This is a genomic window from Pseudarthrobacter sp. NamE2 (assembly GCF_005796205.1).
Taxonomy (GTDB): domain Bacteria; phylum Actinomycetota; class Actinomycetes; order Actinomycetales; family Micrococcaceae; genus Arthrobacter.
The window spans coordinates 57,099-111,896 of the sequence record NZ_VAHN01000002.1 but is presented as its reverse complement, the minus strand read 5'-3'; the positions used below and the strand labels follow the sequence as shown (position 1 = coordinate 111,896).

64 protein-coding genes and 1 tRNA gene (2 of these 65 running past the window's edge) are annotated in these 54,798 nt (G+C 64.0%); 12 read left to right on the top strand and 53 right to left on the bottom strand.

What is annotated here, in order from left to right:
- The 7 genes from rplQ to FDW83_RS03445 all read right to left on the bottom strand — a co-directional run.
- On the bottom strand, positions 1 to 435 hold the 5' portion of the coding sequence (rplQ, locus tag FDW83_RS03475) for a 50S ribosomal protein L17 (RefSeq protein WP_138136207.1). Its footprint begins 153 nt before the window's first position; 435 of the gene's 588 nt are visible here — the first part of the coding sequence; its start codon is at positions 433 to 435; the stop codon falls past the left edge of the window.
- A 68-nt stretch (positions 436 to 503) separates the two neighbouring features.
- Positions 504 to 1,514, bottom strand: a complete 1,011-nt coding sequence (locus FDW83_RS03470) for a DNA-directed RNA polymerase subunit alpha (RefSeq protein ID WP_009358719.1) — start codon at positions 1,512 to 1,514, stop codon at positions 504 to 506.
- A 129-nt stretch (positions 1,515 to 1,643) separates the two neighbouring features.
- Positions 1,644 to 2,045: a 30S ribosomal protein S11 gene (rpsK, locus tag FDW83_RS03465; RefSeq protein ID WP_009358720.1), complete on the bottom strand. Its 402-nt coding sequence runs from the start codon at positions 2,043 to 2,045 to the stop codon at positions 1,644 to 1,646.
- A gap of 52 nt (positions 2,046 to 2,097) precedes the next feature.
- The gene (rpsM, locus tag FDW83_RS03460; RefSeq protein WP_138133173.1) at positions 2,098 to 2,472 is read right to left on the bottom strand and encodes a 30S ribosomal protein S13; all 375 of its coding nucleotides are present in this window, start codon (positions 2,470 to 2,472) and stop codon (positions 2,098 to 2,100) included.
- A 186-nt stretch (positions 2,473 to 2,658) separates the two neighbouring features.
- Positions 2,659 to 2,772 carry a 50S ribosomal protein L36 gene (rpmJ, locus tag FDW83_RS03455; protein WP_009358722.1) on the bottom strand — a complete coding sequence of 38 codons (114 nt, stop codon included), beginning with the start codon at positions 2,770 to 2,772 and terminating at the stop codon, positions 2,659 to 2,661.
- Between the two features lie 69 nt (positions 2,773 to 2,841).
- Positions 2,842 to 3,063, bottom strand: coding sequence for a translation initiation factor IF-1 (gene infA / locus FDW83_RS03450; RefSeq protein WP_009358723.1), 222 nt, complete (start codon positions 3,061 to 3,063; stop codon positions 2,842 to 2,844).
- A gap of 168 nt (positions 3,064 to 3,231) precedes the next feature.
- A complete protein-coding gene (locus tag FDW83_RS03445) occupies positions 3,232 to 4,167 on the bottom strand; it encodes a P1 family peptidase (protein WP_138136206.1) in 936 nt (311 codons plus the stop codon).
- 76 nt (positions 4,168 to 4,243) lie between these two features.
- Here FDW83_RS03445 and FDW83_RS03440 point away from each other — a divergent pair, with 76 nt between their 5' ends.
- Together FDW83_RS03440 and FDW83_RS03435 are read left to right on the top strand one after the other, a co-directional pair.
- Positions 4,244 to 4,735, top strand: coding sequence for a DUF2975 domain-containing protein (locus tag FDW83_RS03440; RefSeq protein WP_138136205.1), 492 nt, complete (start codon positions 4,244 to 4,246; stop codon positions 4,733 to 4,735).
- The gene (locus FDW83_RS03435; RefSeq protein WP_138136204.1) at positions 4,735 to 4,977 is read left to right on the top strand and encodes a helix-turn-helix transcriptional regulator; all 243 of its coding nucleotides are present in this window, start codon (positions 4,735 to 4,737) and stop codon (positions 4,975 to 4,977) included. Before FDW83_RS03440 ends, FDW83_RS03435 begins: the two co-directional genes overlap by 1 nt.
- A gap of 56 nt (positions 4,978 to 5,033) precedes the next feature.
- Here the strand turns inward: FDW83_RS03435 and map are convergent, their stop codons facing one another.
- From map to rpsJ, 23 genes are all read right to left on the bottom strand, one after another.
- Positions 5,034 to 5,861: a type I methionyl aminopeptidase gene (map, locus tag FDW83_RS03430; protein ID WP_138136203.1), complete on the bottom strand. Its 828-nt coding sequence runs from the start codon at positions 5,859 to 5,861 to the stop codon at positions 5,034 to 5,036.
- Positions 5,862 to 5,932: 71 nt separating this feature from the next.
- Positions 5,933 to 6,502, bottom strand: coding sequence for an adenylate kinase (locus tag FDW83_RS03425; protein ID WP_171027449.1), 570 nt, complete (start codon positions 6,500 to 6,502; stop codon positions 5,933 to 5,935).
- Positions 6,503 to 6,507: 5 nt separating this feature from the next.
- A complete protein-coding gene (secY, locus tag FDW83_RS03420) occupies positions 6,508 to 7,818 on the bottom strand; it encodes a preprotein translocase subunit SecY (RefSeq protein ID WP_138136201.1) in 1,311 nt (436 codons plus the stop codon).
- Between the two features lie 216 nt (positions 7,819 to 8,034).
- A complete protein-coding gene (gene rplO, locus FDW83_RS03415; protein ID WP_138136200.1) occupies positions 8,035 to 8,520 on the bottom strand; it encodes a 50S ribosomal protein L15 in 486 nt (161 codons plus the stop codon).
- On the bottom strand, positions 8,521 to 8,727 hold the full coding sequence (rpmD, locus tag FDW83_RS03410; protein WP_138136199.1) for a 50S ribosomal protein L30: 207 nt from the start codon (positions 8,725 to 8,727) through the stop codon (positions 8,521 to 8,523).
- Positions 8,728 to 8,730: 3 nt separating this feature from the next.
- Positions 8,731 to 9,447 carry a 30S ribosomal protein S5 gene (gene rpsE, locus FDW83_RS03405; protein ID WP_138136198.1) on the bottom strand — a complete coding sequence of 239 codons (717 nt, stop codon included), beginning with the start codon at positions 9,445 to 9,447 and terminating at the stop codon, positions 8,731 to 8,733.
- Entirely contained in the window at positions 9,444 to 9,827 is a 384-nt protein-coding gene (gene rplR / locus FDW83_RS03400; RefSeq protein WP_018760446.1) for a 50S ribosomal protein L18, read from the bottom strand. The genes rpsE and rplR overlap by 4 nt, the downstream gene beginning before the upstream one ends.
- 2 nt (positions 9,828 to 9,829) lie before the next feature.
- Positions 9,830 to 10,366, bottom strand: coding sequence for a 50S ribosomal protein L6 (gene rplF, locus FDW83_RS03395; protein WP_138136197.1), 537 nt, complete (start codon positions 10,364 to 10,366; stop codon positions 9,830 to 9,832).
- An 18-nt stretch (positions 10,367 to 10,384) separates the two neighbouring features.
- Positions 10,385 to 10,783, bottom strand: coding sequence for a 30S ribosomal protein S8 (rpsH, locus tag FDW83_RS03390; protein ID WP_043454616.1), 399 nt, complete (start codon positions 10,781 to 10,783; stop codon positions 10,385 to 10,387).
- A gap of 78 nt (positions 10,784 to 10,861) precedes the next feature.
- Positions 10,862 to 11,443, bottom strand: coding sequence for a 50S ribosomal protein L5 (gene rplE / locus FDW83_RS03385; protein ID WP_138136196.1), 582 nt, complete (start codon positions 11,441 to 11,443; stop codon positions 10,862 to 10,864).
- A complete protein-coding gene (rplX, locus tag FDW83_RS03380; protein ID WP_138136195.1) occupies positions 11,443 to 11,802 on the bottom strand; it encodes a 50S ribosomal protein L24 in 360 nt (119 codons plus the stop codon). The genes rplE and rplX overlap by 1 nt, the downstream gene beginning before the upstream one ends.
- A gap of 3 nt (positions 11,803 to 11,805) precedes the next feature.
- Entirely contained in the window at positions 11,806 to 12,174 is a 369-nt protein-coding gene (gene rplN, locus FDW83_RS03375) for a 50S ribosomal protein L14 (protein WP_043119386.1), read from the bottom strand.
- Between the two features lie 480 nt (positions 12,175 to 12,654).
- A complete protein-coding gene (gene rpsQ, locus FDW83_RS03370; protein ID WP_138136194.1) occupies positions 12,655 to 12,960 on the bottom strand; it encodes a 30S ribosomal protein S17 in 306 nt (101 codons plus the stop codon).
- Complete coding sequence (rpmC, locus tag FDW83_RS19690) at positions 12,957 to 13,286, bottom strand: 50S ribosomal protein L29 (protein ID WP_138136193.1); 330 nt, start codon at positions 13,284 to 13,286, stop codon at positions 12,957 to 12,959. The genes rpsQ and rpmC overlap by 4 nt, the downstream gene beginning before the upstream one ends.
- Positions 13,287 to 13,288: 2 nt before the next feature.
- The gene (rplP, locus tag FDW83_RS03360) at positions 13,289 to 13,705 is read right to left on the bottom strand and encodes a 50S ribosomal protein L16 (protein ID WP_077490645.1); all 417 of its coding nucleotides are present in this window, start codon (positions 13,703 to 13,705) and stop codon (positions 13,289 to 13,291) included.
- A complete protein-coding gene (rpsC, locus tag FDW83_RS03355) occupies positions 13,706 to 14,536 on the bottom strand; it encodes a 30S ribosomal protein S3 (RefSeq protein WP_138136192.1) in 831 nt (276 codons plus the stop codon).
- Positions 14,537 to 14,902, bottom strand: coding sequence for a 50S ribosomal protein L22 (rplV, locus tag FDW83_RS03350; protein ID WP_009358304.1), 366 nt, complete (start codon positions 14,900 to 14,902; stop codon positions 14,537 to 14,539). It abuts the gene before it with no gap.
- 39 nt (positions 14,903 to 14,941) lie between these two features.
- Positions 14,942 to 15,223 (bottom strand): 30S ribosomal protein S19, encoded by a 282-nt coding sequence (rpsS, locus tag FDW83_RS03345; protein ID WP_003803803.1) that lies wholly within the window; start codon positions 15,221 to 15,223, stop codon positions 14,942 to 14,944.
- Positions 15,224 to 15,235: 12 nt separating this feature from the next.
- Complete coding sequence (gene rplB / locus FDW83_RS03340) at positions 15,236 to 16,075, bottom strand: 50S ribosomal protein L2 (RefSeq protein ID WP_138136191.1); 840 nt, start codon at positions 16,073 to 16,075, stop codon at positions 15,236 to 15,238.
- 29 nt (positions 16,076 to 16,104) lie between these two features.
- A complete protein-coding gene (gene rplW / locus FDW83_RS03335) occupies positions 16,105 to 16,410 on the bottom strand; it encodes a 50S ribosomal protein L23 (RefSeq protein ID WP_003803807.1) in 306 nt (101 codons plus the stop codon).
- Complete coding sequence (rplD, locus tag FDW83_RS03330; RefSeq protein WP_138136190.1) at positions 16,407 to 17,024, bottom strand: 50S ribosomal protein L4; 618 nt, start codon at positions 17,022 to 17,024, stop codon at positions 16,407 to 16,409. Before rplD ends, rplW begins: the two co-directional genes overlap by 4 nt.
- 4 nt (positions 17,025 to 17,028) lie before the next feature.
- Entirely contained in the window at positions 17,029 to 17,679 is a 651-nt protein-coding gene (rplC, locus tag FDW83_RS03325) for a 50S ribosomal protein L3 (protein ID WP_138136189.1), read from the bottom strand.
- 17 nt (positions 17,680 to 17,696) lie between these two features.
- On the bottom strand, positions 17,697 to 18,005 hold the full coding sequence (rpsJ, locus tag FDW83_RS03320) for a 30S ribosomal protein S10 (protein ID WP_003803825.1): 309 nt from the start codon (positions 18,003 to 18,005) through the stop codon (positions 17,697 to 17,699).
- Between the two features lie 398 nt (positions 18,006 to 18,403).
- Between rpsJ and FDW83_RS03315 the strand changes: the two genes are divergently transcribed.
- Positions 18,404 to 19,843, top strand: coding sequence for a GH1 family beta-glucosidase (locus FDW83_RS03315; protein WP_138136188.1), 1,440 nt, complete (start codon positions 18,404 to 18,406; stop codon positions 19,841 to 19,843).
- A gap of 41 nt (positions 19,844 to 19,884) precedes the next feature.
- Here the strand turns inward: FDW83_RS03315 and FDW83_RS19660 are convergent, their stop codons facing one another.
- From FDW83_RS19660 to rpoB, 7 genes are all read right to left on the bottom strand, one after another.
- On the bottom strand, positions 19,885 to 20,010 hold the full coding sequence (locus FDW83_RS19660; protein WP_255469931.1) for a hypothetical protein: 126 nt from the start codon (positions 20,008 to 20,010) through the stop codon (positions 19,885 to 19,887).
- Between the two features lie 101 nt (positions 20,011 to 20,111).
- Entirely contained in the window at positions 20,112 to 21,302 is a 1,191-nt protein-coding gene (gene tuf / locus FDW83_RS03310; protein WP_009358310.1) for an elongation factor Tu, read from the bottom strand.
- Positions 21,303 to 21,563: 261 nt separating this feature from the next.
- Positions 21,564 to 23,678 (bottom strand): elongation factor G, encoded by a 2,115-nt coding sequence (fusA, locus tag FDW83_RS03305; RefSeq protein WP_138136187.1) that lies wholly within the window; start codon positions 23,676 to 23,678, stop codon positions 21,564 to 21,566.
- A gap of 69 nt (positions 23,679 to 23,747) precedes the next feature.
- The gene (rpsG, locus tag FDW83_RS03300) at positions 23,748 to 24,218 is read right to left on the bottom strand and encodes a 30S ribosomal protein S7 (RefSeq protein WP_003803829.1); all 471 of its coding nucleotides are present in this window, start codon (positions 24,216 to 24,218) and stop codon (positions 23,748 to 23,750) included.
- A 1-nt stretch (position 24,219) separates the two neighbouring features.
- Complete coding sequence (rpsL, locus tag FDW83_RS03295) at positions 24,220 to 24,594, bottom strand: 30S ribosomal protein S12 (RefSeq protein ID WP_003803830.1); 375 nt, start codon at positions 24,592 to 24,594, stop codon at positions 24,220 to 24,222.
- Positions 24,595 to 24,999: 405 nt separating this feature from the next.
- Entirely contained in the window at positions 25,000 to 28,899 is a 3,900-nt protein-coding gene (locus tag FDW83_RS03290; protein ID WP_138136186.1) for a DNA-directed RNA polymerase subunit beta', read from the bottom strand.
- Between the two features lie 140 nt (positions 28,900 to 29,039).
- The gene (rpoB, locus tag FDW83_RS03285; protein ID WP_138136185.1) at positions 29,040 to 32,549 is read right to left on the bottom strand and encodes a DNA-directed RNA polymerase subunit beta; all 3,510 of its coding nucleotides are present in this window, start codon (positions 32,547 to 32,549) and stop codon (positions 29,040 to 29,042) included.
- Positions 32,550 to 33,015: 466 nt separating this feature from the next.
- Here rpoB and FDW83_RS03280 point away from each other — a divergent pair, with 466 nt between their 5' ends.
- Positions 33,016 to 34,215 carry an acetyl-CoA C-acetyltransferase gene (locus FDW83_RS03280; RefSeq protein WP_138136184.1) on the top strand — a complete coding sequence of 400 codons (1,200 nt, stop codon included), beginning with the start codon at positions 33,016 to 33,018 and terminating at the stop codon, positions 34,213 to 34,215.
- On the top strand, positions 34,215 to 34,712 hold the full coding sequence (locus tag FDW83_RS03275; RefSeq protein ID WP_138136183.1) for an aminoacyl-tRNA deacylase: 498 nt from the start codon (positions 34,215 to 34,217) through the stop codon (positions 34,710 to 34,712). Before FDW83_RS03280 ends, FDW83_RS03275 begins: the two co-directional genes overlap by 1 nt.
- A 114-nt stretch (positions 34,713 to 34,826) precedes the next feature.
- Here the strand turns inward: FDW83_RS03275 and rplL are convergent, their stop codons facing one another.
- From rplL to FDW83_RS03230, 9 genes are all read right to left on the bottom strand, one after another.
- Entirely contained in the window at positions 34,827 to 35,204 is a 378-nt protein-coding gene (gene rplL / locus FDW83_RS03270; protein ID WP_138136182.1) for a 50S ribosomal protein L7/L12, read from the bottom strand.
- Positions 35,205 to 35,281: 77 nt separating this feature from the next.
- Positions 35,282 to 35,863 carry a 50S ribosomal protein L10 gene (gene rplJ, locus FDW83_RS03265; RefSeq protein WP_138136181.1) on the bottom strand — a complete coding sequence of 194 codons (582 nt, stop codon included), beginning with the start codon at positions 35,861 to 35,863 and terminating at the stop codon, positions 35,282 to 35,284.
- Between the two features lie 293 nt (positions 35,864 to 36,156).
- The gene (locus FDW83_RS03260; RefSeq protein WP_138136458.1) at positions 36,157 to 37,284 is read right to left on the bottom strand and encodes a GNAT family N-acetyltransferase; all 1,128 of its coding nucleotides are present in this window, start codon (positions 37,282 to 37,284) and stop codon (positions 36,157 to 36,159) included.
- A complete protein-coding gene (locus tag FDW83_RS03255) occupies positions 37,281 to 38,453 on the bottom strand; it encodes a GNAT family N-acetyltransferase (protein WP_138136180.1) in 1,173 nt (390 codons plus the stop codon). The genes FDW83_RS03260 and FDW83_RS03255 overlap by 4 nt, the downstream gene beginning before the upstream one ends.
- 110 nt (positions 38,454 to 38,563) lie before the next feature.
- On the bottom strand, positions 38,564 to 39,271 hold the full coding sequence (rplA, locus tag FDW83_RS03250) for a 50S ribosomal protein L1 (RefSeq protein WP_138136179.1): 708 nt from the start codon (positions 39,269 to 39,271) through the stop codon (positions 38,564 to 38,566).
- 178 nt (positions 39,272 to 39,449) lie between these two features.
- Positions 39,450 to 39,881 carry a 50S ribosomal protein L11 gene (gene rplK, locus FDW83_RS03245; RefSeq protein WP_003803853.1) on the bottom strand — a complete coding sequence of 144 codons (432 nt, stop codon included), beginning with the start codon at positions 39,879 to 39,881 and terminating at the stop codon, positions 39,450 to 39,452.
- Between the two features lie 128 nt (positions 39,882 to 40,009).
- Positions 40,010 to 40,813: a transcription termination/antitermination protein NusG gene (gene nusG / locus FDW83_RS03240; RefSeq protein WP_138136178.1), complete on the bottom strand. Its 804-nt coding sequence runs from the start codon at positions 40,811 to 40,813 to the stop codon at positions 40,010 to 40,012.
- A 113-nt stretch (positions 40,814 to 40,926) separates the two neighbouring features.
- Entirely contained in the window at positions 40,927 to 41,211 is a 285-nt protein-coding gene (secE, locus tag FDW83_RS03235) for a preprotein translocase subunit SecE (RefSeq protein WP_138136177.1), read from the bottom strand.
- 82 nt (positions 41,212 to 41,293) lie between these two features.
- Positions 41,294 to 41,366 (bottom strand) — tRNA-Trp (locus FDW83_RS03230).
- Between the two features lie 275 nt (positions 41,367 to 41,641).
- On the opposite strand from FDW83_RS03230, the gene FDW83_RS03225 reads away from it, so the two are divergent.
- A complete protein-coding gene (locus FDW83_RS03225; RefSeq protein ID WP_138136176.1) occupies positions 41,642 to 42,859 on the top strand; it encodes a pyridoxal phosphate-dependent aminotransferase in 1,218 nt (405 codons plus the stop codon).
- Positions 42,860 to 42,996: 137 nt separating this feature from the next.
- Here the strand turns inward: FDW83_RS03225 and FDW83_RS03220 are convergent, their stop codons facing one another.
- Together FDW83_RS03220 and FDW83_RS03215 are read right to left on the bottom strand one after the other, a co-directional pair.
- Positions 42,997 to 43,680, bottom strand: coding sequence for a response regulator transcription factor (locus FDW83_RS03220; protein WP_171027432.1), 684 nt, complete (start codon positions 43,678 to 43,680; stop codon positions 42,997 to 42,999).
- On the bottom strand, positions 43,677 to 45,110 hold the full coding sequence (locus tag FDW83_RS03215; RefSeq protein ID WP_138136175.1) for an ATP-binding protein: 1,434 nt from the start codon (positions 45,108 to 45,110) through the stop codon (positions 43,677 to 43,679). Before FDW83_RS03215 ends, FDW83_RS03220 begins: the two co-directional genes overlap by 4 nt.
- Before the next feature lie 125 nt (positions 45,111 to 45,235).
- Here FDW83_RS03215 and FDW83_RS03210 point away from each other — a divergent pair, with 125 nt between their 5' ends.
- From FDW83_RS03210 to FDW83_RS03190, 5 genes are all read left to right on the top strand, one after another.
- The gene (locus FDW83_RS03210) at positions 45,236 to 46,795 is read left to right on the top strand and encodes a PspC domain-containing protein (protein ID WP_138136174.1); all 1,560 of its coding nucleotides are present in this window, start codon (positions 45,236 to 45,238) and stop codon (positions 46,793 to 46,795) included.
- A 1-nt stretch (position 46,796) separates the two neighbouring features.
- Positions 46,797 to 47,096, top strand: a complete 300-nt coding sequence (locus tag FDW83_RS03205; RefSeq protein WP_138136173.1) for a hypothetical protein — start codon at positions 46,797 to 46,799, stop codon at positions 47,094 to 47,096.
- Between the two features lie 3 nt (positions 47,097 to 47,099).
- On the top strand, positions 47,100 to 47,357 hold the full coding sequence (locus FDW83_RS03200; protein WP_138136172.1) for a PspC domain-containing protein: 258 nt from the start codon (positions 47,100 to 47,102) through the stop codon (positions 47,355 to 47,357).
- Positions 47,358 to 47,538: 181 nt separating this feature from the next.
- On the top strand, positions 47,539 to 48,564 hold the full coding sequence (locus FDW83_RS03195; RefSeq protein WP_138136171.1) for an ATP-dependent 6-phosphofructokinase: 1,026 nt from the start codon (positions 47,539 to 47,541) through the stop codon (positions 48,562 to 48,564).
- Positions 48,565 to 48,591: 27 nt separating this feature from the next.
- Positions 48,592 to 49,308 (top strand): GNAT family N-acetyltransferase, encoded by a 717-nt coding sequence (locus tag FDW83_RS03190; RefSeq protein ID WP_138136170.1) that lies wholly within the window; start codon positions 48,592 to 48,594, stop codon positions 49,306 to 49,308.
- On the opposite strand, the gene FDW83_RS03185 is transcribed toward FDW83_RS03190, so the two are convergent.
- The 5 genes from FDW83_RS03185 to FDW83_RS03165 form a co-directional block, all read right to left on the bottom strand.
- Positions 49,270 to 50,790 (bottom strand): DHA2 family efflux MFS transporter permease subunit, encoded by a 1,521-nt coding sequence (locus tag FDW83_RS03185; RefSeq protein WP_138136169.1) that lies wholly within the window; start codon positions 50,788 to 50,790, stop codon positions 49,270 to 49,272. The two genes, FDW83_RS03190 and FDW83_RS03185, sit on opposite strands and share 39 nt — an antisense overlap.
- Positions 50,791 to 50,834: 44 nt before the next feature.
- On the bottom strand, positions 50,835 to 51,242 hold the full coding sequence (locus FDW83_RS03180) for an ankyrin repeat domain-containing protein (protein WP_138136168.1): 408 nt from the start codon (positions 51,240 to 51,242) through the stop codon (positions 50,835 to 50,837).
- Complete coding sequence (locus FDW83_RS03175) at positions 51,239 to 52,324, bottom strand: folate-binding protein YgfZ (protein ID WP_171027431.1); 1,086 nt, start codon at positions 52,322 to 52,324, stop codon at positions 51,239 to 51,241. The genes FDW83_RS03180 and FDW83_RS03175 overlap by 4 nt, the downstream gene beginning before the upstream one ends.
- Before the next feature lie 48 nt (positions 52,325 to 52,372).
- Positions 52,373 to 52,981 (bottom strand): FABP family protein, encoded by a 609-nt coding sequence (locus tag FDW83_RS03170; RefSeq protein WP_138136167.1) that lies wholly within the window; start codon positions 52,979 to 52,981, stop codon positions 52,373 to 52,375.
- A 172-nt stretch (positions 52,982 to 53,153) separates the two neighbouring features.
- Positions 53,154 to 53,921, bottom strand: a complete 768-nt coding sequence (locus tag FDW83_RS03165; RefSeq protein WP_138136166.1) for a permease — start codon at positions 53,919 to 53,921, stop codon at positions 53,154 to 53,156.
- 334 nt (positions 53,922 to 54,255) lie between these two features.
- Between FDW83_RS03165 and FDW83_RS03160 the strand changes: the two genes are divergently transcribed.
- Positions 54,256 to 54,798: the 5' portion of a response regulator transcription factor gene (locus FDW83_RS03160; RefSeq protein ID WP_138136165.1), read on the top strand. Its footprint extends 156 nt past the window's final position; the window shows 543 of its 699 coding nt (coding positions 1–543); the start codon lies at positions 54,256 to 54,258; its stop codon lies off the right edge, out of view.

The window sequence follows — 54,798 nt, the reverse complement described above, 5'->3', positions numbered from 1 at the left end:
GGGAGCTTCCTCGGCGGCCGGAGCAGCCTTGGCAGCAGCCTGGGTGGCTTCCGCGACTACGGCCTGCTTGGCGGAAACCGGCTCGAGGACCAGTTCGATGACAGCCATGGGAGCGTTGTCGCCCTTGCGATTGCCGATCTTGGTAATGCGGGTGTAGCCGCCGTTGCGGTTCTCCACTGCCTGGGCAATGTCGGTGAACAGCTCGTGGACAACGCCCTTGTTGCTGATCAGGCCCAGGACGCGGCGGCGGGAAGCCAGGTCGCCGCGCTTGGCGAAGGTCACCAGGCGCTCTGCGTAAGGCTTCAGGCGCTTGGCCTTGGTCACCGTGGTGGTGATCCGCTTGTGCTCGAACAGGGATGATGCCAGGTTCGCGAGCATGAGGCGCTCGTGAGCCGGGCCGCCTCCGAGGCGCGGACCCTTAGTGGGGGTAGGCATAATTGTTTCTCCTCATGTGGAAGCCGTGGGCTGCACACCATGGTGCAGTCCGCCGGCCAAGGTCTGGTTTAGAGTTCGTCGTCGCCGAAGGCGGCGTCGTCCTCTTCGATTGCTGCGGCGCGTGCTGCGAGGTCAAAACCGGGAGGCGAATCCTTGAGGGACAGGCCCAGTTCAACCAGCTTTGCCTTGACCTCGTCAATGGACTTTGCACCGAAGTTACGGATGTCCATCAGGTCAGCCTCGGAGCGGGCAACGAGTTCACCCACGGTGTGGATGCCCTCCCGCTTGAGGCAGTTGTAGGAACGGACGGTGAGGTCCAGATCCTCGATCGGCAGTGCCATATCGGCTGCCAGGGCAGCGTCGGTGGGCGACGGGCCGATCTCGATACCTTCAGCTGCGGTGTTCAGCTCACGGGCCAGACCGAACAGTTCCACCAGGGTGGTGCCTGCGGAAGCAACGGCATCGCGCGGGGCGATGGCCTGCTTGGTCTCGACGTCGACAATCAGCTTGTCGAAGTCGGTGCGCTGCTCAACACGGGTTGCTTCCACGCGGAAAGTAACCTTCAGCACCGGCGAGTAGATGGAGTCGACCGGAATGCGGCCGATCTCTGCGTCGCCGGACTTGTTCTGAGCTGCCGAAACGTAGCCGCGGCCGCGCTCGATGGTCAGTTCGAGCTCGAACTTGCCCTTCGAGTTCAGTGTGGCGATGTGCAGATCCGGGTTGTGGAATTCGACGCCGGCCGGCGGAGCGATGTCCGCGGCGGTGACGACTCCGGGACCCTGCTTACGCAGGTAAGCCACAACAGGCTCGTCGTGCTCGGAGGAAACCGACAGGTTCTTGATGTTCAGGATGATCTCGGTGACATCTTCCTTGACACCCGGAACCGTGGTGAACTCATGCAGCACGCCATCGATCCGGATGCTGGTAACGGCAGCACCGGGGATGGAGGAGAGCAGGGTACGGCGGAGGGAGTTTCCGAGGGTGTAGCCGAAGCCCGGTTCCAGCGGTTCAATGACGAAACGCGAACGGTTTTCGGAGACTACCTCTTCGGAGAGGGTGGGGCGCTGTGCAATGAGCACTTAGGTTTCCTTTCGGCGAGCATCCGCTATATGACGCAACACAGGTGGTGGAAATTCGGTCTGAAGACTTAACGCGCGGGGCTTGCCCGGACCATTGCTGGTCCGGGCAAGCTCTGCAGCCGAAAAGAATTAGACGCGGCGGCGCTTCGGGGGGCGGCAGCCGTTGTGGGCTGCGGGGGTGACGTCCTGGATGGAGCCAACCTCGAGGCCTGCGGCCTGCAGCGAACGGATAGCGGTCTCGCGTCCGGAGCCCGGTCCCTTGACGAATACGTCTACCTTGCGCATGCCGTGCTCCTGCGCACGCTTGGCAGCAGCTTCGGCTGCCATCTGGGCAGCGAACGGGGTGGACTTACGCGAGCCCTTGAAGCCAACCTCACCAGAGGAAGCCCAGGAAATAACAGCACCGGTCGGATCCGTGATGGAAACGATGGTGTTGTTAAAGGTGCTCTTGATGTGCGCCTGGCCAAGCGCGATATTCTTCTTGTCCTTCTTACGCGGCTTGCGGACCGCGCCACGAGTCTTCGGGGGCATTTTTTCTCCTACAGAAAGTTATTGGGGAAAGCTGCGTTAATCCCGGCGGGAATTAACGGGCCTTCTTCTTGCCGGCGACGGTACGCTTCGGGCCCTTGCGGGTACGTGCGTTGGTCTTCGTACGCTGGCCGCGTACGGGCAGGCCCTTGCGGTGGCGCAGGCCTTCGTAGCTGCCGATCTCAACCTTGCGGCGGATATCTGCTGCCACTTCGCGGCGAAGGTCACCCTCAACCTTGTAGTTGCCTTCAATGTAGTCACGCAGCTGGACCAGCTGGGCGTCGGTCAGGTCCTTGACCCGAACGTCAGCGCTGATGCCGGTGGCAGCCAGGGTTTCGTGTGCACGGGTCTTGCCCACGCCGTAGATGTAGGTAAGCGCAATTTCCAGCCGCTTTTCGCGGGGAATGTCTACGCCAGCGAGACGAGCCATAGTGGCAGTACTCCTTGAATAAACCGGAGGTCGTAGGCAGTACACCCGCACTTTGCGTACGGCCCCAGCCTCCGACCGGGGGTTAGCTGTCCGGACTCGTTGAAGCCCAATGTTCCAGATCAGCTTGTGCTGCCTTTATTTACTTGCGTGGGTTAGCAACCCGGGATTTCCTTCGGAGGAAGGAAATTAGCCCTGGCGCTGCTTGTGGCGCGGGTTCTCGCAGATCACCATGACCCGGCCGTTACGGCGGATCACTTTGCACTTTTCGCAGATCTGCTTGACGCTCGGCTTGACCTTCATGGCATTCCTTTGCGTGTGGCAGTTGGTCAACTGGAACAGCGTCAGCTTCCGCTGAAGCCGCCCAGCAATTTACTTGTAGCGGTAGACGATACGACCACGGGTAAGGTCGTACGGGCTCAGCTCCACCACTACGCGGTCCTCGGGGAGGATTCGGATGTAGTGCTGACGCATCTTTCCAGAGATGTGTGCCAGGACGATGTGCTTGTTGGTGAGCTCAACGCGAAACATCGCGTTAGGCAGCGCCTCAGTCACAACGCCTTCGATCTCAATGACCCCGTCCTTCTTGGCCATACCCTCCGCTAACTGTTGTTGCCGCAGCCCTGCCGGATTGCACCGTGCATGGCCACGAACGTTTGTGTTGGATCGGTTGCCCGCCCCAGAGCCCATGAGGGCACGGCAGTCCAGACAACCAACAAACAACACTACGCCATCAGGCGGTGAAAGTTAAATCCAGCCATGCTAGCGTATCTGCCCGCCGTACGCACCAAAGTCACCTGCCGGAGTGCTGACGGCTTCGGCGCTGGCCACTCCGTCCAGGATGGCAAGGCGTACGACGTCGGCTGCCGCACTTTGCAGCGTAATGAGGCTGACCTGCCGGGCAGTTTCGTCCGAACGGTCGAGTGCCACGGTGCCGGTGGCGAGGCAAAAGACGGTGTCCCCGTCGGCCAGGGTGTGGCTGGGACTCAATGCACGGGCGATGCCGGCATGCGAAGCGGAGGCAGTCCGCTTGCACTCGGCCACATCAAGGACGGCATTCGTGGCGACAACAACAAGGGTGGTGTTCAGCGGCGGGCCAGTTACCGATTCCTTTAGCAACGAGTGCTCGACCAGCGGCAGGCCCAGGGCGTTCACCACGGCAAGAGCCCCTACAATGACGCCGCCGTCGAGCGTGACCGAAGCCGTCCCCACCCCGCCCTTGTAGGTCCTGCCAAGCAGCGCTCCGGTGCCGGCGCCCACATTGCCGCGTCCGACGTCGTGCCCTTCCTTTTCGGCGGCAGCGGCGGACGTTGCCGCGTAGCCCATGTCGGGCGTCGCGCGGGCCGCGAAGTTCCCGCCACGGCCGAGGTCGAAAATGGCCGCGGCCGGCACGATGGGCACCACTCCTCCGGGCACCTCGAAACCCCTGCCGTTCTCCTCGCACCAGCGCTGGGTGCCGGCTGCTGCAGCGAGGCCGTAGGCGCTGCCGCCTGCCAGCACCACGGCGTCCACCTGGCTTACCAAACTGGTGGGATCGAGCGCATCAGTTTCGTGGGTGGCAGGGCCGCCGCCCTGGACGTCCACGGAACCCACCGTGCCCGGCGGCGGCAGGACAACCGTCACTCCGGTAAGCCAGCCGTCGCCAACCTTCTGGTCATGCCCCACCCGGACACCCGGCACGTCAGTAAGAGATCCCATACCGTCCATTTTGCCTGTTGCTTTACCTATCGACTATCGATAGCATCCGATTGTTGCTCGACAGAGGAGAAGGAAAATGGGAAAGCTCACCGTGCTGGCGCTGCGCACCGTGATTGGGCTGGTCCTCGCCGGTTCACTGTTCGTGCAGGTGTGGATGGTGCCGCTGGTGTCAATCGATTTGCAGGAAGCAGGAGCCCCTGACGGTCCGCGGATCACGCTGCTTGCGATCGTGGTCCTGGGCATCGTCTGCGTCCAGGCCGCCGCTGTGTGCGTCTGGAAGCTGCTGACCATGGTCCGCCGCGGAACGGTGTTTTCCTACCGCGCCTTCCGGTACGTCGACATCATCTTCGGCGCCATCGCCGCGGCGTCACTGCTAGTGTTCGGGATTGCCGTGCTGCTTGCGCCTGGCGAGGTGGCTCCGGGAATCGTTGTGCTGATCTGCGGCGCGTCCCTGATGATCGCCGGCGTGGCTTTGATCGTGCTGGTGCTCCGGACCCTGCTGGCCCAGGCCGTGGCCCGCGACGCCGAAGCCAAGCACCTGCGATCCGAGCTCGACGAGGTGATCTGATGGCCATCATCGTGGATATCGACGTGGTGCTGGCCAAGCGCAAGATGCCGGTTGGAGTCCTGGCGGAACGGGTGGGCATCACCCCCGCCAACCTTGCCGTGCTCAAGAACGGCCGCGCGAAGGCGGTCCGGTTCACAACTTTGGAGGCGCTGTGCGAGGTTCTGGAGTGCCAGCCCGGCGACCTGCTGCGGTGGGAACCTGACGGGTCGCCCGCTGGGAAAGGCGCCCGCTCCCCCAACTGACAGGCAGTTAACGTCGCCAATCGGGTTTTCACGACGTTAACTGCGAGTTGGTTGGGCTAGGGAATCGGAACGGGGGTGACGCCGAGGGGCGCAAGGTGCTCCGCGCCGCCGTCGGGCGCTGACAACACCCAGATACCCTTTTCATGCACCGCCACCGAGTGCTCCCACTGGCAGGACCGTTTGCCGTCCGTGGTGACAACGGTCCAGTCGTCTTCCAGGACGGCGGTCTCGATGCCGCCCCGTACCAGCATCGGCTCGATCGCCAGGCACAGGCCGGGCTTGACCTTGGGGCCCCGGTGGCTGGTCCGGTAGTTCAGGACATCGGGTGCCATGTGCATCTCGGAGCCGATTCCGTGCCCCACATAGTCCTCGAGGATGCCCAGCGGTTTGCCAGGGACGGACGAGACGTAGTCATCGATGGCGGCACCGATGTCGCCCACATGGGTTCCGGTGGCCAGTGCCGCGATGCCCCGCCACATCGCAGCGAAGGTTACGTCGGAGAGCCGCTGGTCTTCCGGGTCGGCAGTGCCCACAATGACCGTCCGGGCAGAGTCCGAGTGCCAGCCGTCCACAATGGCGCCGCCGTCGATCGAGATGATGTCGCCGTCGCGCAGGACCTTGCTGCCGGGAATCCCGTGCACCACTTCCTCATTGACCGATGTGCAGATCGTCGCCGGGAAGCCGTGGTAGCCGAGGAAGTTGGACTTGGCACCGGCTTCATTGAGCACCGCCGCGAAGACGTCGTCGAGGTGCTTGGTGGTGACACCGGGCACGGCCGCGGCAACGGCGGCGTCCAGGGCACGGCTCAGGACCAGGCCTGCCTCGTGCATGGTGCGCATCTGGTCGTTGTTCTTGTATTCGATGCGGGGCTGGCCAAAGGCCATGGTGTGTCCTTTCAAAATGGCTGAGGCCCCTCCCCTGTGCCGGGGAGGAGCCTCGGTAATACGTGCCTTGGTCAGGCTGCCTGTGCCGCCTTGATGGCCTGCATCACGCGGTCGGTCACCTCGTCGATCGCGCCGATGCCGTCCACCTGGGTGAGGATGCCGCGCTCGGCGTACTTGGCCACCACGGCCTCGGTCTGCTCGTGGTACAGGTCAAGGCGGTGGCGGATGACGGCTTCGTTGTCGTCGCTCCGGCCCGTTTCCTTGGCCCGGCCCAAAAGGCGGTGCACCAGTTCCTCGTCGTCGGCAGTCAACTGCAGGACGACGTCGAGCTTTTCCTCGCCCTTGGCGAGGATCTCGTCAAGGTAGTCCACCTGCGCGGTGGTGCGGGGGTAGCCGTCCAGCAGGAAGCCGGATTCGACGTCGGCCTCGCTGAGCCGGTCGCGCACCATCTTGTTGGTGACGCTGTCCGGTACGAAGTCTCCGTTGTCCATGTACTTCTTGGCCTCGATGCCAAGCGGCGTTTCGCCCTTTACATTCGCACGGAAGATATCGCCGGTGGAGATGGCCACAACGCCGAGGCGTTCTGAAATCCGCTCCGCCTGCGTTCCTTTTCCGGAACCGGGAGGTCCAATAATCAGCATTCTCGTCATCGCAAAAGCCCTTCATAGTGACGTTGTTGTAGCTGCGCATCAATTTGCTTGACGGTCTCCAGGCCAACGCCCACCATGATCAGGATCGAGGTGCCACCGAACGGGAAGTTCTGGTTCGCGTTGATCAGTACCAGTGCCACCAGCGGAATCAGCGCCACGAAGCCCAGGTAGAGGGCACCGGGGAGGGTGATCCGGGAGAGCACGTACTGCAGGTAGTCAGCGGTCGGTTTGCCGGCGCGGATACCTGGAATGAAGCCGCCGTACTTCTTCATGTTGTCCGACACTTCTTCTGGGTTGAAGGTGATCGCAACATAGAAGTAGGTGAAGAACACGATCATGGCGAAGTACAGAACCATGTAGATCGGTTGGTCGCCGCGGACCAGGTTGTTGTTGATCCATTCGACCCACGGCTGGAGCTGCTCGCCCGCGGCCGGCTGGTTGAACTGGGAGATCAGGCCGGGCAGGTAGAGCATGGAGGAAGCGAAGATCACCGGGATAACACCGGCCATGTTCACCTTGATGGGGATGTAGGTGCTGGTGCCGCCCACTGTGCGGCGTCCGATCATCCGCTTGGCGTACTGCACGGGGACGCGGCGCTGCGACTGCTCCACAAAGACCACCAGGGCCACGGTCAGCAGGCCGACGGCGAGCACGGTGAAGAAGGTTGCCGGACCCTGCGAGGTCCAGATGGCGCCCAGCGAGGTGGGGAACGTTGCCGCGATCGAGGTGAAGATGAGCAGGGACATGCCGTTGCCCACGCCCTTCTCGGTGACCAGCTCGCCCATCCACATGATCAGGCCGGTCCCGGCCGTCAGGGTGATGATGATCAGGATGGTGGTGATGATGCTGTCGTCGGGGATGATCGGCAGCGCGCAGCCGGGCAGCAGCTGGCCGGAGCGGGCCAGGGACACCAGCGTGGTGGCGTTGAGGAGGCCCAGCGCGATGGTGAGGTACCGCGTGTACTGGGTCAGCTTGGACTGGCCCGATGCGCCCTCTTCGTACAGCTGCTGGAAGCGGGGAATGACCACCCGGAGCAGCTGGACGATGATGCTCGCCGTGATGTACGGCATGATGCCCAGGGCGAAGATGGACACTTGGAGCAACGCGCCGCCACTGAACAGGTTGACGAGCTGGTACAACCCGCCTGCCGTCTGACCGTTCTGCAAGCATTGCTGGACATTCTGGTAGTCCACACCAGGCGAGGGAATGAAAGCACCCAAGCGGAAGATGGTGATGATTCCCAGCGTGAACAACAACTTGCGTCGCAGATCAGGCGTGCGAAAGGCCCGGCCAAATGCGCTAAGCAAGCGTCCTCCTGTGGTGTTTATAAGGGTGGAGTGGTGGGACTCAACAAATCCCAACAACCGAGTCTAACGGTTGGATGCGTCATGCGAACAATCCGGGACTGCGCCCGTGCGCCCGATGGCGGGAAAAATACGGCGTGTGGATGTGAAAAACTCCCGGTGACCAGGGCCTGGGCCCCGGTCACCGGGAGTTCACCAACGGGCAGTTGCCCACCGGCTCTAGAGAGCGGTGGTGCTTCCGCCTGCTGCTGCGATCTTTTCAGCGGCGCTGGCCGAGAATGCGTGGGCGGTGACGTCAACCTTGACGGTGATGTCGCCGGTGCCCAGCACCTTGACGGGCTGGTTCTTGCGAACGGCACCCTTTTCGACCAGGTTCTCGACGGTGACAGTACCACCTTCCGGGAACAGCTCGTTCAGCTTGTCCAGGTTCACAACCTGGAACTCGACGCGGAACGGGTTCTTGAAGCCGCGCAGCTTGGGCAGGCGCATGTGCAGCGGCAGCTGGCCGCCGGCGAAGCCTGCCTTCACCTGGTAGCGGGCTGCCGTACCCTTGGTACCGCGGCCGGCGGTCTTACCCTTGGATGCCTCACCACGACCAACACGGGTCTTGGCGGTCTTGGCACCCGGAGCAGGACGCAGGTGGTGAACCTTCAGGGCGTTCTGCTTCTCAGCAGCCTGAGTGTTATCAGCAGTGTTCTCTGCCATTTACTTCGCCTCCTCTACCTTTACCAGGTGCGGAACCGTGTTGAGCATGCCAACGGTCACGGCGTCGGCGGTGCGGACAACGGTGTGTCCGATCCGCTTCAGGCCCAGCGACCGCAGGGTGTCGCGCTGGTTCTGCTTGCCGCCAATGGCGGACTTGATCTGAGTGATCTCCAACTGGGAGTCGGAGGGGACCAGGTTCTTAGCCATAACCTAGACACCTGCCTTCGAGTTCATCAGCGTGCGCACCAGGGCGGCCGGAGCAACCTCGTCCAGCGGCAGGTTGCGGCGGGCTGCCACAGCTGCGGGCTCTTCGAGGCGCTTCAGGGCATCAACGGTCGCGTGGACGATGTTGATGGCGTTGGAGGAACCGAGCGACTTGGAGAGGATGTCGTGGATGCCCACGCACTCCAGTACTGCACGGACCGGACCACCGGCGATAACACCGGTACCGGCCGAGGCCGGACGCAGCATTACGACGCCGGCAGCGGCTTCACCCTGAACGCGGTGCGGGATGGTGCTGCCCACGCGGGGAACGCGGAAGAAGGACTTCTTGGCCTCTTCAACGCCCTTGGCGATAGCAGCGGGAACTTCCTTGGCCTTGCCGTAGCCGACGCCGACCATGCCGTTACCGTCACCAACGACGACCAGTGCGGTGAAGCTGAAGCGACGACCACCCTTGACGACCTTGGAAACGCGGTTGATGGTGACAACGCGCTCTACGAACTGGTTCTTCTCGGCTTCGCGTCCGCCGTCGCGGCCGCCACGGCCGCCGCGGTCGCCGCGGCCCTGGCCGCGTTCGCCACGCTCGCCGCGGCGGGCACCGCCGCGGCGGTCCTCGGCTGCGGGGGCAGTGGTCTCAGCAGCTGCGGCTTCGGTCGCCTTCTGATCTGCAGACACAGTGTCCTTTTCCTTGTTTGCTTCGGTCACAGCGACAGCCCACCTTCGCGTGCACCGTCAGCGACGGCGGCAATCCGGCCGTGGTACTTGTTACCACCGCGGTCGAAGACAACAGCTTCGACGCCGGCAGCCTTGGCACGCTCGGCAACGAGTTCGCCGACGCGCTTGGCCTTGGCGGTCTTGTCACCGTCGAATGCGCGCAGGTCGGCTTCCAGGGTGGAGGCGCTTGCTACGGTCTGGCCAATGCTGTCATCGACAACCTGGACAAACACGTGGCGTGCGGAGCGGTTGACCACCAGACGGGGGCGGGCAGCCGTACCGGCAATGCGCTTGCGGATACGAAGCTGGCGGCGGCTGCGGGCAGCAGCCTTGCTCTTGTTCGTGCGCTTCTTGTTAATGGCGATGGCCATGGTTACTTACCAGCCTTTCCGACCTTGCGGCGGATAACTTCGCCGGCGTAACGGATGCCCTTGCCCTTATAGGGGTCAGGCTTCCGCAGCTTGCGGATGTTGGCAGCAACCTCGCCGACCTGCTGCTTGTTGATGCCTGAGACAGAGAGCTTGGTCGGACCCTCTACTGCAAAGGTGATGCCGGCCGGAGCCGAGACGTTGACCGGGTGGCTGAAGCCCAGAGCGAACTCGAGGTCAGATCCCTTGGCCTGAACGCGGTAACCGGTACCAACGATTTCAAGCTTCTTCTCGTAGCCTGCGGTGACGCCCTGGATCATGTTGGCGATCAGGGTGCGGGTCAGGCCGTGGAGCGAACGGGAGGCGCGCTCGTCGTTCGGGCGGGTGACGGTCAGGGTGCTGTCTTCCAGGGCAACCTCGATGGGGCTGGCCACGGTGTGGCTCAGCTCGCCCTTGGATCCCTTGACGGTGACGACAGAGCCGTCAACCTTGACCTCAACGCCGGCAGGAACGGTGATGGGGAGACGTCCAATACGTGACATTATTCTCTTCCTTTCCCGTTACCAGACGTACGCGAGGACTTCGCCGCCCACGCCCTTCTTGCCGGCCTGCTTGTCAGTCAGGAGGCCGGAAGAGGTGGACAGGATTGCGATACCCAAGCCACCGAGCACGTGCGGCAGGTTGGTGGACTTCGCGTAAACGCGGAGACCCGGCTTGGAGATGCGGCGAACGCCAGCAATGGAACGCTCGCGGTTCGGACCGAACTTCAGCTCGAGGGTCAGCTTCTTGCCGACCTCAGCGTCCTCTTCCTTCCAGCCGGCGATGAAACCTTCGGCCTTGAGGATGTCGGCAACGCGTGCCTTGAGCTTGCTGTACGGCATGGACACGGTGTCGTGGTATGCCGAGTTTGCGTTACGCAGGCGCGTAAGCATGTCTGCGACAGGATCTGTCATTGTCATGGTGGGCTCTTGCCCTTCCTCGTAACGGTTTCCGCCGCGGTCTGCTCAGCAGCGCGGCCGGACCTTTTACGTAGTTGATTAAGCTTCGGTCTTGAACGGGAAACCAAGCGCCTTGAGCAGCGCACGGCCTTCGTCGTCGGTCTTGGCAGTGGTCACAACCGTGATGTCCATACCGCGGACGCGGTCGATCTTGTCCTGGTCGATCTCGTGGAACATAACCTGTTCGGTCAGACCGAAGGTGTAGTTGCCGTTGCCATCGAACTGTTTGCCGTTGAGGCCGCGGAAGTCACGGATACGGGGCAGGGCCAGGGTGACCAGGCGGTCCACGAATTCCCACATGCGGTCGCCACGCAGGGTAGCGTGCGCACCGATGGGCATGCCTTCGCGCAGCTTGAACTGTGCGATCGACTTGCGGGCCTTGGTGACCTGCGGCTTCTGGCCGGTGATCTGGGTGAGGTCGCGGACGGCGCCGTCGATCAGCTTGGAGTCCTTGGCGGCATCTCCAACACCCATGTTCACAACAACCTTCACCAGGCGGGGTACCTGGTTCACGTTCTGGTACTTGAATTCATCCAGGAGCGCTGCCTTGATGGATTCTGCGTACTTGGTCTTCAGACGAGGAACGATCTTCGTTGCCGGAGTCTCGAGAGTCTCAGTCATTAGATGTCCTTCCCGGTGCTCTTGGACACGCGGATGCGGACGGTCTTCTTGACGCCGTCCTTCTCTACGGTGTCGAGGCGGAAGCCCACGCGGGTCGGCTTCTTGGTCGACGGGTCAACCAGGGCAACGTTGGAGATGTGGATCGGGGCTTCAACAACCTCGATGCCACCAGTCTTGGTGCCGCGCTGCGACTGACCGACCTTGGTGTGCTTGGTGACGCGGTTGATGCCTTCAACCAACACCCGGTTGGTTGACGGGAACACGCGCAGGACCTTGCCCTGCTTGCCGCGGTCGCCGCCGCGCTCAGCCTTGGCGCCAGTGATGACCTGGACCAGGTCACCCTTCTTGATCTTAGCCATGGACTAGAGCACCTCCGGAGCCAGAGAAACGATCTTCATGAACTTCTTGTCACGCAGTTCACGACCAACCGGTCCGAAGATACGGGTACCGCGGGGGTCGCCGTCGTTCTTCAGGATCACAGCTGCGTTCTCGTCAAACTTGATGTAGGAACCGTCCGCACGGCGGCGTTCCTTCTTGGTACGAACGACGACAGCCTTGACGACGTCGCCCTTCTTCACGTTGCCGCCAGGGATTGCGTCCTTGACGGTGGCGACTATGACGTCACCGATGCCTGCGTAGCGACGGCCGGATCCACCGAGAACGCGAATGGTAAGGATTTCCTTAGCACCCGTGTTGTCGGCGACCTTCAGTCGCGACTCCTGCTGAATCACTATCTACTCCTTGCGTCGCGCCGGTTCTCAGACCGAAAATCTTCCTACGGAATGAGCCTTGCGGAACGGTTGATCGGGGTGTCTCTTGACCTGCCTGGATTTTGCCAGGCCAGGCCTAAACGCCCGTGCCAGAAGCAGTTGCCCCCATCCGGTCCGGGACTGGTCCCGGGCGCAAGAAAGCACTGTGCTGTGGCACGCTTGTTTACGAGTTTGATGAACAGCGCCCGAAAGGCGCCATACAAACTCAATATCCTAGCATGATTTTCACTGATCCCCATATCACCAGTTCCGCTTCCCCCGCAAGACGGACGACGGCGTCACGCACGGCAGCCTTTTGTCCCGCCTGGGGTGCCGCTCCCCCCGCAAAGCCGCCGCACCGCCGTCGTATGTCCACCAAAAGCCTGCTCCCCGTGACGCGTTAAAACGAGGAAGCCCCCGCTCCCGAAGGAGCAGGGGCTTCAACAGCTTCCGCAGCGGATGCTACTTGGCCTTCTCGAGGATTTCCACGAGCCGCCAGTTCTTGGTGGCGGACAGCGGACGGGTCTCGGCGATGACAACGAGGTCGCCGATGCCGGCGGTGTTCTCTTCGTCGTGTGCCTTGACCTTGGAGGTACGGCGGATGACCTTGCCGTACAGGGCGTGCTTTACGCGGTCCTCAACCTCAACAACGATGGTCTTTTCCATCTTGTCGGAGACAACGTAACCGCGACGCGTCTTGCGGTAACCGCGCTGACCGGCCTTGGCGGCGGTAGCAGTTTCCGTCACGTTTCCGTCCTTTTCACTCACTTGGCGTCCTCCTCGGTCTCAGCCGTTTCAGCCTCATCGGCCTTCTTGGCTGCAGCCTTCTTGGACTTCTTTTCTTCCTTGGCTTCCACAACCGGTGCGGCAACCTCGGCACGGATGCCCAGCTCGCGCTCACGGAGAACGGTGTAGATGCGGGCAATGTCCTTCTTGACCGCGCGCAGACGACCGTGGTTCTCCAGCTGTCCGGTGGCGGACTGGAAACGCAGGTTGAACAGCTCTTCCTTGGCCTTGCGGAGTTCTTCAACGAGACGTTCGTTGTCGAAACCGTCCAGCTTTGCGGGAGCCAGATCCTTGGACCCTACTGCCATTTCTATTCACCACCCTCGCGACGCACGATGCGTGCCTTCAACGGCAGCTTGTGGATCGCCAGGCGCAGGGCCTCGCGAGCTACCTCTTCATTGACACCGGAGAGTTCGAACAGAACCCGGCCCGGCTTGACGTTTGCAACCCACCACTCCGGCGAACCCTTACCGGAACCCATGCGGGTTTCGGCAGGCTTCTTGGTCAGCGGACGGTCCGGGTAGATGTTGATCCAGACCTTACCGCCACGCTTGATGTGGCGGGTCATGGCGATACGGGCGGACTCGATCTGGCGGTTCGTGACGTATGCCGGGCTCAGGGCCTGGATACCGAACTCACCGAAGGTGACCTTGGTGCCGCCCGTAGCAGCGCCGGAACGACCCGGGTGGTGCTGCTTACGGTGCTTGACTCGACGTGGGATAAGCATTTAAGCCTGTCCTCCTTCTGCTGCGGGTGCAGCAGCTTCAGCTGCCGGTGCTTCGGCAGCAGGAGCTGCGTCGGCGGCCGGACGCTCGTTGCGACGGCGGCGGTCACCACGGTCAGCGCCACCCGGGCGGCCCGGGCGGTCACCACGGCCACCGCGGGACGGGGCCGAAGCGGCCTGTGCGGCCAGTTCCTTGGCGGTGACATCACCCTTGTAGATCCAAACCTTCACACCGATGCGGCCGAAGGTGGTCTTGGCTTCGTAGAAGCCGTAGTCGATGTTCGCGCGGAGGGTGTGCAGGGGCACACGGCCTTCGCGGTAGAACTCCGAACGGGACATTTCAGCGCCACCCAGTCGACCGGAGCAGGCGATACGGATGCCCTTGGCACCTGCACGCTGCGCGGACTGCATCGCCTTCTTCATGGCGCGGCGGAATGCCACGCGGGAAGTCAGCTGCTCCGCAACGCCCTGGGCAACAAGCTGGGCTTCCATCTCGGGGTTCTTGACCTCGAGGATGTTCAGCTGGACCTGCTTGCCGGTGAGCTTTTCGAGCTCGCCGCGGATGCGGTCTGCTTCAGCTCCACGGCGGCCGATGACGATGCCGGGACGGGCCGTGTGGATGTCCACGCGGACGCGGTCACGGGTGCGCTCGATCTCGACCTTGGCGATGCCAGCACGCTCCATGCCGGTGGACATGAGCTGGCGGATGCGGATGTCCTCGCGGACGAAGTCCTTGTACCGCTGGCCGGACTTGGTGCTGTCGGCGAACCAGTGCGATACGTGATCGGTGGTGACGCCGAGTCGGAACCCGTGCGGGTTTACTTTCTGTCCCACTTAGCGAGCCTCCTCTTTCTCCGGGGTAGCGACTACCACGGTGATGTGGCTGGTGCGCTTCTTGATCTGAAATGCACGACCCTGGGCACGCGGCTGGAACCGCTTCATGGTCGGGCCTTCATCAACAAACGCTTCGCTGATGATGAGGTCGCCTTCGTCAAACGCCACGCCGTCGCGGTCCGCGAGGACCCGGGCGTTGGAGATTGCCGACTGTACTACCTTGAATACCGGCTCCGAAGCTGCCTGCGGGGCGAACTTCAGAATTGCCAGAGCCTCATTCGCTTGCAATCCACGAACAAGGTTGACGACGCGCCGGGCCTTCATAGGCGTTACGCGGATGTGGCGCGCAATTGCCTTGGCTTCCATTGCTTTCCTTCTCTCGTCTATGACGTAAGTACAGGCGCCTTAGCGGCGCTTGCCCTTACGGTCGTCCTTGACATGGCCGCGGAATGTCCGCGTGGGAGCGAATTCGCCGAGCTTGTGCCCGACCATCGACTCGGTGACAAACACCGGGATGTGCTTGCGTCCGTCGTGTACGGCGATCGTGTGCCCGAGCATGTCGGGGATGATCATCGAACGGCGGGACCAGGTCTTGATGACGTTCTTGGTGCCCTTTTCGTTTTCCCTGGCTACCTTCACAAAGAGGTGCTGGTCAACGAAAGGACCTTTTTTCAGGCTGCGTGGCATGTGTCCAGGCTCCTATCGCTTGTTCTTGCCAGTACGACGGCGACGCACAATAAGCTTGTCGCTCTCTTTGTTGGGGCGGCGCGTGCGGCCTTCCCGCTTACCGTTCGGGTTGACGGGGTTACGACCACCGGAGGTCTTACCCTCACCACCACCGTGCGGGTGGTCAACGGGGTTCATGGCGACACCACGGACGGTCGGGCGGACGCCCTTCCAGCGCATACGGCCGGCCTTGCCCCAGTTGATGTTGGACTGCTCGGCGTTGCCCACCTCGCCGACGGTTGCGCGGCAGCGCACGTCGACGTTGCGGATTTCACCGGAAGGCAGGCGCAACTGGGCGAAGCGGCCTTCCTTGGCAACGAGCTGGACCGAAGCACCAGCGGAGCGGGCCATCTTGGCGCCGCCGCCCGGACGCAGTTCAACCGCGTGCACAACGGTACCCACCGGGATGTTGCGCAGGGGCAGGTTGTTGCCGGGCTTGATGTCGGCGTTGGGGCCGGCTTCAACGAAGTCGCCCTGGGCCAGCTTGTTGGGAGCGATGATGTAACGCTTGGTGCCATCAACGTAGTGCAGGAGTGCGATGCGGGCCGTGCGGTTCGGATCGTACTCGATCTCGGCAACGCGGGCGTCAACGCCGTCCTTGTCGTGGCGACGGAAGTCGATCAGACGGTACTGGCGCTTGTGTCCGCCGCCCTTGTGGCGGGTTGTGATCTTACCGGTGTTGTTGCGGCCACCCGACTTGGGCAGCGGACGCAGCAGCGACTTTTCCGGCGTCGATCGCGTGATCTCGATGAAGTCCGCTACGCTCGAGCCACGACGGCCCGGTGTAGTCGGCTTGTACTTACGGATTCCCATAATTTATGTCCTCGTTAAAGTGGTCTCCGCTACGCGAGCGGACCGCCGAAGATGTCGATGGTGCCTTCTTTGAGGGTGACAATCGCACGCTTGGTGCTCTTGCGGGTGCCCCATCCGAATTTGGTGCGCTTGCGCTTACCGGCACGGTTGATGGTGTTGATCGATTCGACCTTGACGGAGAAGATCTTCTCCACGGCCAGCTTGATCTCGGTCTTGTTCGACCGGGGGTCCACCAGGAAGGTGTACTTGCCCTCGTCGATCAGGCCATAGCTCTTTTCCGACACGACGGGTGCAAGCACGACGTCGCGGGGATCCTTGATGGTGGCTGCGCTCACTTGGCATCCTCCTCGTTCTTAGCCTTGGCGGCAACGAATGCGTCGTAGGCAGCCTTGGTGAAGACAACGTCATCAGAGACGAGAACGTCGTAGGTGTTCAGCTGGTCTGCGTACAGAACGTGAACATCGGCGAGGTTGCGCACGGACAGTGCAGCAACATCATTGGCGCGCTCGATGACAACCAGCAGGTTCTTGCGGTCGGAAACACCGCGGAGCGTTGCCAGTGCAGCCTTGGCGGACGGCTTGTCGCCTGCCACCAGCTCGGAGACAACGTGGATGCGTCCGTTGCGGGCCCGGTCAGACAGTGCGCCGCGCAGTGCAGCAGCAATCATCTTCTTGGGGGTGCGCTGGCTGTAGTCACGCGGAGTGGGACCGTGGACAACGCCACCGCCGGTCATGTGCGGAGCGCGGACGGAACCCTGGCGGGCCCGGCCGGTGCCCTTCTGCTTGAACGGCTTGCGTCCTGCACCGGAAACTTCAGCGCGGGTCTTGGTCTTGTGGGTACCCTGGCGAGCAGCAGCGAGCTGGGCAACGACAACCTGGTGCAGCAGCGGCACGTTGGTCTGGACGTCGAAGATCTCTGCAGGCAGGTCAACCTGGACAGTGTTAGCCATTGGACTAGGCTCCCTTCACGGCGGTGCGTACGAAGACGACCTGGCCGCGGGCACCGGGAACGGCACCCTTGATCAGGAGCAGCGACTTCTCGACGTCAACCGCGTGAACGGTGAGGTTCAGCGTGGTGTGACGAACGGCGCCCATGCGGCCAGCCATTCGCATGCCCTTGAAGACGCGGCTCGGGGTGGATGCACCACCGATTGAACCGGGCTTACGGTGGTTCTTGTGGGCACCGTGGGAAGCGCCAACGCCGGAGAAGCCGTGACGCTTCATAACACCGGCGAAGCCCTTACCCTTGGTGGTTCCGATGACGTCGATCTTCTGGCCGGCCTGGAAGAGCTCCACGGAGAGTTCCTGGCCCAGCTCGTACTCGGCAGCATCTGCGGTACGGAGTTCGACGACGTGGCGGCGAGGCGTGACGCCTGCCTTTTCAAAGTGACCAGCCAGCGGCTTGGTGACCTTGCGGGGATCGATCTGGCCGTAGCCGATCTGGACGGCGACATAGCCATCAGTCTCAGCGTTGCGCAGCTGGGTGATGACGTTCGAATCTGCCTGGACCACAGTGACGGGGATGAGCTTGTTGTTCTCGTCCCAGACCTGGGTCATGCCGAGCTTCGTGCCCAGCAGGCCCTTTACGTTACGGGTTGCGGTCATAGTTTCTCAGCACCTCCCTACAGCTTGATTTCGATGTTCACGTCGGCCGGCAGGTCGAGGCGCATGAGCGAGTCGACGGCCTTGGGCGTGGGATCGATGATGTCGATAAGACGCTTGTGCGTGCGCATTTCAAAGTGCTCGCGGCTGTCCTTGTACTTGTGCGGAGAACGAATCACGCAGTACACGTTCTTCTCCGTGGGCAGCGGCACGGGGCCAACTACCGTTGCGCCTGCGCGCGTGACCGTCTCAACGATCTTCCGTGCTGAAACGTCAATGACCTCGTGGTCGTATGACTTCAGCCGGATGCGGATTTTTTGTCCCGCCATGTCGCCTGACTCTCTTTCAGTCTGTGCTTCCCCGGTTTAGGGCTGCCCTGTTCACTTTCTCGTTGTATGGCTGCCGAAGCATTTGAGGTCGTAACCACCACCCGCCGCACAAGCTGAATCCGGATGAATCCGGGTTCCTCACCTTGCCGGCGCAACCGACCCCCGCGGTCGGGCGTGTCGCGCTCAACACGCATACAAATCCGCAATTCCATTGGGGTGGGTTATGTTTGGTCTTCAACTTGGACCCTGCATCCGGCATTATCCGGACCGGGACACGAAGAAGCGCTTGAACAACTCATCTAGTTTGCCAGAAATCCGGGGCAGATGCGAATCGCCCCTTCTCAGGCAAGCCCGGGCAGGTCATTGCCCTCGGGTGTCCGCGAATAGATGATAAGGACATGACGCTGGAAAGCACTGAATCGGTGACGGAACTGGCCAACCGCATGCCGCCGTCGTTCACCCTGGGCGTCGCCGCCGCGGCCTTTCAGGTCGAAGGCGCCCTGCGCGAAGGCGGCCGCGGACCCTCCGGCTGGGACGCGTTCGCCGAGAAACCCGGCGCCATCGTTGACGGCCACTCCCCCGCCGTCGCCTGCGACCACTACAACAGGCTTCCCGAGGATGTGGCACTGCTGCGGGAGCTGGGCGTGGACTCCTACCGGTTCTCGCTGTCATGGCCCCGCATCCAGCCTGACGGGCGGGGCCGTTTCAATGAAGAGGGCCTGGATTTTTACGACCGGCTGATCGACCAGTTGCTGGACGCCGGCATTGCCCCGATGGCCACCCTTTACCACTGGGACACCCCATTGCCCCTGGAGCACCGCGGGGGCTGGCTGAACCGCGAAACCGCGGAACGCTTTGGCGACTACGCAGCGGCAGCCGGTGAACGGTTTGGGGACCGCGTGGCGCAGTGGGTGACCCTGAACGAACCCCTGTCAGTCACCCTGAACGGTTACGCCCTCGGGGTTCACGCCCCCGGCCATGCGCTGATGTTCAACGCCCTTCCTGCAGTGCACCATCAGCTGCTGGCACACGGGCTTGGCGTCCAGGCCCTCCGCGCCGCCGGAGTTGCCGGCGGCGTGGGCGTAACCAACCTGCACGCGCCTGTCCGCCCTGCTTCCGGAAGCATCGGCGACAGGTCGATAGCCCGTATGTACGACCTGCTGATGAACAGGATTTACGCTGACCCTGTCCTGCTGGGCCGTTATCCTTCAGTCCCCCTGTACGCCAGGCCGTGGCTGCGCTCCGGCCGAAGGATGTCCGACGCCGACCTGAGGACTGTACACCAGCCACTGGACTTCTACGGGCTCAACTACTACTACCCCATCAAGGTCGCCATCGGATCCGGTGTGACACCCATCCCTGCTGAACCGCACAAGGCGGTAGCCCGGCTGCCGTACCGCGAGGTGGGGTACCCGGACCTTCCCCATACGGGTTTCGGCTGGCCGGTGGCTCCCGGGCACCTGGGCATCCTGCTGAGGGAACTGCAGGACCGCTACGGGGAGGCGCTGCCGCCCGTGTACATCACCGAAGGCGGAGCGAGCTTTCCGGAACCGGACACCGTGGACGGAACGCTCCAGGACGAGGAACGCGTGCAGTACCTGGCCAGCCACCTGCGGGCAGCCCTGGACGCCACGTCCCCGGGCGGCATCGCGTCCGGCGTTGACCTGCGGGGGTATTACGTCTGGACCCTGATGGACAACTTCGAGTGGGCCGCCGGGTACTCCCAGCGCTTTGGTCTCGTGCACGTCGACTTCAATACCCAGGAACGGACCCCGAAGCAGTCCTATTACTGGTACCAGGCCCTTTCCCAGGCCAAGAGAGCCCGGACCGGCCAGTAACAGGCCAGCCCGGTCCTCCCCGTTTCCCGTTGGTGCCGGGGCTACTGGTTTTTGTTGGCCCTGTTGATGCGCTTGGCGCGGTCAATCTCGTGGCGGAAGTGGTTCTTGGCCCAGAACACGCCTGCCACCACGGCAACCACGATTATCAGGAAGATAAGCCAGCTCATGACGATCTCCTTTCGGTCCAGCCAGAGTATCAGGGACAAGTGAAACAAAAAGAACAGCCCCGCTGCTCATGCAGCGGGGCTGTTCTTCAGTTCAACAAGAATTACTTGATGATCTTGGTAACACGTCCCGAACCAACGGTGCGGCCGCCTTCGCGGATAGCGAAGCCGAGGCCTTCTTCCATAGCGATCGGCTGGATGAGCGCAACGGTCATCTCAGTGTTGTCGCCGGGCATAACCATTTCCGTGCCCTCGGGCAGGGTGATAACGCCGGTAACGTCCGTGGTACGGAAGTAGAACTGCGGGCGGTAGTTCGAGTAGAACGGGTTGTGGCGTCCGCCTTCGTCCTTGGAGAGGATGTAGACGTTTGCCTCGAAGTCGGTGTGCGGGGTGATGGAACCCGGCTTGACGACAACCTGGCCACGCTCGACATCGTCGCGCTTCAGGCCACGGAGCAGGAGGCCACAGTTCTCGCCGGCCCATGCTTCGTCGAGCTGCTTGTGGAACATCTCGATACCGGTAACGGTGGTCTTCTGGACCGGGCGGATGCCGACGATCTCGACCTCGGAGTTGATGGCGAGGGTACCACGCTCGGCGCGGCCCGTAACAACGGTGCCACGGCCGGTGATGGTGAAGACGTCTTCGATCGGCATCAGGAACGGCTTGTCGCGGTCACGAACGGGGTCCGGAACGGACTCGTCCACAGCAGCCATCAGGTCCTCAACGGACTTGACCCACTCGGGATCGCCTTCCAGTGCCTTCAGGCCGGAAACGCGGACAACCGGAGCGTCGTCGCCGTCGAAGCCCTGCGAGCTCAGGAGCTCACGAACTTCCATTTCGACGAGGTCGAGGAGTTCCTCGTCCTCAACCATGTCAGCCTTGTTCAGCGCGACCAGCAGGTAGGGAACACCAACCTGGCGGGCGAGCAGAACGTGCTCGCGGGTCTGAGCCATGGGGCCGTCGGTGGCAGCAACCACGAGGATTGCGCCGTCCATCTGGGCAGCACCGGTGATCATGTTCTTGATGTAGTCAGCGTGACCGGGGGCGTCAACGTGTGCGTAGTGACGCTTCTCGGTCTGGTACTCCACGTGGGAGATGTTGATGGTAATACCGCGCTGACGCTCTTCGGGAGCAGAGTCGATCGACGCGAAGTCGCGCTTCTCGTTGAGATCCGGGTACTTGTCGTACAGCACCTTGGAAATGGCGGCCGTCAGCGTCGTCTTACCGTGGTCAACGTGACCGATGGTGCCGATGTTGACGTGCGGCTTAGTCCGCTCGAACTTTGCCTTTGCCACAGGTTCCTCCTAGAACGTTTTCAAATGGCTTGCCCTCTAACCGCGCTTGTCGCGGCAGAAACTCAGGCAAGTCTATCTGGGGGCTTTGGGATTGGTGAAATTGCAGATTCAGGAACTAATACTAGTCCCTTGAGCCTGTTCGTGCAGATGGCCGAAGCCGGGCTGGCCGGACTGATCCGGCCGGCCCCGGCCACCTGCACCGGCTGCGCTTTCCGTTGCCGGCCCGCGCACCCGAGGTGTTCGCTTTGAAAGTCCGAAGGACTACTCGCCGCGGCTCTTCTGGATGATCTCGTCGGCAACTGCCTTCGGGACCTCGGCGTAGCTGTTGAACGTCATGGAGTAAACAGCACGACCCTGGGTCTTCGAGCGCAGGTCACCGATGTAGCCGAACATGCCGGACAGCGGGACGTGTGCACGGACAACCTTGACGCCTGCCGCATCCTCCATGGACTGCATCTGGCCACGACGGGAGTTAAGGTCACCGATAACGTCACCCATGTATTCCTCAGGGGTGCGGACCTCGACATCCATCAGCGGTTCAAGCAGGACAGGGTTCGCCTTCCTGGCGGCTTCCTTGAAAGCCATCCGGCCGGCGATCTTGAACGCCATTTCCGAGGAGTCGACATCGTGGTAGGCGCCATCGATCAGCGTTGCCTTGATGCCGACAACCGGGTAACCGGCCAGCACGCCGTCGTTCAGCGCGTCCTGGATACCGGCGTCAACCGACGGGATGTACTCGCGCGGAACGCGGCCACCGGTGACCTTGTTCTCGAACTCGTACAGCTCGCCCTCGGCCGTGTCGAGCGGCTCGATGGCGATCTGGACCTTTGCGAACTGGCCCGAACCACCGGTCTGCTTCTTGTGCGTGTAGTCGTGGCGCTCCACGGCACGCTTGATGGTTTCGCGGTAAGCGACCTGCGGCTTACCCACGTTGGCCTCGACCTTGAATTCGCGGCGCATGCGGTCCACCAGGATGTCCAGGTGGAGCTCGCCCATGCCGGCGATGATGGTCTGGCCGGTGTCTTCGTTGAGGGACACCTGGAAGGTGGGGTCCTCAGCGGAGAGCTTCTGGATAGCCGTGGACAGCTTTTCCTGGTCGCCCTTGGTGTTCGGCTCGATGGCCACGGAGATCACGGGCTCGGGGAAGCTCATGGACTCCAGGACGATCTGGTTGCTGGCGTCGCACAGGGTGTCACCGGTGGTGGTGTCCTTGAGGCCGATCGCTGCGTAGATGTGGCCGGCGGTTGCTGCCTCAACAGGCATTTCCTTGTTGGCGTGCATCTGGAACAGCTTGCCGATTCGCTCACGCTTGCCCTTGGTGGAGTTAACCACCTGGGCACCGGACTCGACGTGACCGGAGTACACGCGGATGAAGGTGAGCTGGCCGAAGAACGGGTGGGCCGCAATCTTGAACGCCAGGGCCGAGAACGGCTCGTCGGCGGAGGGCTTGCGGGTCAGTTCCTTGGCTTCGTCCTTCGGATCGTGGCCGATCATCGGAGGAACGTCAAGCGGGTTCGGCAGGTAGTCCACAACTGCATCGAGCATGGGCTGCACGCCGCGGTTCTTGAACGCGGAGCCACAGAACACCGGGTAGACCTCGGAGTTGATGGTCATCTTGCGGATGCCGGCCTTGAGCTCGTCGATGCTGAGCTCTTCGCCTTCGAGGTACTTCTCCATGAGCTCCTCGGAGGACTCTGCAACGGCCTCAACGAGCGCTGCGCGGTACTCTTCGGCCTTTGCCTGGAGGTCGGCCGGGATCTCCTGGATCTCGTACTTGGCACCCATGGTCACGTCGCCCTTGGCGTCGCCAGGCCATACGAGGGCACGCATGTAGAGCAGGTCCACGACGCCGATGAAGTCGTTCTCGGCACCGATGGGCAGCTGCATGACCAGCGGCTTGGCACCGAGGCGGCTGATGATGGTGTCTACGGTGAAGTAGAAATCAGCACCAAGCTTGTCCATCTTGTTGACGAAGCAGATACGCGGGACGTTGTACTTGTCGGCCTGGCGCCACACGGTCTCCGACTGCGGCTCAACGCCTTCCTTGCCATCGAAAACTGCGACAGCGCCGTCGAGGACGCGCAGGGAGCGCTCAACCTCAACGGTGAAGTCAACGTGGCCGGGAGTGTCGATAATGTTGATCTGGTTGTTTTCCCAGAAGCAGGTCACGGCGGCAGACGTGATGGTGATGCCGCGTTCCTTTTCCTGTTCCATCCAGTCAGTGGTCGAAGCGCCGTCGTGCGTTTCGCCGATCTTGTGGTTCACACCCGTGTAGAAAAGGATGCGCTCGGTTGTGGTGGTCTTGCCGGCATCGATGTGGGCCATGATGCCGATGTTGCGGACCTTGCTAAGGTCGGTAAGCACGTCCTGTGCCACGGGGTCTCCTTTTGGGATGGACTACACGTTCGCCGCCGGCTCTGCTGAGCCGGCGGCGTCCGGGGAGTATTACCAGCGGTAGTGTGCGAAGGCCTTGTTGGACTCGGCCATCTTGTGGGTGTCTTCGCGACGCTTCACAGCGGCACCGAGACCGTTGGAGGCATCCAGGATTTCGTTCTGGAGGCGCTCGGTCATGGTCTTCTCACGGCGGGCCTTGGAGTAGCCCACCAGCCACCGCAGGGCGAGTGCGGTGGAGCGGCCCGGCTTAACCTCAACCGGAACCTGGTATGTGGCGCCACCGACGCGGCGGGAGCGGACCTCGAGGGAAGGCTTGACGTTGTCCATGGCCTTCTTCAGGGCCGCAACGGGGTCGCCGCCGGACTTGGCGCGGGCGCCTTCGAGGGCACCGTAGACGATGCGCTCCGCCGTGGACTTCTTGCCGTCAACGAGCACCTTGTTGATGAGCTGGGTAACCAGCGGGGAACCGTAGACCGGATCCGAAACGAGCGGCCGCTTGGGGGCCGGACCCTTGCGAGGCATATTACTTCTTCTCCATCTTTGCGCCGTAGCGGCTGCGGGCCTGCTTACGGTTCTTCACGCCCTGGGTATCGAGGGCGCCACGGACGATCTTGTAGCGGACACCCGGGAGGTCCTTCACACGACCACCGCGAACGAGCACAATGGAGTGCTCCTGCAGGTTGTGGCCAACACCGGGGATGTAGGCGGTTACTTCAATGCCGCCGTTGAGGCGCACACGTGCCACCTTACGCAGAGCCGAGTTCGGCTTCTTGGGGGTGGTGGTGTAAACGCGGGTGCAAACACCGCGGCGCATCGGGCTGCCCTTAAGGGCGGGAGCCTTGGTCTTTGAGACCTTCGGCGTGCGGCCCTTGCGGACCAGCTGGTTAATCGTAGGCACTCTCGTGTTCTCCGTTTTATCCGGAGCAGCCGCTTCCGGCCGCTCTCTTGTTGCGTTGCCCCGCCGCCCGGGCCTTGGAGGAAACCCCAGGGCGGCGAAGGCGAAGCCTTAATAGTCGGATCACAAGCCAGTCGGGATAACGCGGAACGAAAAGTCCCTAGGCATGCGAAAATGTGGCATACGTTGCACAAGAACCCTGCAATCCGGAAACGTCGCTCTGGCCCAGCTGTTCAGCTGTAACCGGCGCACTCATCCACTGCCACAATAACAATTGGTAACAAGTCTAGCATGGACGGACTCCATGCCTTAATCGGGCCCCTACTCCCCCAAACTGGGTAAAGCGGGAAAGCCCCGCCTCCCCCTTGCCGAAAAGCAGGGTGAGGCGGGGCTGGCAAGAAGTCCGGTTTACCGGAAGTCGTTGCCCAGGTCGTAGTCATCCAGCGGGATGGCGTGGAACTCGGGAGCTCCCTCGCCGCCCAGGGTGTCGTACGAGAAGTCGCTGAACGCGCTGGGGCCGGTGAACAGGTTGGCCTTCGCTTCTTCAGTCGGCTCCACCGTGATCTCGGTGTAGCGCGGGAGGCCCGTGCCGGCCGGGATCAGCTTACCGATGATGACGTTCTCCTTGAGGCCCAGCAGCGGATCGCTCTTGCCTTCCATGGCCGCCTGCGTAAGGACGCGGGTGGTCTCCTGGAAGGAAGCTGCGGACAGCCAGGACTCGGTGGCCAGCGACGCCTTGGTGATACCCATGAGCTCGGGACGTCCGGAAGCCGGAGTCTTGCCCTCGGACACAACACGGCGGTTGGCGTCCTCGAACCGGGCGCGCTCTGCCAGCTCGCCGGGGAGCAGGTCGGAGTCACCGGACTCGATGACCGTGACGCGGCGCAGCATCTGGCGGACGATAACCTCGACGTGCTTGTCGTGGATACCGATGCCCTGGCTGCGGTACACGCCCTGGACCTCGTCCACCAGGAACTTCTGTGCAGCACGGGGACCCATGATGCGCAGCACCTGCTTGGGATCGACCGGACCGTTGATCAGCTTCTGGCCGACCGTGACGTGGTCGCCGTCTTCGATCAGCAGGCGTGAACGGCGCAGGACCGGGTAGGCGATCTCTTCGGTTCCGTCATCCGGGGTGATGACCAGGCGCATCTGGCGCTCGGACTCTTCGATGGTGATGCGTCCGGCTGCCTCGGCAATCGGGGCGACACCCTTCGGAGTACGGGCTTCGAAGAGCTCCTGGATACGGGGCAGACCCTGGGTGATGTCGTCGCCGCCGCCGGCGGAGACTGCACCACCGGTGTGGAACGTACGCATGGTCAGCTGGGTACCGGGCTCACCGATGGACTGTGCGGCAATGATGCCCACGGCCTCGCCGATGTCCACGGTCTTGCCGGTGGCCAGCGAACGGCCGTAGCACAGGGCGCAGGTGCCGACGCTGGACTCACAGGTGAGCACGGAGCGGACCTTGACCTCGGTGATGCCTGCCTTGAAGAGCTCGGCGATGACGACGTCGCCGCAGTCGGTGCCGGCGGCTGCGAGGACGTTGCCCTCGGAGTCCACGACGTCGACAGCCAGCGTACGTGCGTAGGCGCTGTTCTCCACGTTCTCGTCCAGCACCAGCTCACCGTTGGAGTCGGCGACGGCGATGGGCGTGACCAGGCCGCGCTCGGTACCGCAGTCCTCTTCGCGGACGATGACGTCCTGGGACACGTCCACCAGGCGTCGGGTCAGGTAACCCGAGTTGGCGGTACGCAGAGCGGTATCGGCGAGGCCCTTACGGGCGCCGTGCGTGGCGATGAAGTACTCCAGCACCGACAGGCCCTCACGGTAGGAGGACTTGATGGGGCGCGGGATGATCTCACCCTTCGGGTTGGCCACCAGGCCACGGATACCCGCGATCTGGCGGACCTGCATCCAGTTACCACGTGCGCCGGAGGACACCATGCGGTTGATCGTGTTCATCGGGGACAGGCTCTCGCGCATCACCGAGGCGATGTCGTTGGTGGCCTTGTTCCAGATCTCGATCAGTTCCTGGCGGCGCTCGTCGTCGTCGATCAGGCCCTTGTCGTACTGGCCCTGGATCTTGGCGGCGCGCTCCTCGTAACCGGCGAGGATCTCCGGCTTTGCAGCCGGCACCTCGATGTCAGAGATGGCAACGGTGACGCCCGAACGGGTGGCCCAGTAGAAGCCGGCGTCCTTCAGGTTGTCCAGTGTTGCGGCGGTGACAACCTTCGGGTAGCGCTCAGCGAGGTCGTTGACGATGCGGGACAGCTCGCCCTTGTCGGCAACAGTCTCAACCCACGGGTAGTCCTCGGGCAGGGTCTCGTTGAAGATGACCTGGCCCAGGGAGGTGGTGACCAGCGCGGGCTGGCCCGGCTCCCAGCCCTCGGGAGCTTTCCAGCCGGCGTACGGCACGAAGTTCTCGAGGCGGATCTGGACCTGCGAGTTCAGGTGCAGCTCGCGGGCGTCGAACGCCATGATGGCTTCCGCCACCGAACCGAAGACGCGGCCTTCGCCGGCTGAACCCTTGCGCTTGGTGGTCAAGTGGTAGAGGCCGATGATCATATCCTGCGAAGGCAGGGTGACCGGGCGTCCGTCGGAGGGCTTCAGGATGTTGTTCGAGGACAGCATCAGGATGCGGGCCTCAGCCTGGGCCTCGGGGCTCAGCGGCAGGTGCACTGCCATCTGGTCGCCGTCGAAGTCGGCGTTGAAGGCGCCACAGACCAGCGGGTGCAGCTGGATTGCCTTGCCTTCAACAAGCTGGGGCTCAAACGCCTGGATGCCCAGGCGGTGCAGGGTAGGTGCACGGTTGAGCAGCACCGGGTGTTCGGTGATGATCTCTTCGAGCACGTCCCACACCTGCGGACGGTAGCGCTCCACCATGCGCTTTGCCGACTTGATGTTCTGGGCATGGTTGAGGTCAACCAGGCGCTTCATCACGAACGGCTTGAAGAGCTCCAGCGCCATCTGCTTGGGCAGGCCGCACTGGTGCAGCTTCAGCTGCGGACCGACCACGATGACCGAACGGCCCGAGTAGTCGACGCGCTTGCCGAGGAGGTTCTGGCGGAAACGGCCCTGCTTGCCCTTGAGCATGTCGCTCAGGGACTTCAGCGGACGGTTGCCCGGCCCGGTGACCGGACGGCCGCGGCGGCCGTTGTCGAAGAGGCTGTCAACAGCTTCCTGAAGCATGCGCTTCTCGTTGTTGACGATGATCTCCGGAGCACCCAGGTCAAGCAGGCGCTTGAGGCGGTTGTTGCGGTTGATCACGCGGCGGTACAGGTCGTTGAGGTCGGAGGTCGCGAAGCGGCCACCGTCCAGCTGGACCATGGGGCGGAGTTCCGGCGGGATCACCGGGACGGCGTCGAGGACCATGCCAAGCGGGCTGTTGTTGGTGGTCAGGAATGCGTTGACCACCTTCAGGCGCTTGAGGGCGCGGGTCTTGCGCTGGCCCTTGCCGTTGGCGATGACGTCGCGCAGGGTGTCGGACTCGGCCTGCATGTCGAAGTTCTCAAGGCGCTTCTTGATGGCTTCGGCACCCATGGAGCCTTCGAAGTACATGCCGTAGCGGTCGCGCAACTCGCGGTACAGACCTTCGTCACCCTCAAGGTCGGCGACCTTCAGGTTCTTGAAGCGGTCCCAGACCTGCTCGAGGCGCTCGATGTCGGCGTCGGCGCGCTTGCGCACGTTCGCCATCTGGCGGTCCGCGGAGTCGCGTGCCTTCTTCTTGTCGGCAGCCTTGGCGCCTTCGGCCTCCAGTCGGGCAAGCTCGCCTTCCAGGTCGCGGGCGATCGCCGCGATATCGGAATCGCGGTTGTCGATCAGCTGCTTCTTCTCGATGTCGTGCTCAACCTGCAGGTTGGGCAGTTCCTCGTGGCGGGCGGCCTCGTCGACGCTGGTGATCATGTAGGCAGCGAAGTAAATGACCTTTTCGAGGTCCTTCGGAGCCAGGTCAAGGAGGTAGCCCAGGCGGGACGGGACACCCTTGAAGTACCAGATGTGCGTGACGGGTGCGGCCAGTTCGATGTGGCCCATGCGCTCACGGCGGACCTTGGCGCGGGTGACTTCGACGCCACAGCGCTCACAGATGATGCCCTTGAAGCGCACGCGCTTGTACTTGCCGCAGTAGCATTCCCAGTCGCGGGACGGGCCGAAGATCTTCTCGCAGAAGAGGCCGTCCTTCTCGGGCTTGAGCGTGCGGTAGTTGATGGTTTCCGGCTTCTTAACCTCGCCGTACGACCAGCCGCGGATGTCTTCCGCGGTGGCGAGGCCGATTTGCATGAGGCCGAAGGAGGATTCGCTGGACATTTGGTCCCTGTTCTCTCTTGTTCTCTAAATTCTGAAGTCTTTGGTTACGGGGTTTCGACAGGCTCAACCACCAGTCCCCCGCTTTCGCGGAGGAGGTGAGGTACGACGGCGGGTGGGCACCCGCCGTCGTACGCCCGCCGTTAAACCTCTTCTACGGAGCTGGGCTCTGCACGAGACAGATCGATGCCCAGTTCTTCCGCAGCCGTGAAGACTGCGTCATCAGAGTCACGCATTTCAATCGTGGTTCCGTCCGTGGAAAGCACTTCCACGTTCAGGCACAGCGACTGCATTTCCTTGATCAACACCTTGAAGGACTCGGGAACGCCCGGCTCCGGGATGTTCTCGCCCTTGACGATGGCCTCGTAGACCTTCACGCGGCCGTGGATGTCATCGGACTTGATGGTCAGGAGCTCCTGGAGGGTGTAGGCGGCGCCGTATGCTTCCAGCGCCCACACTTCCATTTCACCGAAGCGCTGGCCACCGAACTGTGCCTTACCACCCAGCGGCTGCTGCGTGATCATGGAGTACGGGCCGGTGGAGCGGGCGTGGATCTTGTCGTCCACCAGGTGGTGGAGCTTCAGGATGTACATGTAGCCCACGGAGATCGGATCCGGGAACGGCTCGCCGGAGCGGCCGTCGAACAGGCGCGTCTTGCCGGAGGAGTTGATCAGGCGCTCACCGTCGCGGGTCACGTTGGTGGAGTCGAGCAGGCCCGTGATTTCCTCTTCGCGGGCACCGTCGAACACCGGTGTGGCAACAGTGGTGGGGCCACTCTCGCGCGGCAGGTTGGGCAGCTGCTTGACCCACTCGGGCTCGCCTTCGATCTTCCAACCGGTCTTGGCCACCCAGCCGAGGTGCGTTTCGAGCACCTGGCCCACGTTCATGCGGCCCGGAACACCCAGCGGGTTCAGGACGATGTCAACGGGGGTGCCGTCGGCAAGGAAGGGCATGTCCTCGACCGGGAGGATCTTGGAGATAACACCCTTGTTGCCGTGGCGGCCGGCGAGCTTGTCGCCGTCGGTGATCTTGCGCTTGGCAGCGACGTAGACGCGGACCAGCTGGTTGACGCCCGGAGGCAGTTCGTCGTCGTTGTCGCGGTCGAAGACGCGCACGCCGATGACCGTGCCGGACTCGCCGTGGGGCACCTTCAGGGAGGTGTCACGCACTTCGCGGGACTTCTCGCCGAAGATGGCGCGCAGCAGGCGCTCTTCCGGGGTCAGTTCGGTTTCACCCTTCGGGGTGACCTTGCCGACCAGGATGTCGCCGGCCTCAACCTCGGCACCGATGTGGATGATGCCGCGCTCGTCCAGCCCTGCCAGGACTTCCTCGGACACGTTGGGGATATCACGGGTGATTTCCTCGGCACCGAGCTTGGTGTCGCGGGCATCGATCTCGTGCTCCTCGATGTGGATGGAGGACAGGACGTCCTCGGCCACGATGCGCTGCGAGAGGATGATGGCGTCCTCGAAGTTGTGGCCTTCCCAGGACATGAATGCCACCAGGAGGTTCTTGCCGAGGGCGAGTTCACCCTGGTCAGTTGCCGGGCCGTCGGCGATGATGCCGCCGACTTCCAGGCGCTGGCCTTCATTCACCAGGACACGGTGGTTGTAGCAGTTGCCCTGGTTGGAGCGGGCGAACTTGTTGATGCGGTAGTTGGTTTCCGTACCGTCGTCATTGAGCATGATGACGAGTTCGGCGGAGACCTCGGTTACCACACCGGCCTTCTTGGCGATGACGACGTCGCCAGCGTCCACGGCTGCGGCGCGCTCCATGCCGGTGCCCACGAACGGGGCCTCGGAACGGACCAGCGGCACGGCCTGGCGCTGCATGTTGGCACCCATGAGTGCGCGGTTGGCGTCGTCGTGCTCGAGGAACGGGATCAGGGCGGTAGCCACGGACACCATCTGGCGCGGGGAAACGTCCATGAACTCGACGTCCTCGGCCGGAACCAGGACGGGCTCGCCTCCACCACCGCGGGCACGGACCAGGACGGTCTCTTCAGCGAAGCGCTTGTTCTCGTCCAGCGGCGCGTTGGCCTGGGCGATCAGCACCTCGGCTTCGTCGTCTGCCGTGAGGTACTGGACCTCGTCGGAGACAACGCCGTCCTTGACCTTGCGGTAAGGGGTCTCGATGAAGCCGAACGGGTTGATGCGTCCGTAGGAGGCCAGCGAGCCGATCAGACCAATGTTCGGGCCTTCAGGGGTTTCGATGGGGCACATACGTCCGTAGTGGGACGGGTGCACGTCACGGACTTCCATGCCGGCGCGGTCACGGGAAAGACCGCCGGGGCCAAGGGCCGAGAGGCGGCGCTTGTGGGTCAGGCCCGAGAGCGGGTTGTTCTGGTCCATGAACTGCGACAGCTGGGAGGTTCCGAAGAACTCCTTGATGGCTGCCACGACCGGGCGGATGTTGATCAGGGTCTGCGGCGTGATGGCCTCGACGTCCTGGGTGGTCATACGCTCGCGGACCACGCGCTCCATGCGGGACAGGCCGGTGCGGACCTGGTTCTCGATGAGCTCGCCCACGGCGCGGATACGGCGGTTGCCGAAGTGGTCGATATCGTCGATTTCGACGCGGAGGTCCACTTCCTGGCCGTCGCGGACACCCTTGATGGTCTTCTCGCCGGCATGCAGCGCGACGAGGAACTTGATCATGGCGACGATGTCTTCAACGTGCAGGACCGAGGCTTCCTTGTCGCCAAGGAAGCGGTCGATGCCCAGCTTGCGGTTGATCTTGTAGCGGCCAACCTTGGCCAGATCGTAGCGCTTGGAGTTGAAGTACAGGTTGTCCAGCAGGGACTGGGCAGCCTCGACGGTGGGCGGCTCGCCCGGACGCAGCTTGCGGTAGATGTCCAGCAGGGCGTCTTCGCGGGTTTCGGTGGCGTCCTTCTCCAGCGTGGCGCGCATGGAGTCGTACTGGCCGAACTCTTCGAGGATCTGGCCTTCGGTCCAGCCGAGGGCCTTCAGCAGGACGGTGACGGACTGCTTGCGCTTGCGGTCGAGGCGGACACCGACCTGGTCGCGCTTGTCGATTTCGAGCTCGAACCAGGCACCGCGGGACGGGATGATCTTGGCGGTGAAGATGTCCTTGTCGCTGGTCTTGTCAGCGGCACGCTCGAAGTAGGCGCCCGGGGAACGGACCAGCTGCGAGACGACGACACGCTCGGTGCCGTTGACCACGAAGGTGCCCTTCTCGGTCATCAGCGGGAAGTCGCCCATGAACACGGTCTGCTGCTTTATTTCGCCCGTGTTGTTGTTCATGAACTCGGCCTTGACATACAGCGGAGCGGAATACGTGGCGTCCCGGTCCTTGCACTCGGCCATCGTGTACTTGGGGTCGGCGAACTCCGGGTCGGAGAAGCTCAGGGACATGGTGCCCTGGAAATCCTCGATCGGAGAGATTTCTTCGAAGATGTCCGAGAGGCCGGACGTGGTAGCGACGCTGAGATCGTTTTCTTCGACAGCCTTTGCTACGCGTGCCTGCCAGCGCTCATTGCCGACCAGCCAGTCGAAGCTGTCCGTCTGCAGGGCAAGCAGATTCGGAACGTCAAGAGGTTCGTGAATCTTTGCGAATGAGAGCCGGCGAGTGGCACCATCAGTGCTGTCGGCGGTGTTAGCGGTTTCGTTATTAGAGGTGCTCGAGGCGACCAAGAGGGATCCTTCCACAGACCTTCAGGCGTTTTCAGATCTCCCCCGCTGTGCACCCTGCGGAGATACTCCGCAGCGCTACCATCCGGTTCCGCTATATGACCCGGGACCTGTACCGGCTATGCTGTGACGTTGTTACGGCACGTTGATTGCCAGCTGCCAGGCGAAGCCCACCGCTATATGAAGGCTGAAGGTAAACAGGGAAGACGCAAATATCTACGATACGGCAAAACCGCCTACGTGTCTACCCCACATCCGCCCGGAATGCAAGCACCTGTTTTGACGCTGCCGGGTCCTGCAAAAGTTCCGCCGTGCGCCCTTCCTCCGCGCCGCCGTCGCGCTCCCCGCAATGATGACTGAACCTCCGCTGAGCAGGAATGCCTGCACAGGCTGGGACGTTTGAATAGTTAGGTGACCCGGGTCACGATACCCTTGGTGCCTACATCGGATCGGAGCGGAAGAGACAACCATGGGCAACTCTCCTGACAACAGCGACGTTGTTATCCTCGCAGCGGCGCGGACGCCGACAGGCCGCATCAACGGCCAGCTGGCGAGTTTCACAGCGGTGGACCTGGGCGCGCACGCCATCACGGCCGCGCTGGACGCCAGCGGTGTGGACGCGGCGGACGTCGAAGCGGTGATCATGGGCCAGGTGCTGCAGGCGGGCGCCGGCCAGAACCCGGCGCGGCAGAGCTCAATCGGCGCCGGTATCGGCTGGAATGTACCGGCGGTAACCGTCAATAAGGTGTGCCTGTCCGGCCTGACAGCGGTGATTGACGCTGCCCGGATGATCCGGGCAGGCGAGGCAAATGTGATAGTGGCCGGCGGCCAGGAGTCGATGACCCGCGCGCCCCACCTGCTCCCCGGCTCGCGGCAGGGCTGGACATACGGTTCCATCCAGGCGCTGGACGCCGCCGCCCAAGATGGACTGACCGACGCCTTCGACGGCCAGTCCATGGGCCTGTCCACCGAATCCCGGAACCTCACGCTGGGCATCGACCGGACGTCCCAGGACAACGTGGCGGCGCAGTCGCACCAGAGGGCTGCGCTGGCCGCCAAGAACGGAACGTTCGACGACGAGATCGTCCCCATCAGCGTGAAGCAGCGCAAGGGCGATCCGATCGTGGTGGACACTGATGAGGGCATCCGGCCCAACGCGTCCATAGAGTCGCTCGCGGGCCTCCGGGCGGCCTTCGTCACGGACGGCACCATCACCGCCGGTAACTCCTCTCCCCTGTCCGACGGAGCCGCGGCCCTGGTGCTGTCCTCCCGTGGCTACGCGGAGGAACACGGCCTGGAGTATCTCGCAGTGGTGGGAAAGCCCGGTCAGGTTGCCGGACCTGACAACTCCCTGCACTCGCAGCCCTCGAACGCCATCATGAACGCCTTGGGCAAGGCCGGCTGGACGGTGGCTGACCTCGACTTCGTTGAAATCAATGAAGCCTTCGGATCAGTGGCCGTCCAGTCCCTCAAGGACCTGGACTATCCGCTGGAGAAGTGCAACATCCACGGCGGGGCCATCGCCCTCGGACACCCGATCGGTGCCTCCGGTGCCCGGCTGGCAGCACACGCGGCCCACGAACTCAGGCGCCGCGGAACGGGCAAGGCTGCCGTGTCCCTGTGCGGAGGCGGCGGGCAGGGCGAGGCCCTCCTGCTGTACCGCGACTGATGGCGGGCGCAGCTGCGAACGGAACGGCCGGCGTCGGGCAGGAGCGTTTCCTGGCCGACGCCGCAGCCCGCGGCCTGCATGTCGAAGTGGTGGAAAGGCCCGCTGCCAGGAGCCTTGAGGAAGCGGCCGGCATCCTGGGCATCAGCCCCGCGGACGTCGTCAAGTCACTGGTGGTCAAGCACAAGGACGGGACGTTCCTGTTCGCCCTGATTCCCGGCGACCGGCAGATCTCCTGGCCGAAACTGCGGACCCTGGTGGGCGTCAACAAACTCTCGCTGCCGCCGCCGGAAGTGGCGCGGGAAGCGACCGGCTACGAACGCGGGACCATCACGCCGCTTGGAAGCAGCAACCCATGGCCCGTCTATGCGGATGCCACCATCACCGGCCGGCGGATCTCCATGGGCGCCGGAGCCCACGGCTACAGCGCCTTCGTGGACGCGGACGCCCTCACCGCCGCCCTCGACGCAGTGGTGGCGGACATCTCCGACCCAAACTAGCTCGCCAACTGTCATTTTGAGGCTCCAAAACGGCAGTTGCCGCTACCTACTTGGGCCGGGACGCAGAAAACCCCGCCCACCGGAGTGGACGGGGTTTTCCGAAAGAATGCGCTGTTACTTGAGGGTAACGGTAGCGCCTGCAGCCTCGAGCTGCTCCTTGGCCTTCTCGGCGGCTTCCTTGTTGGCACCTTCGAGGACAGCCTTGGGGGCACCGTCAACCAGGTCCTTGGCTTCCTTGAGGCCGAGGGAGGTGATGGCGCGAACTTCCTTGATGACTGCGATCTTCTTGTCACCGGCAGCTTCGAGGATGACATCGAAGTCGGTCTTCTCTTCAACCTCTTCAGCGGCACCGCCGGCAGCGGGGCCGGCAACTGCGACAGCAGCAGCGGTGACTTCGAAGGTCTCTTCGAAGAGCTTGACGAACTCGGAGAGCTCGATGATGGTCAGTTCCTTGAAAGCTTCAATGAGCTCTTCGTTGCTGAGCTTCGCCATGGTAGGCGTCCTTCCTGTTGTGGTGTCCGGCGGCACGGGGCCGGGGCGGACACCGGAGTCTTGTTGGGGAGAGAGAATTAGTTCTCTTCGGCTGCAGGTGCTTCGGCGGGAGCCTCGGCTTCGGCGGCGGGAGCTTCTTCAGCGGCAGGCGCTTCGGCAGCAGCCGGGGCACCGTTCTCTTCTTCAAGCTTGAGGCGCAGTGCGTCAATGATGCGTGCAGCTGCGGCGGCGGGTGCCTTGAGGACGCCTGCAACCTTGGCGAGCTGCAGCTCGCGGGACTCGAGCGCTGCCAGTGCGGCAACCTCGCTGGCGTCCAGTGCCTTGCCCTCGAAGTAACCGGTCTTGATGACCAGCTGCTTGTTGGCCTTGGCAAAATCCGTCAGGCTCTTGGCAGCGGCAACTGCGTCACCCTTGATGAACGCGATGGCAGTGGGGCCGGCAAGCTGGCCGTCGAATGCTTCGACGCCGGCTTCCTTGGCTGCAATGGCGGTCAGGGTGTTCTTAACGACCGCGAACTTGGTGTCCTGGCCGAGAGAAACACGCAGCTGCTTGAGCTGTGCAACGGTGAGCCCGCGGTATTCGGTCAGGACAGCGGCGTTCGATTCGTTGAAATCGTTAGTGATCTCAGCTACTGCTGAAACCTTGGTAGGCGTTGCCATAACCCTCCTTCCGGGGATAGTGCCGGTATTCGACGGCCCCCGCTCTGGTGAGCTAAAACTAAAAACGCCCCGCGCAGATGCACGGGGCTTGGCTCAACACGGTTATCCATGGAGCTTTGCTTCGTTCACCTGCGCCGGCCGCCCTATGTCAGGGTCCTTCGTCAAGAAAGCCACTGGGCCTCCCGCGCGCAACCACAGAGGTGGGCTGTGTTCGAAAGAGTGGATTTCCATTAACCGACGGTCTTTGGTCATCCCAGTCTACGGGAGGGCCCCGCACTCCACCAAATCGTGCTTCAGCCGCTGCTCCGCGTATGCAGCTTGGGCAGCTCTTTCTGCCAGATCCCTGTGACGCCTGCCGTGCGGAAACCCAATTGCTGGTTGACCGTCAGCAGGTACCGGTTTTCCGGGGCGTTCCAGGTGTAGATCACGCGTGCATCGGGGAACTGTTCGGAGAGCCGTTCCATGTTGGCCACCTTGATCAGCAACCCCAGTTTGTTGCCGCGGTGCTCCTGCAGGACCAGGGTGTCGTCCTGGAAGACGACGTCCGCCCGGTGGGCCAGGACCGTGATGGTGGTCAGTCCCACCAGGGTGCCCGAGGCGAGATGCTCTACGGCGGTGACAACCGTCCGCCTGCCTTGCGCAATGGCGACGTCCTCGGCTTCCCGGAGGATGCCGCCGTCGAACACCATGTCCTGCTCCACCGGCACGTCCAGGGAAGGATCGACGTCGGCGCCCGCCTGGTTCTCGAGGGTGGCGACAGCCTCCAGCCAGCGGTCGGGGCAGCGGTCGGTCCAGTGGTGCAGCCGGTACCGGCCGTTGTTGGCCTCCTCCGCCTCGGCCTGCAGGTCGGCTACCAGCTTGGAGTCCAGCGGCAAGGAGCAGGCGCTGAACTGCTCGATGTGCTGGAGGGTGTAACCCGTCTTTTGCGCGAACTCCACCTCGCGGCTTTCCAGTGGCACGAACCCCTGCCCCGAACCTGGCACCAGCTGGGCCTTTTCAAACTCGTGAAGCGACGCGCCGGGATGGTTGGTGTCCACCAGGATCATGGTGCGGCCTTCAGCGCGGGCAAGGTGCTCGGCGGCCTCCAGCAGCCGCCGTCCGACGCCCTGGCGCTGGAACTCGGGCAGGATGTCCAGCGTGAACTCTGCAAGGTCAAGGTGGTCCGTCATGGGCAGCGCGATGTCCACGGTGCCGACGATCTCGCCGTCCACCTTGGCCACCAAAATGAGCTGCCGCTCATAAGGGTCCTCGAACTCAAGCAGCTTCTCCAGCGGCCCGTAGGCGAGGTCGTCACTCCCCCACGTTTGCATCCTGACCTTACGCCCCACCTCGACGGCGGCCAGGAAGTCGGCTGCGTCCGGCGCGTCCAGGGAGTCGGGAATCCATAGCTGCTCGATCTTCACGTCCATTTCGGGCATCATCCCAGCCGTTTCTGCCACTCACCCTCATAGCCTGCGGGTTTGAATCCAAGCGCGGTATTAATCGCCAGCATATGCTGGTTTTCGCTCGCGTTCCACGTCAATATCGAACGCGCCACCGGCCACCGGGCCTGGGCACGCCGCAGGTTGGCCAGCTTAATGAGCATGCCAAGGCGGTGTCCGCGGTGCTCCCCCGTTACCAGGGTGTCCTGCTGGGCGATCGACGCGGGAACCGCCGGGCGCCAGTTCAGGACGGTATAGCCAACCAGTTCGCGGGTGTCCCTGTGCAGGGCCGCGGCCACCACGGACTGTACTCCGCTGCGGACCATCACCTGCTCCTCCTGCCGCACCCGCGCTGGATCCCAGGCTTCCCGTTCCCAGTCGAGCCCTGCCGTGGGAACGTCTTCGCTCATGCGGGCCTTTAGTTCCGCATAGCCTGCCACCAGGTCCGCGGGACATTCCTCGTCCCAGCCAATCAACTCGTAATCTCCCGCCTTCGCCAGCGCATCCGCTTCCAGCCCGGCCAGCAGGTCCGGCGGGACCGGAAGGGCCAGCATGCTGGAACGTTCCACCTGCTCCAGCTCGTATCCGGCGGCCATGGCAAAAGCCGTTGCCAGGTCGTTGAGCGGGAGCCCGCCTGCGCCGGACTTGGCGGGAACCATGACGGAGCCCGGCTGCACGAGTGCGAGCGGCACCTCGTGATACGCATCGAGGGACGTGCGGCCGCGGCCCCGGGCGAGGGACTCTGCATGTTCCAGGAGTGCGCGGCCGTATCCCCTGCGGCGGCACGGCGGGTCAACCAGGACATCGATGCCGGCCGTTGCGGTGTTTTCCCTCAGGGGCAGGGTGACCGAGCACAGCCCCACGGGCTGCCCGTTGAGCCTGGCGAGGAACAGGTGCCGTTCTTCGTAGCCGGTGCCCCGCCAGTATTCGAGCGCCTCAGCCAGGGTAAGGCACCGGTCCAGGTTGCCCCAGAGTGCGAGTTCGTGTTCCTCGCGCATGGCCTGGCAGGCGGCAAAGTCCGGAACTGGCACGACGGCGGCAGGCGGGGTTCCGGTGCCAGGCACGGGTTCGCCATGCCTTGGCTCTGCCGGGGGAACGGCGACGCGGGTAATTGCCAGGGCGCCAGGCGCGGGAGCACCTGATGGTTGAAGGGGCTCCTTGTCGGCCATTTCCCCAGCTTAGGCAGAGGCTGAAACCAAGTTAAGCAAAAACCGCCCGGCACGGGGCCGGGCGGTTTTCAGCTGCCCCGGATCACTCCGGGACGGGGCTTCAAGAGGACTTACGCCTCGATGAGCACCTTGGTGACGTTGGGGTCAACCGAGATGCCGGGACCGAAGGTGGTGGCAACGGTTGCCTTCTGGATGTAGCGGCCCTTGGCAGCGGAAGGCTTCAGGCGAAGAACCTCTTCCAGTGCGGCTGCGTAGTTCTCGGCCAGCTTGGCGGCGTCGAACGAAACCTTGCCGATGATGAAGTGCAGGTTGGAGTGCTTGTCGACGCGGAAGTCGATCTTTCCACCCTTGATGTCGTTGACGGCCTTGGTGACGTCGGGGGTCACGGTGCCCGTCTTCGGGTTCGGCATAAGGTTGCGGGGGCCCAGGACCTTACCGAGGCGGCCAACCTTGCCCATGAGGTCAGGGGTGGCGACGGCGGCGTCGAAGTCGGTCCAGCCGCCGGCGATCTTCTCGATCAAGTCATCGGAACCAACAAAGTCGGCGCCGGCAGCGAGTGCTGCTTCAGCCTTGTCACCCGTGGCGAAAACCAGGACGCGGGCGGTCTTACCGGTGCCGTGGGGCAGGTTGACGGTGCCGCGGACCATCTGGTCAGCCTTGCGGGGGTCGACGCCGAGGCGGAAGGCAACCTCAACGGTGGCGTCGAACTTGGACGGGTTGGTGTCCTTGGCGAGCGTTACTGCCTCGAACGGGGCGTAGAACTTGCCCGTCTCGATCTTGGCGGCTGCTGCCTCATATGCTTTGCTGCGCTTTGCCATGCTGCTTATTTCTCCTTGTGCAGTTGTGGTCTGCGGACCGCGCTGGGCCCTGCCACAGTCGGGGTCCCGGTCTCGTTATGCGGCCCGGTGCCCGACATTTCAATTTTCTGTAGTACCGGTTTCCCGGCGGTGCCGCCCGTCGTCGCCATGCATCCGACTCCGGAAGGCTGCGGGGGTGTTAGCCCTCGACGGTGATGCCCATGGAGCGGGCGGTGCCGGCGATGATCTTGGCTGCGCCTTCCAGGCTGGTGGCGTTGAGGTCTTCCATCTTGGTGGAGGCGATCTCGTTGACCTGGGCCTGGGTCAGCTTTGCAACCTTGACGGTGTGCGGGGTGGCCGAACCCTTGGCGACGCCTGCAGCCTTCTTGATGAGCTCTGCAGCCGGCGGGGTCTTGGTGATGAACGTGAAGGAGCGGTCCTCGTAGACCGTGATTTCCACGGGGATGACGTTTCCGCGCTGGGCTTCCGTCGCAGCGTTGTACGCCTTGCAGAATTCCATGATGTTGACACCGTGCTGGCCAAGCGCAGGACCGATCGGCGGAGCCGGGTTAGCGGCACCTGCCTGGATCTGCAGCTTGATGAGGCCGGTGACCTTCTTCTTGGGAGCCAATGTAGGGTCCTTCTCTCAATAACGTCCTGGGACACAGGAGCGTGCCTCAGGTTTTTGGCCGCCATGGCAAGGCGGCCGGCCGTTCCGGCACCGCTAAGCGGGCGGCACCGGGACGAAATTTAGGGTTGTCAGATCTTGGTGACCTGGTTGAACGCCAGGGTAACCGGCGTCTCGCGTTCGAAGATGGAAACCAAAACCACGAGGGTCTGGGACTCGGGCTTGATCTCGGAGATCGTGGCCGGAAGGGTTTCGAACGGGCCTTCCTTGACGATGACGGACTCTCCGACCTCGAAGTCGACAGCCACGGGAGCCTGGTTCTGCTTGTTGACCGGCTTGCCCTTCTCGGCCTGCTCCTCTTCGAAGACCGGGGCCAGCATGGAGAAGACCTCGTCCAGGCGCAGCGGCACGGGGTTGTGGGCGTTGCCCACGAAGCCGGTCACGCCCGGGGTGTGGCGGACCGCGCCCCAGGAGGCGTCGGTCAGGTCCATGCGGACAAGGACGTAGCCGGGGATGCGGACGCGGTTGATGATCTTGCGCTGGGCGTTCTTGATCTCAACCACTTCTTCCATGGGCACCTGGATTTCGAAGATGTAATCTTCCATGTCCAGGGTCTGGATGCGGGTTTCGAGGTTGGCCTTCACGCGGTTTTCGTAGCCGGCGTAGGAGTGGATGACGTACCAGTCACCTTCCTGGCGGCGCAGCTTGGCCTTGAATTCCTCGGCGGGATCGGCAGCCGTGGCGGCGGCGGCAGCGGCGAGGGCATCATCGGACTGATCGTCGCCGGCGTCCCCTTCAGCAGCTGCGGCGTCGGAGAAGGCGTCCCCGGATTCGGGCGCGGAGGACTCAACCCCAGACTCGTCGCCGGCTTCTGCCGTGATGTCCGCGGACTCTTCCAGCTCAGTCTCGGTTACCCCGAGCTCCTGCTCAGACACTTGGTCTCCTGCTTCCTCATTGCCTAACATGCCTATTTAAATGGCGCAATTCCGCACACCGGCGCTTGCCTCCGGTTTCCCGGGGAAGCGCGCAGCCTGCGGACCGTGCAGCCTTAGCTGTCCGTGGAGCCGGTACCGCCGAAGATCCAGCCGACAGCGGTTCCGAAACCGATATCCAGCAGGCTGACGATGACCATCATGATGGCCACGAACACCAGCACCACGATCGTGTAATTGATCAGTTCCTTGCGGGTTGGTGCAACAACCTTCTTCAGTTCGCCGATGATTTGGCGGATGAAGAGCGCAATGCGGGCGAAGATGCTTGCCTTGGCGTCCTTCTTAGCTGGGCGGCCCTTGGAGCTGCTGGCAGCTGTTTCGGTCACCTGGTCCTCGCTCATCTTTGCAATGCTGGATTACCCGGCTCTGATCAGAACCATGGTTGCTGCGCTTGCCCCGGATTTGTGCCCGGGACAGCTTGCGCAGGGCAGACAGGACTCGAACCTGCAACCTGCGGTTTTGGAGACCGCTGCGCTACCAATTGCGCCACTACCCTATGGAGTGAATGTCCTCGGAGGACGAACCGCCAGCTGGAACTGGGGCGCACGCCATCATCCGTGTTTTCAACACCGGTGAACCAGTCTACGGCAACATCTTCGCGTTCGTAAAACCAGCCCGTTTCCGGCCCCTTCCGCTGCGCCGTCCGCCGTGTCTGCCGGGGCATTCACATTTCAAGACAGGCACCCCGGAGGGTCCGGTGAACAGCATAGAGTAGAACTCGTCGAATCCCACATTCCAGCCTCACGGCTGCAAGCGAAGAACGGACCTGCCATGTCTGCCGCCCGCGTTTCCCAGCGCATTTCCGCTATTGCCGAATCCGCAACCCTTGCCGTTGACGCCAAGGCGAAGGCGCTCAAGGCAGCTGGCCGGCCGGTTATTGGCTTCGGCGCAGGCGAACCGGACTTCCCCACCCCGGACTACATTGTCCAGGCGGCCATCGACGCCGCCAGCCAGCCCAAGTACCACCGCTACTCTCCCGCCGGCGGGCTGCCCGAACTGAAGAAGGCCATTGCCGAGAAGACGCTCCGGGACTCGGGCTACGCCGTCGATCCTTCCCAGGTGCTGGTGACCAACGGCGGCAAGCAGGCCGTGTACAACACCTTCGCCACCCTGGTGGACCCGGGCGATGAAGTCATCGTCCCCACCCCGTTCTGGACCACGTACCCGGAGGCGATCCGGCTGGCCGGCGGCGTGCCGGTTGAGGTGTTCGCCGGCCCGGAACAGGACTACCTGGTGACGGTCGACCAGCTCGAAGCAGCCGTCACGGACCGGACGAAGATCCTGCTGTTCGTCTCGCCGTCGAATCCCACGGGCTCCGTGTACCCGCCGGAGCAGGTTGCGGAGATCGGCAAGTGGGCCGCGGCCAAGGGCCTGTGGGTGGTTACCGACGAGATCTACGAGCACCTGACCTACGACGGCGTTTCCTTCACCTCCATTGCCACCGCCGCCCCTGAACTGGGCGACAAGGTGGTCATCCTCAACGGCGTAGCCAAGACCTACGCGATGACCGGCTGGCGCGTGGGCTGGATGATCGGCCCGGCCGACGTCATCAAGGCCGCCACCAACCTGCAATCGCACGCCACTTCCAACGTCTCCAACATCCCCCAGATCGCTGCCCTTGCCGCCGTCTCCGGACCGCTGACCGCCGTCGACGAGATGAAGGTGGCCTTTGACCGCCGCCGAAAGGCCATCGTCGCCGGCCTGAACGCGATCGAGGGCGTGGAATGCCCGACGCCGAAGGGCGCCTTTTACGTCTACGCGGACGTCCGCGGGCTGCTGGGCAAGGAGTTCCCGACGGCGACCGGTACCGCCACGCCGCAGACCTCCGCCGAACTGGCCTCGCTGATCCTTGACGAGGTTGAGGTGGCAGTGGTCCCCGGCGAGGCGTTCGGCCCGTCCGGCTACCTGCGCCTGTCCTACGCCCTCGGCGACGAGGACCTGGCCACCGGCGTGCAGCGCCTGCAGGACTTCCTCGGCAAGGCCCAGTAGGACACTCTCCCACTTCCTGCACAAAAGCCGTAAGCGCTCTCTCACTTCCTTTAGGGAAGTGAGAGAGCGCTGCGTTTTATGGTGCATCGAGTGCGAGAGCGTTTGGGAATAGGCTGCAGGAAAGGAGAGAGCGTCGGTTAGAGGAGGCGGCGTTCGGCGGCCCACTTGGTGAGTTCGTGGCGGCTGGAGAGCTGCAGCTTCCGCAGGACGGCCGAGACATGGGTTTCCACCGTTTTGATGCTGATGAACAGCTCTTTGGCCACTTCCTTGTAGCTGTAGCCGCGGGCGATCAGGCGCATGACTTCCAGTTCCCGTGCCGAGAGCTTGTCCAGTTCGTCGTCGGCGATGTCCGCCGGGGCTGTGCCAAAGGCGTCCAGGACGAACCCTGCCAGCCGCGGCGAGAATACAGCATCGCCACCGGCCACACGGAACACGGCGTCGGTGATCTCTGCACCGGAAATTGTCTTGGTTACATACCCGCGGGCACCGGCGCGGATTACCGCCACCACGTCTTCCGCGGCATCCGACACGCTCAAGGCAAGGAACCGGGTGGAGCCCAGCAGCGCGGCGGACCCTGCGATGACTTCGCGTCCGCCGCCGCCCAGGCCGCCGGGAAGGTGCACGTCCAAAAGCACGACGTCGGGGCGCTGCTCCGCGATGACGGCAACAGCCTGTTCCACTGTGGCAGCTTCGCCCACCACGTGGATGCTGGGGCCGAGGTCGGCTTTAAGGCCGGAGCGGAAGATGGCATGGTCGTCCACAATGACCACGCGGACAGGGTTCGCGGGGCGGGGGTCGGCGGTCCCTTGGGTCAGGTTCATGGTTTTCCTTCCGCAGCATCAGTGCCCGCGGACTGCAGCCGCAGCCGGACTTCCGTGCCGGTGCCTGTGTTGAGGATGGCGGCGGTGCCGCCGTGCCGTTTCATTCGGCCGATGATGGACTCGCGGACGCCGAGCCGGTCCTCCGGCACGTCTGAGAGCTCAAAACCAGGCCCCCTGTCCTTGATGAAGATCTCCGCCTGCGCCTCGGAGGCCTCCAGGTAGACCGAGACTGTGCCGCCCCCGTGCCGGGAGGCGTTGAACATGGCTTCGCGGCTGGCCTGCACCATGGCCTCGTGGGCCTCGGTCATGGCGGCGTCCCCCACGCTGACAACCTCGACGGCGTTGCCCAGCAGGTCTTCCACCTCGGCTGCCGCCGCCTTGATCCGGTCCGAAAGCTGGCCCGCTTCCCGGCCCGGGTCCTGGAACAGCCAGCCGCGGAGTTCGCGCTCCTGCGCCCGTGCCAGCCGGACGACGTCGTGCTCGTTGCCTGCGCGGCGCTGGATCAGGGCGAGCGTCTGCAGGACCGAATCGTGGAGGTGGGCGGCGATCTCCGCCCGCTCCATCTCCCGGATGCGGCCGGCCCGCTCGGACTCCAGGTCCCGCCAGAACTTCAGCGCCCACGGAAGCAGGACGAGCACCACCCCGCCCAGGACAGCCACCGAGGACAGCAGAGCAAGCCAGGTCTGCTCCCAGGAGCCGGAGCCGGACACCATCACCAGCACGCCTGCCACCACCAGCGCCAGGCCTGCGGCCAGCCGGGCCCAGCCCCCGGCCTGGTCAGCCTTGGTCTTGTCCACCAGGCCCGCGCGCCGGGTCTCGTCCAGCTGCATCCAGGCGATGGAGGCACCGCCCAGCACCGCCGCGGCGGGGATCAGGGTTCCGAGCGGAACGTCCACGCCCAGCATCTGCGCGATCATGATTCCGGCCACCAGCAGCAGGCCGCAGCCGAGCAGTATTTCCTTGCCATACTTCATGCTGCGGAAACGGAACCAGGGCGTTGCCTCGGGCTGGCCCGCATCCGCCGTGCTGCTTCCGGAAGCTCCGCGCAAAGGCGAGGCACCAGCTGCAGATGGAGGGCCGGGCAGAGGGGCGGCGGTCATGTCCGCGGCTGCGGCGCCCTGGGCTTGTACAGCAGGACTCGCGATACCCGGGGCAAAGGCCCCGGGGCCGGACGGCTGGCTCACGGCAGGCGCAATGGGCGACGCCGGGCGGCGGGCGTTGCGCCGGGCGGCCTCATCGGCGGTGGGAACCATGATCCACAGCCAGGCATAAAATACCAGGCCCGCACCACCGGCAAGGGTTGCAAGCGCCATGCCAACCCGCACATTCTTGACCGGCCAGCCCAGGTGGACCGCCAGGCCGGAGCACACGCCGGCGATGACGCGGTCGCTGCTGCGGGCCAGCGGCGGTCTTACGGGGATGGTGGCCATGGAACAATCCAAGCACGGATCAGGGTTTACCGGACCGCTTTCCGGCATCAACCGGGGGCGACTCAGGGACCGGTCAGGGTATCCCCCAGTAGAGCGCTGACCAGCACAAACAGGAGGATTTAGGTATGAACTCGAAGCCCTCCTCCCCTGACGACGGCCAGCCCACCGAGCCCCTGCCAGCAGGCAACCAGCGGCCCACCGAGCCCCTGCCGTCATCGTCGACCACACCTTCGGATCCGTCCGAGCACACCTCCGCAGCACAGGACTCCGGTTCGCCGGAAGGCGCCGGGAACGACGCCGGCCACACCGGCAGCAGCGGCGACGCTGGCTACTCGGGCCAACAGGGCAGCCAGGACGCGCCGTCCGGCCAGTTCCCCGGCCCGCGGTACGGCTCCTCCACCACAGCGCAGTCCACGGACTTCTTCAGTTGGGTCCGCAGCCACGGCATCTACCGGGGCAGCGAGCGCTGGGTGGGCGGCGTGTCCAGCGGAATCGCCCACCGTTTGGGCGTCGATCCGCTCATCATCCGCGGCGTCTTTATTGTCCTCACCCTCTTCGCGGGCATCGGCGTCCTGCTGTACGGCCTCGCCTGGGCCTTCCTGCCGGAACCGGATGGAAGGATCCACGTCCAGGAAGCCGGAGCCGGCCGCTGGTCCACCGGCATGACAGGTTCGCTGATCGCGACTGTCATCGGCCTGACCGGGCTGGGCGGCGGCTTCTGGGGATGGAGCCATAACGGCTTCGGCGGATTCCTTTGGACAGTCTTCTGGGTGGGCGGTGCCATCTACCTGATCTACTACCTCTCCCAGCGCAACAAGGGCACCCGGCCCGCCATGGCCGGGGAACGAACCAGCGGATACAGCAGCACTTACGGGGCGGACTACGGAACGTCCGGCACCTCCTCCTTCTCGGCAACCGGCACCACCTACGGCACCTCCCCGGCCGCGGGCTCCATGCCGTCCTACGGCGGCAGCTATGGCGGCGGCTCCTTCGGCGACGGAACCGGCAGCAGCGGAACCCCGTACGGCGGCAGCACCCCGCGGCCGCCGAAGCAACGGCCGGCAGGCCCCGGAGCTCCCGCCGTCGCCATCGCCGCAGGGGCAGCACTGCTGGCAGGCGGCGGACTCAAGGCCCTGGACGCTGCCAACGTCATCAATCTCGGCGACTCCGCGAACGCCATCGTGTGGGCCACCGCGGCGGCGGTTTTGGGCCTTGGCATCCTGATCTCCGGGATCCGCGGCCGGACTGCCGGGGTCCTCAGCCTCTTCGCGGTGATCGCACTGATTGCCGGCGGCGTGTACAACGTGGTGGGCAACGGCGACCGGCTCCGGTTCCAGCAGGTGAACTGGAGTCCGGCAAGCATCGCCGAGGCCCGCGACGGGATCGACATCACCGCCGGACGGGGAACGGTGGACCTCACCAACCTGGGGGCGACCGCCCCGCTGCCGTCCGACGTCGTAATTCCCCTGGACATCACGGCAAGCAACGTCACCGTCGTGATCCCGGACAACATGCCGGTGGACATCAAAGCCGATATGACCATGGGAAACCTCAACGAGGCGACGGGCCAGCGCGGCGGCACCACCACCCGCGAAAGCAGCTACAACACCGACGAACCCGGCGCCCCGCTGGTCGTCCAGATCGACGGCACCTTCAGCAATGTCACCATCGAGGAAGGCAACTGAGATGAGCAACAGCAATCCGGCACCGGAGCCCTACGTGCCCGGCAGCTACTTCACGGAAACCCCGACGACGGCGGGTAACGAGGCTACGGGACCGGCAAGCGCCCGGGTGGGCACCATCGTGTGGGGACTTATCGTCCTGGCGCTTGCGGCTCTCATCATCGTCGCGCAGCTGGGGTTCGTGACCCTCAACGGCACGTATGTGCTGATCGGCCTCATGATCGGAGCCGGCGCAGCACTGGTGGTGGGCGGCCTGCTCTCCGCCCGGAAACGTGACAACGACACAACAACACGGAAGTCTTGAGCCATGGACAAGTTTTTCAGCATCGTCAGGGGCCTCGGCCTGAAGCGCGGCCCGCAACGGTGGCTCGGCGGAGTCCTGGGCGGCATCGCAGCCAAGCTGAACGTTGACGTCGCCTACGTGCGCATCGCGTTCCTGGTCTTCTGCCTCCTGCCCGGCCCGGCGGTCATCTTCTACCTGCTGGCGTGGGTGGTCCTTCCGGACCAGCGCAATGTGATCCCGCTGCAGACGTTCCTGGACCGCCGCTCGCTCAACCGGCCCTAAGCGGAAACTACCGGCCACTGAAGCTCCTGCCCTCATTGAGCAGGAGCTTCAGGCGTTGACGGCTTACTGGCGGCGGCCTTGTAACGGGTTTGTGTCGTAACCCACACCTCCCACTACACTTCTAGGTGAGCTCAGCGTGGCGCTCTGCCTGTAAACACTCTCCCAGGATTTGAGCCAAATCATGAAAATTGGAATCCTTACCAGCGGTGGCGACTGCCCCGGTTTGAACGCGGTCATCCGCGGCGCCGTCCTGAAAGGCATCGCCATCCACGGCCACCAATTTGTCGGATTCCTCGACGGCTGGCGCGGCGTGGTGGAAGGCGACATCATCGACATCCCCCGCACCATGGTCCGCGGCATCGCCAAGCAGGGCGGCACCATCCTCGGCACGTCCCGCACCAACCCCTTCGACAACGGCGGCGGGCCCGAGGTCATCAAAGCCCACATGGACCGCCTGGGCATCGACGCCATCATCGCCATCGGCGGCGAAGGCACCCTCGCAGCCGCCAAACGCCTTACCGACGCCGGGCTGAAGATCGTCGGCGTCCCCAAGACCGTGGACAACGACCTCGACGCCACCGACTACACCTTCGGCTTCGACACCGCCGTACAGATCGCCACCGAAGCCATCGACCGGCTCCGCACCACCGGCGAATCCCACCACCGCTGCATGATCGCCGAAGTCATGGGCCGGCACGTCGGCTGGATCGCCCTGCACGCCGGGATGGCCGCCGGCGCCCACGCCATCCTCATCCCCGAACAAAAAGTCAGCATCGACCAGGTCACCGAGTGGGTGAAGGAAGCCCACGCCCGCGGCCGCGCACCCCTGGTGGTCGTCGCCGAAGGCTTTGTCCCGGCGCACATGGAAACCCCGCACTCCGAACGCGGCCTGGATACCTTCGGCCGGCCCCGCCTCGGCGGCATAGCAGACCAGCTTGCCCCCGAGCTCGAAGCCCGCACGGGCATCGAAACCCGCGCCACCATCCTGGGCCACATCCAGCGCGGCGGCGTCCCCTCCGCGTACGACCGCGTCCTGGCCACCCGCCTGGGCATGGCCGCCATCGACTCCGTCGTTGAAGGCTACTGGGGCACCATGGTGGCCCTCAAAGGCACTGACATCCGGCACGTAGGATTCCAGGAAGCCCTCGGCCAGCTTAAGACCGTCCCCCAGCGCCGCTATGACGAAGCGGCGGTGCTGTTCGGCTGAGCCTTCCGGCAGTCCTAGGCTGGGAGCATGACACTCGACCCCGGTTCTGCCGCCATCATCCAGCTTGCCTGGGCCCGCCGCCTGGGACTGGACGACGACGCCTTCGGTGATGCCCTTGCCTCAGGCGAGCGGATCGTGCGGGCCGACGAGTCGGCCCGCACCGTGGAATTCATCCGCCTGTTCGGAAGTTCCGCGCTGGTGGGGCCGCAATGGATCATTGACGCGGCAGCGGGGATACCGGACGAGGAGATGGCACAGCACGTGACGCTCCTGACCCTGACCCGTGCCCACGGCGGGCACGGGCTGGGGGCAGCGGCGCTCTTCTTTGCGGACGACCTGCCCCTGCAGCAGCCCGCCGGGGAGATGACCGTCTCGCACGGCAACCCGGAGGCGATAGAGCTGGAGGGCAGGTGCCCGCCGGACGACGTCAACGAAGTTGGCCTGTCAGATCTGGAGAACCGCTACACGATCCTGCATGAGGTGGACGGACGGCGGGTTCCCCTGGCATGCGGCGCCTACGCCGAGTGGGAGGGACTGCTGGCCCACCTGGGGGTCCTGGTGGATCCGGCATGGCGCCGGCAGGGGCTTGGGTCACTCGCGGCATCCATCGCGGCGCATGAAGCCCTGGCAGCAGGCTTGACGCTGCAGTGGCGAACGGACGTCAGCAACACGGGATCGCTCGCGCTGGCGCGGAAGCTGGGCCTTTCAGCCGGTGGAATCCAGACCAGCGTCCACCTTGGCTGAGGCAGGGGCCCCGCCCCAGTGCCCCACCGGCTGAGGTTTCGCGAAGAACAACGCCACAACCGCGCCTACCAGGACCACCGCGGCGGGCAGCAGCATGGACTGGCCCATCGCCGTCGAAAATCCGTTGTGCAGGGCTTCCGGTAGAGTACCCGTGAGGGCCATCCCCTCACCCGAAGCTTCCGGGCCGGTTTGCCCTTCTGCGGACAACTCCGCGGCAAGCCGGGCCTGGATCAGCACGGCGATTGCGGCACTGCCCAGCACCGCGCCGAACTGCCGGGTGGTGTTGTAGACGCCCGAGCCGGCACCCGCCTGCTGCGGCGGCAGGTTCCGCGTTGCGGTGGTGCTGATCGGGGCCCAGATGCCGGCATTGGCGAAGCCCAGGACGGCGCTGGGCAGCAGGAACATCAGGATGGGTGTGTCCGGCTGCATCAAGGCCGCGTTCCACACCAGCGCCACCGCCATCAACAAGAGGCCGCCCACGGCGAGGTACTTGGGATTCACCCGGTCCACGATCCTGCCCACCACCGGCGCAAGGCCGCCGGAGATCAAAGCCATGGGCACCATCAGGAGGGCGGACTGCGTGGGCGTGAGCCCGCGGACCATCTGGTAGTAGAAAATCAGTGGCAGGCCGAATGCGGTTACGGTGAAGCCGACGGTGGTGATGCCGATGTTGGCGAGGGAGAAGTTCCTGTCGCGGAACAGCCCCAGCGGCAGGAGCGGTTCGCCCTTGTTGAACCGCTGCCACACCACGAACGCCGCCAGCACGGCCAGGCCGGCGATAATGAGCCCCCAGACGTTCACGGGTCCAACAATGGTTCCCCAGTTATACGTCTCCCCTTCCTGGATGCCGAAGACCAGCAGGAAGAGGCCGACGGCGCTGAGCACCACCCCCGGGATGTCGAACCGGTGCGGTCGGGTGCTGAGGTCAGGAACGTTGCGGAGCACCAGGATGAAGCCGGCGATCCCCACCGGCAGGTTGATGAAGAAGATCCACTGCCAGCCCAGTCCGTCCACGAGGACTCCACCCAGGATGGGACCGACCAGCGTGGCCATGCCGGCGGTGGCGCCCCAGACGGACATTGCCGCCCCGCGCCGGTTCGGCGGAAAGATCCGCGTGATGACGGCCATGGTCTGGGGTGTCATGATCGCCGCGCCGAGGCCCTGGAGGACACGGGCGGCGATAAGGGTTTCCACATTCGCGGACAACCCGCACCACAACGAGGCGAGGGTGAACACCACCAGCCCCGCGAGGTAGAGCTTCTTCGGACCAAACCGGTCGCCCAGCCTGCCGGTGATCAGGAGCGGGACGGCGTACGCCAGCAGGTAGGCGCTGGTCACCCAGATCACCGAGTTGATGTCCGCGCCGAGGCCCTCCATGATCCGCGGGTTGGCCACGGACACGATGGTGCTGTCAATCAGGAACATGAAGAACCCGATGACCAGCGACCACAGGGCCGGCCAGGGCTTTGCTACGTTTTCCACTCGATCATCCTTCAGGGTTTGGCTTCCGGGCGGACCCGGAGAGGCTAACCCAGGAGATCGAGGATCTCCTGGCGGGCAAACATCTGCGCCGCTGCGCGTGCTGACGGGGTGCCGGCGTCAGGGTCGGCGCCGGCGGCCAGCAGGACGCGTGCTACGTCGGTGTAGCCCTTAAACGCGGCTCCAGCGAGGGGCGTCTGCCCGCGGTCATTCGCAGCATCCGCCCCGGCGCCATGCTGCAGGATCAACTGCACGGTGTCAGCGTGGCCGTGGTAGGCTGCGAGCATCAGGAGCGAATCGCCGGCGGCGTTGGTCAGCCCGGCCGGCGCTCCTGCTTCCAGGTAGGCACGCAACAGCTCCGTGTTCCCTTCCCGGGCACCTTCGAAGAGGGTGTGCGCCAGGGCGACGGCGTCGTCGTCCGGCCCTGCCGTTGCTTCGGCACTGTCGTTGGTCATTCGCGTGGCCCCCTGAGGAATCCGGTCTGGCGCCCCACCACCTGGCCGGCGTCCGGAGCGACGATGAGTTCTTGGCTGGCGGGGTACGGTTCGTCCCCGTCAAGGACCGTCAGTATCTCATCCGGAGCCACCGAACGTTTTATGACCGCCAGCGCCACCGGTCCCATCTCGTAATGCTGGGCAACGGAGGTTACGGTTCCCACCTTGCGCTCCCCCGCCAGCACCGGGCTGCCGGCGGCGGGCATGGTGTGCTGTGACCCGTCCAGCTGCAGGAACACCAGGCGCCGCGGCGGGTGACCCAGGTTGTGGACGCGGGCAATAGTTTCCTGGCCCTTGTAGCAGCCCTTGGCCAAGTGGACCGCGGTACGGAGCAGGTCGAGCTCGTGCGGAATGGTCTTATCGTCCGCCTCGGCGCCGATGCGCGGCCGCCAGGCGGCTACGCGAAGGGCTTCGGCGGCCAGGGTGCCGGCAAGGGGGCGGTCCGCCACAACCTTCTCCAGCTCTGCTGCTGGTACGAGGTACTCGAACCAAGGGCGCTCCAGGCCGGGGTGGTCCTCCTCGGACACGGTGGCATAGGAGTAACCGCCTGCGCTGACGTGCGGCCAGGGGTCCTGCCAGGCAAGCAGGCCGGACCATTCGGGAACCGCCCTGGTACTGCCCATCACAGCCCAGTCGGCGGAAACGTCGGCCACCTCCACCCGGAGCATGAACTTCATCCTGTTGAGGTATTCCGCCAGCGGCGCCGCTTCGGCAGCCTCGACGATCAGCCAGGTGGTGCCGCCGTCGTCGATCACCCGTGCGTCGAAGTCGATCCGGCCCTGCACGCTGAGGAGCAGCAGCTCGCTGGACTCCCCCGGCGCAAGGTTGGTGATCTGCTGGGAGGACAGCGTGTTGAGCCAGCTCAACCTGTCCGGTCCGGTGACGGTCACCACGCCGCGGTGGGAAAGATCGACGACGGCGGTTCCGGCGGCGAGGGCGCGCTGCTCGCGCAGGGGCTCGCCATAGTGCAACGCGACGCCCGCGTCCGCACCGGCGGCCTCAACCGCGCCGGGGCGCGACAACAGAGGGCTGGGGATAGTCATATTCAGGCCAACGTCCTTCAGTGGGCGGGTATTCCAGCCCGGCAGGGGTCAGGAGACTCTCTTCAGGAAGGCTGACGCGTGCGCTTCCAGGCCCTTGCCGCCCCCTCCGCCTGTTGCCACGTCCCACCGCCACAACAGGTTGCCGTCCACCAAACCGAAGATCCGGGTTGCGGCACTGTAGTCCTTTGAATGGCTTCCCCGCATCACCATGTCGGTGGTGAGCCGGATCTGCGGTCCCTTGATCTGCCCGTAGTACAGCTCGGAAATGCCGCCGGGATGGGCGATGGAAACCGAAATGTCGAAGCCGCCCTCGCTGTTGCGGAGGGCTTCCACCTCATCGGCGCTCTTCAGCGCCGGCACGATGTCTGCCGGCACCAGGCCCGGACCGCCGTCGGCATCAAGCTGCTTGCGCTCCAGCGCCCAAAAGCCTGTCTCAACAGTGAGCGGGCGAAGGCGCGTGCCGTCGTCGTCGGTCAGCCAGCTCTCCGCCCGGTACTGGAGGTAGGGCAGGCCGTTATGCGTAAAGGAAACGTGCTGCAGGAAGTGCTCCGAGTCCTCATCCCCGCTGCCGAGCCGGCCGCGGCCCTCCCACTCGCCGATGAGCCAGGAAAGGGGGACAAGTTCAGGGGTCAGATCCGTGGGAATCTCAATGGGCACAGCTATTACCTCGAAATACGGCTAGCTCCGTGAAGGGTGGTCTACTTCTGGCCCTTGAAAAGGCGGTAGACCACGAAGCCGGCGAACCATGCCATGGACAGGCTGGCGATGCCGAGCAGGACAAGGAAGAAGATTTCAAAAGCAAGTACGGACATGATGCCATCCTAACGCGTTAGTAGATGAGGAGCTTGTCTATGAAGTAGGCGAGCGAGCCCACGGCGGACACGGGTGCAAGGCCCATGCTGAGCGCCGCGGCAAGGTTCAGGGGGGCACCGCGGAGGGTCACCATCCGGCGGAAGCTGGCCAGCACCGCGCCGACCACGACGCCGAAAACAGCGGCCGGCAGGACAGCGATATCGGACAGCACCAGCCCGGCAAGCGGGCCGGCAAGCCCGGCCAAAACCATGCCCAGCGGCGCCACCATCCGGTCCGGCCAGCGGATAAGCCCTGTGAGCAACGCCACAGCAGCACTGATGGCCGCCACGAGCAGCATTTCCCGGATTCCGTTGAACCTGGCCCCGGCCACCCAGCCTGAGCCCAGGCAGGAGAGCAGGACCCCTACGCAGCAGCCAAGCGTTGATTCGAGCCGTTGGGCCTGTCCGGTGCCGCGGATCAGCTGAACCACAAACACGGCCATCATCCCCAGCGCCATGAATCCGGGGGTCCAGTCCAGGTAGCCGGGGGCGGGGGCGACCGCGGCGGCGGCAGCGGATCCCGCACCGGGCAGCGCGATGACTGCGGCGAGCGTCTTTTTGGCCGGGATCCGGAGGAAGTGCGGCCAGCCGATTCCGACCGCTGCGGCGATGAGGACAGCAACAGCCACGAGGGCCTCGCGGGAGCTGTAGACGCCGGCGATGATCGCTGCCAGGCCTGCGATTCCCGCAATGCCGATAGTCCAGGAACCGAGGGAGCGCGCGGGCGCCTGCAGTTCTGCCGTCATGCGGAACCCGGCCTGCGCTTCATCTCTGCACTCACTGCGCTGTCATCCCATCCTGGCGTCGACCGGCGGGGTGTCCCCCTTCATGGCAGGGCATGCCGCCCTTGCTCAATCCTGCCTTATGTGACCGGGATATGTCGCAAAACGTGCCTTTGCAGCCCGGTAATCTCTGGCCCAACAGGGGCTGCCGGGTATACTCAAGGTTCAGCTACGCTCCCTGTCCAGGTGGCGGGCCGGCAGCTCCACACCGGCCTTGAATCCGGGCAGGAAGCCTGTACCGGCCGGTGAAAATCCGGTTTAGTCGCCCAATGATGCGCGGACAGCCCTTGGAGGAACAATGTCGCACATCCTGTTACTGACGAACAGCACCGGCTCTTCGGTAGACATCCTGCCTGCTCTGGAGTTGCTGAACCACCGGGTGCACATCCTCCCCGCCGAGCCTACCGCCCTGCTCGAGACCGATCCCTGCGACATCGTGCTCCTGGACGCGCGGAAGGACCTTGTGGGGGCCCGCTCCCTCACCCAGCTCCTGAAAGCCACCGGGCTCAGCGCACCGCTGGTGCTGATCCTCACCGAAGGCGGCATGGCGGCCGTGTCGTCCGCCTGGGCTGTGGATGACATCGTCCTCGATTCGGCCGGCCCCGCAGAGGTGGAGGCACGCATCAGGCTTTCCGTCGCCCGGGCGGTACCCGAGCAGGAGGACGCGCCCAGCGAAATCCGTGCCGCCGGCGTCATCATCGACGAAGCGAGCTACACGGCCCGCGTCAACGGCGCGCCGTTGAACCTGACCTTCAAGGAATTCGAGCTCCTTAAGTACCTCGCCCAGCATCCCGGCCGGGTATTCACCCGCCAGCAGCTGCTCACCGAGGTGTGGGGCTAT

Coding starts and splice junctions, on each gene's coding strand:
- rpmD (WP_138136199.1), bottom strand. CDS start 8,727: ATGGCTAAGAACCTGGTCCCCTCCGACTCCCAGTTGGAGATCACTCAG.
- FDW83_RS03165 (WP_138136166.1), bottom strand. CDS start 53,921: ATGACGGCAGAACTGCAGGCGCCCGCGCGCTCCCTCGGTTCCTGGACT.
- infA (WP_009358723.1), bottom strand. CDS start 3,063: ATGGCCAAGAAGGACGGGGTCATTGAGATCGAAGGCGTTGTGACTGAG.
- FDW83_RS03195 (WP_138136171.1), top strand. CDS start 47,539: ATGAAAATTGGAATCCTTACCAGCGGTGGCGACTGCCCCGGTTTGAAC.
- FDW83_RS03275 (WP_138136183.1), top strand. CDS start 34,215: ATGGCGGGCGCAGCTGCGAACGGAACGGCCGGCGTCGGGCAGGAGCGT.
- rplL (WP_138136182.1), bottom strand. CDS start 35,204: ATGGCGAAGCTCAGCAACGAAGAGCTCATTGAAGCTTTCAAGGAACTG.
- FDW83_RS03215 (WP_138136175.1), bottom strand. CDS start 45,110: ATGGCCACCATCCCCGTAAGACCGCCGCTGGCCCGCAGCAGCGACCGC.
- rpsH (WP_043454616.1), bottom strand. CDS start 10,783: ATGACAATGACAGATCCTGTCGCAGACATGCTTACGCGCCTGCGTAAC.
- map (WP_138136203.1), bottom strand. CDS start 5,861: ATGGCCTTTGGCCAGCCCCGCATCGAATACAAGAACAACGACCAGATG.
- FDW83_RS03315 (WP_138136188.1), top strand. CDS start 18,404: ATGACGCTGGAAAGCACTGAATCGGTGACGGAACTGGCCAACCGCATG.
- FDW83_RS19660 (WP_255469931.1), bottom strand. CDS start 20,010: ATGAGCTGGCTTATCTTCCTGATAATCGTGGTTGCCGTGGTGGCAGGC.
- rpsK (WP_009358720.1), bottom strand. CDS start 2,045: ATGCCCCCGAAGACTCGTGGCGCGGTCCGCAAGCCGCGTAAGAAGGAC.
- FDW83_RS03210 (WP_138136174.1), top strand. CDS start 45,236: ATGAACTCGAAGCCCTCCTCCCCTGACGACGGCCAGCCCACCGAGCCC.
- rplD (WP_138136190.1), bottom strand. CDS start 17,024: ATGGCTAACACTGTCCAGGTTGACCTGCCTGCAGAGATCTTCGACGTC.
- FDW83_RS03220 (WP_171027432.1), bottom strand. CDS start 43,680: ATGAACCTGACCCAAGGGACCGCCGACCCCCGCCCCGCGAACCCTGTC.
- FDW83_RS03180 (WP_138136168.1), bottom strand. CDS start 51,242: ATGACCAACGACAGTGCCGAAGCAACGGCAGGGCCGGACGACGACGCC.
- rpsS (WP_003803803.1), bottom strand. CDS start 15,223: ATGCCACGCAGCCTGAAAAAAGGTCCTTTCGTTGACCAGCACCTCTTT.
- rpsJ (WP_003803825.1), bottom strand. CDS start 18,005: ATGGCGGGACAAAAAATCCGCATCCGGCTGAAGTCATACGACCACGAG.
- FDW83_RS03280 (WP_138136184.1), top strand. CDS start 33,016: ATGGGCAACTCTCCTGACAACAGCGACGTTGTTATCCTCGCAGCGGCG.
- rplA (WP_138136179.1), bottom strand. CDS start 39,271: ATGGCAAAGCGCAGCAAAGCATATGAGGCAGCAGCCGCCAAGATCGAG.
- FDW83_RS03290 (WP_138136186.1), bottom strand. CDS start 28,899: ATGTCCAGCGAATCCTCCTTCGGCCTCATGCAAATCGGCCTCGCCACC.
- rplC (WP_138136189.1), bottom strand. CDS start 17,679: ATGACCGCAACCCGTAACGTAAAGGGCCTGCTGGGCACGAAGCTCGGC.
- rplO (WP_138136200.1), bottom strand. CDS start 8,520: ATGGCAGAGAACACTGCTGATAACACTCAGGCTGCTGAGAAGCAGAAC.
- secE (WP_138136177.1), bottom strand. CDS start 41,211: ATGAGCGAGGACCAGGTGACCGAAACAGCTGCCAGCAGCTCCAAGGGC.
- FDW83_RS03425 (WP_171027449.1), bottom strand. CDS start 6,502: ATGCTGATTATTGGACCTCCCGGTTCCGGAAAAGGAACGCAGGCGGAG.
- FDW83_RS03260 (WP_138136458.1), bottom strand. CDS start 37,284: ATGATGCCCGAAATGGACGTGAAGATCGAGCAGCTATGGATTCCCGAC.
- rpmJ (WP_009358722.1), bottom strand. CDS start 2,772: ATGAAGGTCAAGCCGAGCGTCAAGCAGATCTGCGAAAAGTGCAAAGTG.
- FDW83_RS03205 (WP_138136173.1), top strand. CDS start 46,797: ATGAGCAACAGCAATCCGGCACCGGAGCCCTACGTGCCCGGCAGCTAC.
- rplP (WP_077490645.1), bottom strand. CDS start 13,705: ATGCTTATCCCACGTCGAGTCAAGCACCGTAAGCAGCACCACCCGGGT.
- FDW83_RS03255 (WP_138136180.1), bottom strand. CDS start 38,453: ATGGCCGACAAGGAGCCCCTTCAACCATCAGGTGCTCCCGCGCCTGGC.
- FDW83_RS03440 (WP_138136205.1), top strand. CDS start 4,244: ATGGGAAAGCTCACCGTGCTGGCGCTGCGCACCGTGATTGGGCTGGTC.
- FDW83_RS03200 (WP_138136172.1), top strand. CDS start 47,100: ATGGACAAGTTTTTCAGCATCGTCAGGGGCCTCGGCCTGAAGCGCGGC.
- rplF (WP_138136197.1), bottom strand. CDS start 10,366: ATGTCACGTATTGGACGTCTCCCCATCACCGTTCCTGCCGGCGTTGAG.
- rpmC (WP_138136193.1), bottom strand. CDS start 13,286: ATGGCAGTAGGGTCCAAGGATCTGGCTCCCGCAAAGCTGGACGGTTTC.
- FDW83_RS03175 (WP_171027431.1), bottom strand. CDS start 52,324: ATGACTATCCCCAGCCCTCTGTTGTCGCGCCCCGGCGCGGTTGAGGCC.
- FDW83_RS03435 (WP_138136204.1), top strand. CDS start 4,735: ATGGCCATCATCGTGGATATCGACGTGGTGCTGGCCAAGCGCAAGATG.
- rpsM (WP_138133173.1), bottom strand. CDS start 2,472: ATGGCTCGTCTCGCTGGCGTAGACATTCCCCGCGAAAAGCGGCTGGAA.
- rplR (WP_018760446.1), bottom strand. CDS start 9,827: ATGGCCATCGCCATTAACAAGAAGCGCACGAACAAGAGCAAGGCTGCT.
- rplJ (WP_138136181.1), bottom strand. CDS start 35,863: ATGGCAACGCCTACCAAGGTTTCAGCAGTAGCTGAGATCACTAACGAT.
- rplX (WP_138136195.1), bottom strand. CDS start 11,802: ATGGCTAAGATCAAGAAGGGTGACCTGGTCCAGGTCATCACTGGCGCC.
- rplB (WP_138136191.1), bottom strand. CDS start 16,075: ATGGGAATCCGTAAGTACAAGCCGACTACACCGGGCCGTCGTGGCTCG.
- FDW83_RS03190 (WP_138136170.1), top strand. CDS start 48,592: ATGACACTCGACCCCGGTTCTGCCGCCATCATCCAGCTTGCCTGGGCC.
- rpsG (WP_003803829.1), bottom strand. CDS start 24,218: ATGCCTCGCAAGGGTCCGGCCCCCAAGCGGCCGCTCGTTTCGGATCCG.
- rplV (WP_009358304.1), bottom strand. CDS start 14,902: ATGGAAGCCAAGGCAATTGCGCGCCACATCCGCGTAACGCCTATGAAG.
- FDW83_RS03225 (WP_138136176.1), top strand. CDS start 41,642: ATGTCTGCCGCCCGCGTTTCCCAGCGCATTTCCGCTATTGCCGAATCC.
- FDW83_RS03445 (WP_138136206.1), bottom strand. CDS start 4,167: ATGGGATCTCTTACTGACGTGCCGGGTGTCCGGGTGGGGCATGACCAG.
- rplE (WP_138136196.1), bottom strand. CDS start 11,443: ATGACTGAGACTCTCGAGACTCCGGCAACGAAGATCGTTCCTCGTCTG.